We start from the raw sequence: 57093 nt of genomic DNA, 5'->3' as shown, positions 1-57093 counted from the left end.
TCGAGCGGCAGCACCTCGGTCACGATCTTGCCGTCGTAGATGCCCTGTTCGCCGATCTCGCGAATCGCCTGCAGCGCGGTTTCGCGCTGCGCATCCGAATGCGTGAAGATCACCGAACGGTATTGCGTGCCGACGTCGTTACCCTGCCGGTTCACCTGGGTCGGATCGTGGATTGCGAAGAAGATGTCGAGAATCTCGCGATAGCTGATCTTCGCCGGATCGAAGTCGACCCTGACCACTTCCGCGTGACCGGTGTCGCCGTCGCAGACCTGCTCGTAGCTCGGACGGCGCGTGTGACCGCCCGCGTAACCCGACTCCACCGCGTTGACGCCCTCGACGTCCAGATACACCGCTTCGAGGCACCAGAAACATCCACCGCCGAGCGTTGCCGTCTCGTTCATAAGCTTCACCCCAGGATCAGATCCACACAATGATCGGCAGTCGGCCTGCGCAGCGCCGCCGGGTCTGCCACCGCATCCGAATATATGGCCGAAAACGCGGACTAAAAGGCACAACTGATGCACCCATCGCGCGGCGCCGTTTGCAACGCGTCGCGCCATTCCACGCGAATCCCGCAGTGCAGATATCGAGTATAGAAAGGGCGTCGCGCGACGGGTGAATAACCATGCAGCACAACAGCAAGCGCCGCGCCCAGGCGAACGCGTGCTCTGCGAATCGAAGCGAAAAATGCGGCGAGAGGAAGCATGACGATCGGCGTGTCCGCACGAAACACGGCGGCCGGTTCGTGCTCGACTGTGAACGAGCGAACGCCGGATTGCGCACCGTACGCAACGTCGTGCGGCGCGCGCGGCGATTACAGTTAAAATTGGCGGAAATCGATGATTTTCACCATGACTTTCGAAACATCCGCTGCCAGCCGCACATATCCGCGTTGTTATCCGCGCCTCGATTCGCGCTTTAGTCCGTCTTTCACACGGCGCGCGCCGGGGACCCTGCCCCGATGAAGAGCGCGAGCCCACCCAACTTCGACCAGTCCGCGTTTAGACAGGCGCTCAGCCAGTTCGCGACCGGCGTCACCGTGATCACGACGCGCGCCGCGTCCGGCCAGCTGATCGGCATCACGGCCAGCTCTTTCAACTCGGTGTCGCTCTCTCCGCCGCTCGTGCTATGGAGTCTCGCGACGCGCTCGGCGTCGATGCCGGTGTTCCGTGCCAACAGTCACTACGTGATCAATGTGCTGTCTTCGACGCAGCTCGATCTGTGCAAGCGCTTCGCGACCGTGAAGGGCGACCGCTTCGAGGGCGTATCGCACGCGGCGGGCGACACCGGCATGCCGGTGCTCGACGGCGCGCTCGCGTGGTTCGAATGTCATAACCGCAGCCGCTACGACGAAGGCGACCACGTGATTTTCGTCGGCGAAGTGGAGCGCTGCGGCGTGCACGAAAATGCTGCGGACATGCTGCCGCTCGTGTTCCAGAGCGGACAGTTCCACGGCCTGAAGCCGCTTTGAGCGGCGCGGTGCGCCCCTCGCGCCGGTAGTGCTTGTCGGTCGGACGCGCCAAAAACGGCGCGCCCCCTCGTCATCGTCAACGGTCGCTATGCGTGGCCCCGTGCCCGCTGCTCTTCTTCACGAGCGACACCGGCACGCCCGAATCTTCCTTCAGCGTTTCGAGCACGATGTTCGAGCGGATGTCCATCACGCCCGGCGCCTTGTACAGGCGGTTGAGCACGAAATCCGAATAGTGTTTGAGGTTGTGCGCGAGCACGCGCAGCAGGTAGTGGGTTTCGCCGGTCACGACGAACGCGCCGACCACTTCGGGCCAGTCGCGCAACGCCTCGGCAAAGCGCTCGTGCCAGTTCTGCTGGTCGTTGCGCATGGACACCTGCACGAACGCTTCCAGCTCGAACCCCAAAACTTCGCGGTTCAGACACGCGCGGTAGTGTTCGATGACGCCCTGCTCCTCCAGCAGACGCAGGCGTCGCAGACAGGCTGATGGCGACAGCGAGATGCGCTCCGCCAGGTCCAGATTGCTGATCCGTCCTTCCTGCTGAAGCACCGTCAAGATACGGCAATCGGTGGCGTCGAGCGAGATCGCGTTCATATTCGGTCTCCCTTTCCGGTTTGGCTCAAATTATGTTCCAAGACACGGCTGGTTAGGAGATTTTTTCGCAATCACATTTCACGGCTTGACCTCTATCATTTAGAGATAGTCACCTTCCGTCGAAACCGTCATGCGAGCACTCTGGGACATCACCCCCGCCGTCGATCCCGCCACGCCCGTCTGGCCGGGCGACACGCCGGTCGGCATTGAACGCGTCTGGCGCATGGAGGCTGGCTCGCCGGTCAATGTCGCGCGTCTGACGATGTCGCCGCACACCGGCGCGCATACCGATGCGCCGCTGCACTACGACGCCGACGGCGCCGCGATCGGCGACGTGCCGCTCGACGCGTATCTCGGTTTATGCAGAGTGATTGACTGCATCGGCGCGTCGCCTGTTGTGACGCCACAACACCTGACCGGCTCGCTCGACGATCTGCCGCCGCGAGTCTTACTGCGCACTTACAGGAATGCGCCGACGCGCGAGTGGGATAGCGCGTTCTGCGCGGTCGCGCCCGAGACCGTCGATCTGCTCGCCGCGCGTGGCGTGAAGCTGATCGGCATCGATACGCCATCGCTCGATCCGCAGGAATCGAAGACGATGGACGCGCATCACCGCATTCGCGCGCACCGGATGGCGATTCTCGAAGGCATCGTGCTCGACGCTGTCGAACCCGGCGACTACGAGCTGATCGCGCTGCCGCTGAAGCTGACCACGCTCGACGCGAGCCCGGTACGCGCGGTGCTACGCGCATTGCACGGCTCTCGCTAAGCCACGCGACTCGGCGAGCCAACAACCCGACAACCCAACCATCGAACCACCATGAACCATCGTGACGAAGCCGTGGCGCTCGACAGCGCCGACCCGCTCGCAGCGCTGCGCGACCAGTTCGCGCTATCGCCGACGACTATCTATCTCGACGGCAACTCGCTCGGCGTACCGCCGGCCGCCGCCGCGCAGCGCGCGCAAACCGTGATCGCCGCCGAATGGGGCGAAGGGCTGATCCGCAGCTGGAACAAATCCGGCTGGTTCGTGCTGCCGCGCCGGCTCGGCAACAAGCTCGCGCCGTTGATCGGCGCAGCCGAAGACGAAGTCGTGATCACCGACACGATCTCGATCAACCTGTTCAAGCTGCTGTCGGCCGCGCTGCGGCTCGCGAATGCGCGCGATCCGCAGCGTCGCGTGATCGTGTCCGAGCGCTCGAACTTCCCGAGTGATCTGTATATCGCGCAGGGTTTGATCGAACAGCTCGATCGCGGCTACGAGCTGCGCCTCGTCGACGATCCGTCCGAGCTGCCCGACGCGATCAGCGCGGACACCGCGATCGCGATGATCACGCACGTGAACTACCGGACCGGCTATATGCACGACATGGCCGCGCTGACGAAGCTGATCCACGACAGGGGCGCGCTCGCGCTATGGGATCTCGCGCATTCGGCGGGCGCGGTGCCGGTCGATCTGAACGGCGTCGGCGCCGACTACGCGGTCGGCTGCACCTACAAGTATCTGAACGGCGGCCCCGGTTCGCCTGCGTTCGTGTGGGTGCCCAAGCACCACCAGAACGAGTTCGCGCAGCCGCTGTCGGGCTGGTGGGGGCATCGCGCGCCGTTCGAAATGAATCCGACGTATCAGCCCGACGACGGCGTAGGCCGCTTCCTGTGCGGCACGCAGCCGATGGTGTCGATGGCGCTCGTCGAATGCGGGCTCGACGTGTTCCTGCAAACCAACATGCAGGCGGTTCGCGAGAAGTCGCTCGCGCTGACCGATCTGTTCATCGAACTGGTCGAGACGCGTTGCAGCGAATTTCCACTGAAGCTCGTGACGCCGCGCGAGCATGCGCAGCGCGGCTCGCATGCGAGCTTCGAGCATCCGCACGGCTACGAGGTGATGCAGGCGCTGATTGCACATGGCGTGATCGGCGACTATCGCGAGCCGCATGTACTGCGTTTCGGCTTCACGCCGCTGTACACGCGCTTCGTCGACGTCTGGGACGCCGTCGAAACCTTGCGCGACGTGCTTACCCGCGAGGCCTGGAAAGCTCCTGAATTCGCCCAGCGCGGCGCCGTTACCTGAGGACGACAGAATGACCGATCACATGCACACGCCGGGCTTGCCAGAAGAAACGGCGGCACAAGGCTGTCCGTTCGGGCACGGACAGACGGCTTCGGCGCCGGCATCGAGTGCAGCGACCGCCTCAGCGAGCACGGCCGATAGCGGCTGGCACGACGCGCAGCTCGACTTCTCGGAGTCGATGAGCTACGGCGATTATCTGTCGCTCGGCACGGTGCTGGACGCGCAGCATCCGTTGTCCCCGGATCACAACGAGATGCTGTTCATCATCCAGCATCAGACGAGCGAGCTGTGGATGAAGCTCGCGCTGTACGAGTTGCGCGCGGCGCTCGCGGCCGTGCATCGCGACGAGCTGCCGCCCGCGTTCAAGATGCTCGCGCGCGTGTCGCGGATCATGGAGCAACTGGTGCAGGCCTGGAGCGTGCTCGCGACGATGACGCCATCCGAATACACGGCGATGCGGCCGTACCTCGGCAGTTCGTCGGGCTTCCAGTCGTATCAGTACCGGCAGATCGAGTTCCTGCTCGGCAACAAGAACGAGCAGATGCTGAAGCCGCACGCGCATCGCGCCGACGTGTACGCGCAAGTGAAGGCATCGCTCGAAGCGCCGTCGTTCTACGACGAAGTGGTGCGGCTGCTGGCGCGTCGCGGCTTCAAGATTTCGTCCGCGCGGCTCGAACGTGACTGGACCGGGCCTACTGAACATGATGCGTCGGTGGAGGCCGCGTGGCTCGAGGTGTATCGCAATCCGTCCGAGCATTGGGAGCTGTACGAGATGGCGGAAGAACTCGTCGATCTCGAGGATGCGTTCCGCCAATGGCGCTTCCGCCACGTGACGACCGTCGAGCGCATCATCGGCTTCAAGCAGGGCACCGGCGGCACCAGCGGCGCGCCGTATTTGCGCAAGATGCTCGATGTCGTGCTGTTCCCCGAGCTTTGGCATGTGCGGACGATGCTGTAACGGTTGGCGCGTGTCAGACAGGATATGACCGGAAAATCACGGCAAGCGTAGTGCTGCGGCTATTGCGGCTCGATGCAGAACAGGCACCGTGCATCGGGCTACGGAAAGTTCGGAGTTCTCCGAATCTTGAGAGATGGGCAGCATGGCAGCATCGGAACCCCATAAAAAACATCAGAGGGTTTCGATATGCCCGGTGCCGATAACACCGAAGGAGTGAAGGTTGTACTGAGTGCTCCGCAACTCGCGGCCGTGCTATCCCGCCAGTCGATCAGCCAGACGGAGATGCTTTCCAACCGCCTTTGGGGCGGGTTACAGGTCGTCGGCGGCGTGCTGGAAATGGTCGCACGATGGCGAGCAAAGCCGGGTGTATCGTGTTCGGGGTTCATGGCTCGGACTCGAAGGCGGCGGGCCTGCGGCAGGTCTGGACTGGTCGGGACACGGCCACGCTGACCCAGCGGGGCGCGACGAAACTCGCTGAAGCGATGCGGGCGAGCCCCGACATCGCCAACAATATCGGCCTGTCCCTCGATATCGCCGTGCCATTCGGCTTTGCTGGCTCGATCAGGGCGGCACGCGCTGCGCGCGTCACTATGGGCCGGATCAGGCTGAACATGCATGAGGCGAAGGCGGGAAGCCGGATTGGTGGACATACGCTTTTGAAACATGTCGGTCGGACTGAAGCGCAGTTGCGGGAAAGACTCAGGCTGGAGCCGACAAAACGCGTAGTAACGTCTTTCGTAAATCTTGAGGAGGCGGAGTGGGCTATATCGGAAACGATGCGCGCCAATGCCTTGCTGATTAAAGCATGGACAAAGGCGCCTAGAGAGCCTCTGAGGCTGAAGAAGGACGTCGGAAGAAAGGTGGGTTACGCATTGATCAGAAAGACCGACACGCTGGTGGATAGCAGTAAAGTATGGGTTGTCTTGAAATACGAAACGTATAACGGGATGCCGTACTACATTCTCACAGCCATGCTTAGTGACTGATTTCGAGTGAATGCCGATACATGAGCTACGACAATCTAGATCAATTGATCGGAGTCTACTTCAATGAAGATTCCGACTACTGGGGAGACACAATTGAAGCGTTGGTTCGGGCTTGTGTAAGCAGATGCACGCCAGAAATGATTAATGCGAAGGTGGCCGACATAGACCGATTCAAGAGAGATCACGCTGGAAATCTTGACGCTGCGTTCGAACAGGAATTCGGCAGGCAGTTCGATCCGACGCTGTGGGGTCACACCACCGAATCTTTTCTTGACGAGCTTAAGCGTCTCCTTCTAAGTGAGTAAGCCTGCGCTTCAACGGGGGCCCTCGACGCCGCGTCGCTCAGCGTTGATTCCGCGTGGACGAAAATTTGTTTCAATTGATTTGTGGCCGTTTCCATGAAGATTTCGACTTGTTCGGAAACACAATTGAAGAATTGGTTTTGTCTTTTACATGCGAATGCACACCGGAAGAGATTAACGCTACGGTGGCCGAGATAGACCGATTCAAGAGCGATCATTCGGGAAACCTTGACGCAGCGTTTGAGGAAAACTTTGGCTATCAGTGCGACCCGACACTGTGGGACAAGACCACTGAGTCTTTTCTCGACAAACTTAAACGTCTTCTTCTGAGTGAGTAGCCTGCACTTCCGGCCGCCGGACGGCCCCGCCGTCTGGCGGGGCTTCCGTCTACTTTCATTTCACCAGGCAACCGACGGCGCTCGACACCCCCTAGCGCGCGGTATAACCACCATCAATCGGCAAACACACCCCGCTAACCATCGACGCCGCATCGCTCAACAAAAATAGAATCGGCGCCGCGACCTCGGCGGATTCAGCAAAGCGCCTGAGCGGAATCGCCTGCAACGCGGGATCGCGTTTGACGGGATCGCTCCAGGCCAGCACCGCCATCGGCGTCAGCGTGATCGTCGGGTTCACGCTATTCACGCGAATTCCGTGCGGCCCCAGCTCGATGCACAACGCGCGCGTGACCGCATCGAGCGCCGCCTTCGACGCTGAATAGCTCAGATGATCGTCGAGCGCGACGAGCGCCGCCTGACTCGACACGTTGACGATGCTGCCCGCGCGCCCCGCGTCGAGCATGCCACGCGCGACGTGCTTCGCGACCAGCACCGCGCCGCGCGTATTCACCGCCATCACGCGATCGAAGCTCGCGGCCGTGGTATCGACCGCGCGTTCGAGCAACGCGATGCCCGCGCAATTGACGAGCCCGTCGAACGGTTCGAGCGACGCGAATGCTTCGTCGATTGCGGCTTCGTCGCTGACGTCGAGCTTCAACGGCTCGCAGCCGGTTTCCTCGGCGAGCCGCGCGAGCTCGTTCACGTTGCGCGCGGCCGCGACGACCGATGCGCCGCTCGCGCACAGCGCCTCGACCGTCGCGCGGCCGATGCCGCTGGAGGCGCCCGTCACCAGGATCGAGCGTCCGGAAAAATCGAAAGTAGCGTTCATGATGATTGCAAGCGATGCATGACCGGCTTCAAAACCGGATAGAGATCCACGTAGACGCCGAAGCGCTGCTCGTATAACGCCATGCGCCGTGCGTCGGGCTGCGCGCGCTCGATCAGTGTGACCCAGCCGCCTTGCGCCGCTTCGCGCGACACAAGGCCGACGCCGAGCGCGGCGAGCAACGCCGCGCCCATCGCCGCTTCTACATCTTGCTCGATCGTGTAGACCGGATAGCCGGTGACATCGGCGATGATCTGCATCCACAGGTCCGAATGCGCGGCGCCGCCCACGACGATCAGCTTGTCGTCGAGCGATTGCGCGCCTTTGCGCCCCGCCTCGATGTTGTGTTTCAGCGCGAACGACACCCCTTCGAGCACCGCGCGATACAGATGCGCACGCGTATGAAACAGCGATAACCCGACGAACGCGCCGCTCGCCTTCGCATCCCACACCGGACTTCGCTCGCCCATCAGATACGGCAGGAACAGCACGCCGTCGGCACCGGCCGGCACTTGCGCGGCCGCTTCTTCGAGCAGCCGATGCGGATCGCCATGCGGTGTCGAGCGCGCGGCCTCGATCTCCGCGTGACAGAACTGCTCGCGATACCAGCTGACCGACGCGCCCGCGGTAATCGCGCCGCCGAATACGTAGATATCGTGCTGCCCGTTGAAAACGTGCGGCATGCTGACCAAACCGTGGCGTGCGTCGACACGCTGATTGATATAGCCCCAGCACATGCTGGTGCCGATCATCGCGACGTGCTGCCCGGCGCGCGTGACACCGGCCGCGAACGTCGCCATCGCCGCATCGACGCCGCCCGCGACGATCGCCGTGCCGGCATCGAGCCCAAGCTGCGCAGTCCATTGCGACAACAAGCCGCCCACCACCTCCGACGATTCGACGAGCCGCTCCGGCATCATCGTCGCGGGAATGCCGAGCATGTCGAGCGCTTCGTCCGACCAGTCGCGCCGCGCGATATCGTAGACGCCGCCGATATTGCCAGCCGAGCTGTGATCGACGGCGACCTCACCGGTCAGCAGGTAGATCACGTACGCGTTCGGCGGCAGGAAGTAGCGCGTATGCGCCCACACGTCCGGCGCGTTCTCGCGCAGCCACAACATCTTCGTGTAGCCGTAGTAGCTGTCTACCCCATTACCAGTGATCGTATGGAGCCGTTCGAGATCGACGTTCTCGCGCACCCAGTCCACCTGCGCGGTCGCGCGCCGGTCCATCCAGATCAGGCACGGCGCAAGCGGCCGCATGTCGTTATCGACCGGGATGCCCGAACCGCCGTACAGGCTGCTCACGCACAGCGCCTTGATCGCATCCGGCGCGATACCGGCCGCCTTCGCCTCGCCGACGCACGCGGCCACGCATGCGACCACGGCCTTCAGCCACACCGCGGGCCACTGCTCGGCCCACAACGGCTTCGGCGTATCGGGTTGATAGCTCGACGCATGCTGCGCGACGATCGCCCCGTACTCGTCGACCAGCAGCGCCTTCGTGCTCTGCGTGCCGATATCGACGCCGATGACGTAGTTCATAGAGTCTCCGTTGAAACGCCGCACATGAGATTCATGCGCGCGGCTTCATCAGCACCTTGATCGAGTCGAGCGAATTCGCGATCCTGATCGCTTCGTCCCATTCTTCCAACGAAAAGCCGTGCGTGACGATGCCCTTCGACGTGACAAGTCCGCGCGCGAGCAGATCGATCGCGATCGGATAGCAATAAGGTCCAAGGTGCGCGCCGCGCACGTCGAGTTCCTTGCGATCACCGATCACCGACCAGTCGAGCGTCGTATCCGCGCCGAACACCGAGAATTCGACGAAGCGCCCGAGCTTGCGGATCAGGTCCATCCCCTGGTTCACGCCGATCGGCGCGCCCGTCGTTTCAATATAGACGTCGCAGCCGTAGCCGTCGGTCAGTGAACGAATGATCGCGAGCGCGTCGTCCTTCTGAGGATTGATCGTCACGTCCGCGCCGTATTCGCGCGCGAGTGCGAGCCGTTCTTCGACGAGATCGATCACGACGAGCTTCTTCGGCGTCTTCAGATGCGCGACCTGGGTCATCATCAGACCGAGCGGCCCCGCGCCCGCGATCACGACGACGTCGTCGAGTTGCAGATCGCCGCGATTGACCGTGTGAATCGCGCACGCGAGCGGTTCGATGATCGCGGCGTCTTCGAGCGAGATGCCGTCGGGAATCTTGTGGACGATCGCGGTCGGCGGAATCCGCATGTACTCCGCCATGCCGCCGTCCGCGACCTCGCGCTGAAAGCCGAAGATGTTGTGCACTTCGCACATCCAGTACTGGCCTGATTTGCAGTAGCGGCACTTGCCGCACGGCACGATCTGCTCGGCGATCACGCGCTCGCCCTTCTGCACGCCGAAATGCTCGGCCGCCCCTTCGCCCAGTTCCTCGACATAGCCGAAGAACTCATGGCCCGGAATCACCGGCGCCTTGACCCACGGGCTCGGGCCGCCCCAGAACATCTTCGCGCCCGAATGGCATTTGCAGTCGCTCGCGCAGATGCCGCACGCGGCGATGCGGATCACCAGCTCGTGAGCGCGGGCGCGTGGCTTCCGCACCTGCTCGACGCGATAGTCTTTCGGTGCATGACAGACGATGGCGGTCATGTTCTGCTGGTCGGATGGAGTCGTCATTGCATGGTCCTGCGAAAAGAAGGATGTGGGGAAGTGAGCGTTACTTTCTGCGGTCGCGGCTGATATAGATCGCGAGCAGAATGATTCCGCCCTTGATCACGTTCTGCACGTATGGATTGACGCCGACCATGTTCAGGCCGTTATTCAGCACACCGAGTAACAGCGCGCCGATCAGCGTGCCGATGATCGAGCCGCGTCCACCGGAGATCGACGTGCCGCCCATCACGACGGCAGCGATTGCGTCGAGTTCGAAGCCGACGCCGGCGTTCGGCTGGCCGCTCATCAGACGCGCGGTCAGCACGATCGCGGCGAACGCGGACGTCAAGCCGGCGATCGTGTAGACGATCAGCTTCACGCGCGCGACACGCACGCCGGACAAGCGCGTCGCCTGCTCGTTGCCGCCGATCGCGTACACGTAGCGGCCGAACGGCATCCGTTCGAGCAGCACCCATGCGATCACATAGATCACCGCCATGATTACGACCGGCGCCTGGATGCCGAGTATCTTGCCGCTGCCGAAGAAGCTGACCCAGTCGGGCAGACCGTCGATCGGGTAGCCGCCGGTGTAGATCAGCGCAAGGCCGCGCGCGATACCCATCGTCGCGAGCGTGACGATGATCGGCGGCATGCCGGCGAACGCGACGAAAAAGCCGTTGGCCGCGCCGAAGCCGAGACCGACGGCGAGGCCGATCGCGAGCGCGGCCACCCCGTTCATGCCCGCGACCATCAGCCCGGCCGACAGCGTGCCCGCGAGCGCCATCACCGAGCCGACCGACAGATCGATGCCGCCCGTCAGGATCACGCAGGTCATGCCGACCGCGATGATCGCGTTGATCGACACCTGGCGCAGCACGTTCTCGATGTTTGCGGCCGACAGAAAGCTATCGCTCGCGAACACCATCACAATGCAGACGACCAAGAGGCCGATGAACGGATAGAACAGCGTCGAGCGTTTCAGCGCGGCCCAGGTGAAGCGCACCGGCGCGCCCGGCGTGTCGCTGCTGACGGTCGAGGTTTTCGGCGAAGAGGAAGGATTAGGCATGTTCATGAGAAGCTCCAAGCGAACCGGCGGTCGCATAGGTCATCACGGCGTTCGATTCGATCGCGTCGCCTTCGAGCAGCGCTTCGATGCGGCCCTGCCGGAATACGGCGACACGGTCGCACATGCCGACGATCTCCGGCAGCTCGGACGAGATCATGATGATCGAGTAGCCGCGCGCGGTCAGTTCGCGCATCAGCAGATAGATTTCGGCCTTCGCGCCGACGTCGATGCCGCGAGTCGGTTCGTCGAAGATCAGGATGTTGGTGTGGTGATTGAGCCAGCGCGCGATCACCACCTTCTGCTGATTGCCGCCCGACAGCGTCGCGACTTCGGTGTGCATCGTCGGCGCCTTCACGCCCACGCGCTTCATGATGTCGGCGGTCGCGCGCGCCTCGCTGCGCTGGTCGATGAAGAAACGCAGCGACCGGTACTTGCCGAGGTTGTTGATTGAGATGTTCTGCTTGATCGAGAAGTCGGTAATGAGCCCTTCGGTCTTGCGGCTCTCGGGCAGAATGCCGACGCCCGCGCGCAGCGCATCGGCCGGATCGGCGAGCTTCGCGGCGGTGCCGTTCACGCGAATCTCCTTCACGTACGCGCGCTCCGCGCCGGTCACCGCGAGCGCGGTCTCGGTGCGCCCCGAACCGACGAGTCCCGCGAAACCGAGAATCTCTCCTTCGCGCAGCGTGAAGCTCAACTCGGGGCTGTCTTTGAACAACTGCAAGCGCACGACGTCGAGCACGATCTTCGCATCGGCGCGCGGCGCCGGCTTCGGCGGAAAGCTGCTTTCGATGCGGCGTCCCACCATCATCTGCACGAGCCGGCTCACGTCGGATTGCGCGACCTCGGTCATGCCGACGTACTGGCCGTCGCGCAGCACCGTGATGCGGTCGCACACCTCGAAGATCTCTTCGAGGTGGTGCGAGATAAAGATCATCGCGACGCCCTGCTGCTTCAGCTCGCGCATGATCATGAACAGATGCGCGGCTTCGGCTGGCGTCAGCGTCGCGGTCGGTTCGTCGAGAATCAGCACACGCGCATCGAGCGACAACGCCTTGCCGATTTCGACGAACTGCTGCTGCGCAACGGAGAGTTCCCTGATCGGCACCGACAGATCGATCGCAACGCCGAGCCGCTGAAAAATCGCGGCCGCCGCGCGGCGCATTCTGGCGCGTTCGAGCAGGCCGAAGCGGTTGCGCATTTCACGGCCGAGAAACATGTTCTCCACCGCGTTCAGATACGGAATCAGGCTGAACTCCTGAAACACGATACCGACGCCAGCGGCCACCGCGTCGTGATAGTTCGCGAAGTGGCGTGGCTCGCCGTCGAGCGTGATCGTGCCTTCGTCCGGCTGATAGATGCCGCACAGAATTTTCATCAGCGTCGATTTGCCCGCGCCGTTTTCGCCGAGCAGCGCGTGAATCTCGCCACGCGCGATCTCGAGGTGAATGCCTTGCAGCGCCTTCACACCGGGAAAGCTCTTGCTGATGTTGTCGAGCTTCATAAGCGTATCCATCGCGAGTTCCTTTGCTGCGCACCGCCGCGCATGATCGCCACGCGCGGCGGCCTGCGCTTGCGTTACCAGCTGAAGCCCTTCGCGTTGCTCTTGTCGATCATTTTCACGTCGACCGGAATCGCTTTCGGCACATTGGCGCCCCACTTCTTCGCGAGCGCGATGCGCACCTGGTCGGCCGGGAACTGCGCCGACGTCTCGACGAATTTCGAATCCGGCTTCTGAATCGCGGCGATCGCCTCAGGCGCACCATCGACGCTCGTCAGCTTGATGTCCTTGCCCGACGATTCGATCGCCGACAGCGCGCCCATCGAACCGCCGTCGTTCACGCTGAACACGCCCTTCAGATTCGGATGCGCCTGGATCATGTTCTCGGTGACGGACAGCGCGGTCGCGCGTTCCTGCTTGCCGTTCTGCGTATCGACGAGCTTCACGCCAGGCGATTTCGCGAGCGCCGCCTTGCAGCCGCGCACGCGTTCGAGAATCGGCACGACCGGAATGCCGTCGAGAATCGCCACTTCGCCGCTGCCGCCGATCGACTTCGCGAGGTAGTCGCAAGCCATCACGCCCGCGTCGTAGTTCTTCGAGCCGACGAACGAATCGACCGGGCCGTTCGCGTTCGCATCGACCGCGACCACGACGACGCCCGCCTTCTTCGCCGACGTAACCGCCGACTGGATGCCGGTCGAGTCGGTCGGATTGACGAGCAGGATGTCGATCTTCTTTTGCAGCATGTCTTCGACGTCGCTGACCTGCTTGCTGACGTCGTGATGCGCGTCGGTGACGACGACGGTCGCGCCGGTCGATGCGGCCGCGTCGTTCAGCGCTTTTTGCATCGTCACGAAGTACGGGTTGTTGAGTTCCTGAAACGTCATGCCGATTTTCAGCGGCGCGGCCTGCGCAGCCGATACGGCGACGAGCGACAAACCGAACGCGAGCGCGGAGATGCGGCGCGCGAACATCGTCGAAGAATTGAGCGAAAGAGTAGACGGCTTCATGGTTGTCTCCATTTTTTGAAGTGAGCACGCCCCCTCGCACTGTGGGCGCACAGCGCGATCGATGCGTGTTGAAACGCGAGTGGACTAAAACAGCGGACTACCGGGCGGCCACTATGTGACCGGATACGCGACGCCGCTACGCGGCAAGCCCGGCGCGAGCACGATCGCCGGCGCGTTGTCGATGCCCCGGCCACGCGCGGCCGCTTGCTCGGAAGCGTCGCGGCTCGCATCGTTCAGTTGCTGATAACGGCGGAACGTCGATGGCGCCATGCCCTTCATGGCCAGAAACTGCCGGTTGAAATTCGACAGGTTGTTGAAGCCCGCCTTGAAGCAGATGTCGGTCACGCTCAGTTCGCCGTCGGTCAGCAACTGGCACGCGAGATTGATGCGCATGCGATTCACGTACTGCACGAAAGGTAGCCCGGTATGGCGGCGGAAATAACGCGAAAACGCGCTGACGCTCTGGCCGGCGAGTTGCGCAAGCTCCGACTCGCGCAATTCGTTCGAGAGGTTCTTGCCGATATACGCGAGCACATGATTGATGCGGGTCGCCGCGAAACTGGTCGGATCGGCCTGGTATGCGGGACTCGCGAGCGTGTCGCGATCCGGCGCGTTCATCAGGATCTCGAGCATCGACATGAACAGCACGAGCCGGCGCAGCCCGCGCGCCGCGAGCAGTTCGAGAAAGAGCGGCTTGATTTGCGCCGAGGTCTCGTAACCGAACGACAGGCCGCGACGCGCATCGGCAAGCATCGCCTCGACCTGACGCCACTCCGGAAAACTCTCGAGACAGTTCGACACGAACTCCTGGCCGAACTGCACGACCAGATTGCGCTGCGCGACGCTCTCGCCTTCGGGCACGTCGCTGACCCAGTTGTGCGGCAGGTTCGGCCCCATCAGCACGAGATTGCCGGGCGCGAAGCTGCCGATGTGATCGCCGACGAACATCTGGCCGGTCGTCGCGACGATCAGATGAATCTCGTACTCCGGATGAAAGTGCCAGCGCACCGTGCGATACGGATAGCCATGCGACCACACTTTGAACGACTCATCGTGGCGTACGGCCACGATTTCGAGATCAGGTTGCACTGTCTGCCTCCATGGAGCGGCACGGTGAGGCGCCGCCGATCTTGATCTTGTAAAGCGAAAAGTAACCGCCAAACGCGTTGGCGACCACTTAAAAAGAAACCGCGGACCGATACTTTTTTGCACTGGGGCTAGTCCGGACACGCGCGAGGTCAAATTTGACGCAATGCAATATGAGAGGCGCAGCGCGTGTTCCGGCCTCGGACAGTGCTCGCTGCCGCCCGCGCATCCAGCATGCCGCGCTGCGCCATCAAAACCCCGCCCCGTTGCCTTGACTTTCGTTTCGCAGGGTACGATCATTCGCTCACATACAGAGCAAATGCTCTGCACACAAAACGCGCGCCACGAGCGCGATGGACGTTTGCAACAACGTTGCATGGGACCAGAGCAAGCGCTGAGCGCTAACTCTGGCCGACATCGGAGACACGACATGAACAGCGGGCAAGGCAGCGGCGCGGCCGCACACGTGATCCTGCACATCGGCGCGGGTTCCTTTCATCGCGCGCATCAGGCGTGGTATCTGCATCGGCTGAACGAAGCGAGCGCGGCCAGCGAGCCGCACTGGTCGCTGACCGTAGGCAATATTCGCGGCGACATGAACCCGGTGCTCGAAGCGCTCGCTGCGCAGAACGGCGTCTACACGCTCGAAACGGTCACGCCGCAAGGCCAGCGCGCCTACGAGACGATCCGCTCGATCGAGCGCGTGCTGCCGTGGAGCGAAAGCCTCGACGGGTTGATCGAAGCGGGTGCCGATCCGGCCTGCAAGATCATCGCCTTCACCGTGACCGAGGGCGGCTATTACCTCGACGAACACGACCGGCTCGACACCGCGAATCCCGATCTCGCCGCCGACCTCGCCGGCGGCCACACGACGATCTACGGCGCGCTCGCGGAGATTCTCGACGCGCGCGTGAAGCGCGGCGCGGGACCGGTCACGCTGCAGACCTGCGACAACCTGCGCAGCAACGGCGAGCGCTTTCATGCGGGCATGAGCGAGTTTCTCGAACGACGCGGCGCGAACGAACTGGCGCAATGGTTCGACGACAACACGTCATGCCCGTGCTCGATGGTCGATCGCATCACGCCGCGTCCGACGCCCGACGTGCGCGAGCGCGTGAAGGCCGCGACCGGCGTCGACGACGCGAGCCCGGTGATGGGCGAAGCGTTCATCCAGTGGGTGATCGAAGACCGCTTCATCGCGGGACGGCCGGCCTGGGAGAAGGTCGGCGCGGAACTCGTCGATTCGGTGCTGCCGTACGAAGAAGCGAAGATCCGCATCCTCAACGCGACGCATAGCTGCATCGCGTGGGCGGGCACGCTGGTCGGCCTGAACTACATCCACGAAGGCACGCTCGACGCCGACATCCGCCAGTTCGCATACGACTACGTGACCGAGGACGTGATCCCGTGTCTGACACCGAGCCCGCTCGATCTCGAACGCTATCGCGACGTCGTGCTCGAGCGCTTCAGCAATCCGCATATTCTCGACACGAACCAGCGCGTCGCCGCCGATGGCTTCTCGAAGCTGCCCGGCTTCATCGCGCCGACACTCGCCGAATGCTTCGAGCGTGGCGTCACGCCGGCGGCGACCGCGATGTTGCCCGCGTTGTTCTTCCGCTTTCTGGAGCGCTGGCACACGGGCAAGCTGCCCTACGCGTATCAGGACGGCGTGATGGACGAGCGCGTCGCCCACGGCTTGTTCACGGCGCCCGATCCGCTGCGCGCATTCGCGGCCGACCGGCTGCTGTGGGGCGGCATGGCGCAGACGCCCGAGCTCGAAGCGGCGCTCGCGGGCGCGCTCGCGCGTGTCGACGCTTGGCTCGCGAAACGCGGCGCGGCTTGACGAGCCAGGCTTAATGCGCATGACAGCGCGCGCGATGTGCGGATAAAGTAGCGCATCTCCAACGACGAAGGTTTCGCTCCCATGTACCTAGGCATCGACCTCGGCACGTCCGAAGTGAAAGTTCTGCTGCTCGCCTCCGATGGCCGCGTGATCGGCACCGCAGGCTCGCCGTTCACCGTTTCGCGCCCACACCAGCGCTGGGCCGAGCAGAATCCCGAAGACTGGTGGGCGGGCACGCGCAGCGCGCTCGCCGCGTTGCGCGAGCGTCATCCCGACGAGTTCGCGCAGATTCGCGGCATCGGCCTGTCGGGGCAGATGCACGGCGCGGTGCTGCTCGATGCGGAGAATCGCGTGCTGCGGCCCGCGATCCTGTGGAACGACATGCGCAGCGACAAGGAATGCGCGGAGCTGACCGAGCGTGCGCCGGACCTGCACAGCGTCGCCGGCAATTTGGCGATGCCCGGTTTCACCGCGCCGAAGCTGCTCTGGGTCGCGCGTCACGAGCCGGAGATCTTCGCGAAAACCGCCTGCGTGCTGCTGCCCAAAGACTATCTGCGCCTGCAACTGACGGGCGGCAAGGTGTCCGATCCGTCGGACGCGGCCGGTACGCTGTGGCTCGACGTCGCGAAACGCGATTGGTCGGATTCCCTGCTCGCGGCCTGCAACATGACGCGCGCGCAGATGCCGGCGCTGCGCGAAGGCAGCGCGCCGGCCGGCACGCTGTTGCCGGAACTCTCGCGCGAATTCGGCCTGCGCGATGACGTGATCGTCGCGGCCGGCGGCGGCGACAATGCGACCAGCGCGATCGGCATCGGCGCGACGCAACCGGGCGACGGCTTCGTGTCGCTGGGTACATCGGGCGTGCTGTGCGTGGTCGGCGACAGCTTCCGGCCGAATCCGGCCTCCGCCGTGCACGCATTCTGTCATGCGATCCCGGACCGTTGGCATCAGATGAGCGTGGTGCTGTCGGCGGCGAGCTGTTTGCGCTGGGTCTGCAAGCTCACGTCGACCGACGAGCCGACGCTGCTCGCCGAAATCGAGGCGCTGCCCGCCGAGGCCTTGACCACCGCGCCGCTCTTCTTGCCGTATCTGTCGGGCGAGCGCACGCCGCACAACGACCCCTACGCGCAAGGCGTATTCTTCGGCATGACTCACGCCACCGACCGCGCGCTGCTCGGCTACGCGGTGCTCGAAGGCGTGACGCTCGCGCTGACCGACGGCCTCGACGCGCTGCGCGCGGCCGGCACCGAAGCGAAAGTGCTGTCGCTGCTCGGCGGCGGCGCACGCAGCGATTACTGGGCCCAGTTGCTCGCCGATGCGCTCGATACCGTCACCGTCAAACATGGCGGCGGCGAAACCGGCGCGGCGCTCGGCGCGGCGCGTCTCGGCTGGCTCGCCGCAGGTGGCGAGCCAGCCACCGTGCTGACCAAGCCGCCCGTCGAAAAGGAGTTCACGCCGAATCCGCGCCGCCACGCGGAATTGCGCACGCGCCTCGAAGCGTATCGCGCGCTGTATCGCCACGTACGGCCGCTGTTCGATCCTGCCCGCGCCCCGCTCGCCTGAGCGTCATCCGCGGCCGGCCTGCGCGACAGACGCGCCGCCGGCCGCTATCATCGGCACACTCCAAGCGAAATCTCATCGTGCCCAGGTCCACAGAAAAACTCGATCTCGCCACGCGCGCCGCGTGGCTTTACTACGTCGCGGGCAATACCCAGAACGAAATCGCCGAGAAGCTGCAGGTGTCGCGGCCGGTCGCGCAGCGGCTCGTCGCATTCGCGGTCGAAAAGAACCTGATCCGCGTGCGGGTCGACCACAAGCTCGCCGATTGTCTGTCGCTCGCCGATCAGTTGTCGAAGCGCTACGGCCTCAGCATGTGCGAGGTCGTGCCGATCGACGGCGATACACCCGAGGAACTCGACCGCAAGCTCGCAGTGGCCGGCGCACAGGTGATGGAGCGTTATCTGACAGCGGAAAAGCCGATGGTCGTCGCGGTCAGCAGTGGCCGCACGCTGAAGGCCGCGGTCGATCAGATCGCGCAGCTGGACCGTCCGCAGCACCGGTTGGTATCGATGGTCGGCGCGATCGCGCAGGACGGCTCCTCGAACCGCTACGACGTCGCGCTGCACATTTCCGAAAAAACTGGTGGCAAGCATTTTCTGCTGCCCGCGCCGCTGCTCGCTGACAGCGAGGCCGAGCGCGCGCAGTGGTGCAATCACCGTCTTTATCGGATCGTCGAGTCGCTGTCCGCGCAGGCCGACGTCGCGTTCGTCGGCATCGGCAACATCGGCATGACCTGTCCGTTGCACGAGGACGGCTTCATCACGGAAGGCGAGGTGAAGGAGTTGATGCACAACGGCGCGGTCGCCGAAATGCTGGGCCTGCCGATCGATGCGGCCGGCGCGCACGTCGAATCGCCGACCGGCCGGCGCGTGACGAGCATCGCGCTCGACGCGCCGCCACGCCGGCCCACCATCGGGTTTGCGGGCGGACAGCGCAAGCGTGAGGCGTTGATTGCGGTGCTCAAGGGTGGGTGGTTGTCGGGGCTTGTGACTGATGAGTTGTGTGCGCGGGCGGCGTTGGAGGCGTGAAAAAACGCCCGCAGAAGAAGGCGGGCGATCGGTGTAGACGCGCCGCAAGATGGCGCGGTTGGAAGCTTACTCGCTCAGGAGCCTCGTCAACTCCTCAAAAAATGAGGCGGCCATGCGCCCCCACAGGTCTGGCGAAAAGTCCTGCCCGTAAGTCTCCTCAAATGCCCTGTCCGGGTCAGGGTGCTCGCGCTTGAATCGCCCCATCTCAGACAACATCCCTGAGCTCTGGATAAGTTGACTGGTTTTCCACGATTTATCTGAAGGCGTCAAATCAATCTTCATCTTCAAACCAGATACAGAAATATTGACCATCTCCACTACTTATAATAATACCCGAGTCAAATGTCGAGTCCGTAAGACCATTCCATGAATTCGACAATGGCGATTCCTTGTTTGAAAAATACCTACTGTCTTTTGATTCATTTTCAGAAATTATTCTTTCAGCAAGCTCTTCCGCTTTACCCCTGTTCATGCGCTCACAATCATAAGCCTGTTCTTTCCATAGCAGATTCGTAAGAATAGCAATGGCCCCGGCTCTATCCTGGGGCATAAGCATCTTCTCGTCGGGCGTCAGGCCGAATCTGGACAGCGCCAAGGACAGGTCATCTGAATAGTCCAGTACATCGGAAATTCTGACCATCGTTGGGCCTCTCGCCGCGAGGATATCGGTGATTAAACTCATTTTCACTTGCCTCAATTAAACATCCAAATAAGCGGTGAGAAAGATAACCGGTGGATTCACGGTCCGTCTATGGGCGAGGGATGATTCGGAGAGAAGGCGCTGTTCGGCGGCCAATACCGGGCCGCCAAAGCTGCTATCGCTGACCGACAGTCAGACGGCACCGCGCTCGCACTATCTGTAGCTCCGTTACGACGAAACAGTCGCAACGAGCGTAATGCTTTGGCTATTCCCGCTTCACGCAAAACAGGCACCGCGCATCCGACTACGGAAAATTCGGAGTTGTCCCAATCTTGAGAGGCGGTCAGCAAGTCAGCATTGGAGCCCCACAAAAACATCAGAGGGTTTCAATATGCCCGGTGCCGATAACGCCGAAGGAGTGAAGGTTGTACTGAGTGCTCCGCAACTCGCGGCCGTGCTGTCTCGCCAGTCGATCAGTCAGACGGAGATGCTTTCCAACCGGCTTTGGGGCGGGTTACAGGTCGTCGGCGGCGTGCTGGAAATGGTCGCACGATGGCGAGCAAAGCCGGGTGTATCGTGTTCGGGGTTCATGGCTCGGACTCGGCGGCGGCGGGCCTGCGGCAGGTCTGGACTGGTCGGGACACGGCCACGCTGACCCAGCGGGGCGCGACGAAACTCGCTGAAGCGATGCGGGCGAGCCCCGACATCGCCAACAATATCGGCCTGTCCCTCGATATCGCCGTGCCATTCGGCTTTGCTGGCTCGATCAGGGCGGCGCGCGCTGCGCGCATAGCAATAGGCCGGATCAACCTGGACATGCATGAAGCGAAGGAGGGCAGCAGGATCGGTGGACATACGCTTTTGAAACATGTCGGAAGGACTGAAGCGCAGTTGCGGGAAAGACTGGTAAATGAGCCGCAGCGGAAAGTCGTGTCATCGTTCACAAACCGCGGAACTGCGGAATTGGCTATATCGGAAGTTATGTCTTCAAACGCAATTAGACTCCGCGCGTGGGCGCAGAATCCGACGCGAGATATTACTCTTACGCTGATTAAGCACGTCGCAGGCGACGTTGGATATGGGATATCGAGGGCAACAGGAAAGCTGACGAAAATGAACAGAGTGACAGTCTTTCTAAGGTACGAACCCTATAATGGCATGCCATATTACGTGCTTACCGCTTATATTGACTGAAGGGAAAACGATGTCGCCCGAACGCTACCCCGCGATGCACCGCATATTTCACGTATATTTTGGTCAGGACTTTGACCTTTTTGGCGAAACCATTGCCGAAATCGTGGCTTGTTACAAAAAGGACAGCCCCCACACTTATTCGAATTTGATTCATGAAATCAATTCGTTCATGGATGAGCACTCGGCCGATCTGGATTGTGCGTTTGAAAGAAGCTATGGAGCGGGCTTTGATCCGACGCTGTGGGGACATACCACCGAGTCTTTTCTTAATGAGCTTAAGCGTCTCATGAGCGAATAGCGTCGCTTTCCCCGAACCGGACGGCTCCCGCCGTCCGGAGGTTTTCCCTGCTTTTATTTCACATCGGAAACCCAAAGCGCCCAACATCCTCGAAAGACAGCGCCTTGAGTGCGCCGTCTGTTTCCGCAATGCGTCATCGCCCGATCACGCCGCCAACACCTCAACAATCTTGCGCTGGAACGCCTTCCCGTCGCTGTCGAACAGATGGCAATGCTCCGGCGTCGCGCCGAGCTTCTGCGTGTTGCCCTTCGCATGACGTTCGAGCGGCGGGATCCGCGCGATCAAACCGTCCGGCGCGACGCTCGACTCCGCGTACAGATACGCGGCATCCCCGAGCGATTCGACCGTCATCGTGCGTGCCTCGATACCGTCCTCGGTCGTGCTGACGTGCAGGTGCTCGGGGCGAATGCCGACCGTCACCTTGTCGCCCTGCTTGGCCGCGCCGGGCTCGACCGACACCCGCTGCGTCTCGCCGGTCTCGTAACGCACCGCGACACCGTCGCGCGACACCGACTGCACAATGCCTTCCATGAAGTTCATCTTCGGCGAACCGATGAAACCTGCGACGAAACGGTTCGCGGGCGCGTGATACAGCATCGTTGGGCTGCCGACCTGCTCCAGATTGCCCGCCGACAACACCACGATCTTGTCGGCCAAAGTCATCGCCTCGACCTGGTCGTGCGTCACGTAGATCATCGTCGTCTTCAGCTCGTCGTGCAGGCGCGCGAACTCGAGGCGCATCTTCACGCGCAACGCGGCGTCGAGATTCGATAGCGGCTCGTCGAACAGGAACACCTTCGGCTTGCGCGTGATCGCGCGGCCGATCGCGACGCGCTGCCGCTGTCCGCCCGACAACTGCTTGGGCTTGCGATCGAGCAGATGGTCGATATGCAGAATCTTCGCCGCGTTGCGCACGGCCGCGTCGATCTCCGGCTTCTTCGCGCCGGCGAGCTTCAGGCCGAACGCCATGTTGTCGTACAGCGTCATGTGCGGATAAAGCGCGTACGACTGGAACACCATCGCGATGCCGCGCTTGGCCGGCGGCACGTCGTTCATGCGCACGGCGTCGATGTTCAGATCGCCGCCCGTGATGTCCTCGAGGCCCGCGATCATCCGCATCAGGGTCGATTTGCCGCAACCGCTCGGCCCGACGAACACGACGAACTCTCCATCGGCGATGTCGAGATTGATGTCGCGCATCACTTCGTTGTCGTCATAGGCCTTTCTGATGTTGCGCAAGGTTACGCTTGCCATGATGTGTCTCCGTGTAATGCTGTTCGATGCTGCTCGTTGCTTCGTGCTGCAACCTGATGCCGTTTGGTGTCGCGTACGTTCGCGCGCTCATGGCGCCGCGGTCGTCGCGGACAGTGTCCATTGCGCGACGAGGTCGGGCAACCGCCGCATATCGTCGAACACATGACGCGCGCCCGCCGCGCGCAGACGGTCGATCTGCGCATCGCTCGCATGGCCGCCGCCGATAAACCCCAGCACCGCCATGCCCGCCGTGGCCGCCGCCGTGACACCCGTCACGCTGTCCTCGACGACGAGGCACGCGGCAGGCGCGAGCCCGAAGCCTTGCGCCGCCGCGAGATACACGTCCGGCGCGGGCTTCGGATTCGGCACCGCGTCGGCGCAGAACAGCCGCTCGCCGAAGAACCGCTTCAGGCCCGTGCGCGCCAGCACCGTCTCGACGTACGGCCGGAAGCTATTGCTCGCGCAGCCTTTGACGAGCGGCACCTGGGTCAGCGCCATTTCGATGCCGTCGACCGCGGGCGCATCGATCGCCGCCGCTTCGACCGCGCGGCGGATCGCGTCGATATCGTCGGCGCCGAGCTGCTCGCCGAGCTGCGTCGCGGTGTCCTGCAGCACGCGCTCGATGCGCAGCCCGAGCAGCGGCAGCACGACCGGCTCGACGTCGACGCCGGGCCAGCGCGCCTCGAGTTCCCGCACCAGCATGCGCGCGGCCACCGCTTCGCTGTCGATCAGCACGCCGTCGCAATCGCAGATCAACGCATATCGCGCGATGCCCGGACCCGCCGTCGGGTCCGCCATCACTTGACCGCCCCGAACGTGAGGCCGCGCACCAGCTGCTTCTGCGACAGCCAGCCGACGATCAGGATCGGTGCGACCGCCAGCAACGAAGCGGCCGACAACTTCGCCCAGAACAATCCTTCAGGACTCGAATACGACGCGATGAACACGGTCAGCGGCGCGGCGTTCGAGCTAGACAGGTTGATGCTCCAGAACGCCTCGTTCCACGCGAGAATCACGAGCAGCAGCGCGGTCGACGCGAGTCCGGGCAGTGCCATCGGCATCAGCAGATAGACGATCTCCTGCCATGTCGCCGCGCCGTCGATGCGCCCGGCTTCAAGAATGTCGCGCGGTATTTCGGCGAAGTACGTGAACGCCATCCAGACCGCGATCGGCAGATTGATCAGCGTGTAGACGATGATCAGACCCGACACCGTATCGAGCAGGCCGCTGTTTTTCCAGAGCAGATAGATCGGCACGAGCACGCCGACCGACGGCATCATCTTCGTCGACAGCATCCACAGCAATACCTTCTGCGTGCGGTGCGTCGGGAAGAACGCCATCGCGTACGCGCACGGCACCGCGAGGATCAGGCACAGCAGCGTGACGCCGACCGAGATCAGGACCGAGTTCCACGCGAACGCGAAGTAGTTGCTGCGCGCGAACACTTCGCGGAAGCTGTCGAGCGTCGGCATGAAAAACAGCGACGACGCGTAGGCCTGCTGCTCGGTCTTGAACGCGGTGATCGTCATCCAGAAGATCGGGAAGAACAGCAGCAGCGCGACGAGCCACGCGATCACGCCGGGAATGCCGCGGCGAATCGTGTCGAACGGCGATTTGGTCGGCACCGCGACGGGCTGCGTCGTCGATGCCGCAGTGGAGGCAACGTGGCTCATTTTTCGTACTCCCCTTTCAGGTTCTTCGCGAGCATCCGCACGAGGAAGAACGACACGATGTTGGCCAGCACGACCGCGAGAATACCGCCCGCCGATGCGAGACCGACGTCGAACTGTTGCAGGCCGAGCGAGAAGATCAGATACGACAGCGTGGTGGTCGCGTTGCCGGGACCGCCGCCCGTGGTCGTGTAGATCTCGGCGAAGATCGACAGCAGGAAAATCGTCTCCATCATCACGACGACCGCGATCGCGCGTCTCAGATGCGGCAGTGTGATGTAGAAGAACATCGAGAACGGACCCGCACCGTCGATCTTCGCGGCTTCCTTTTGCTCCTGGTCGAGCGACTGGATCGCCGTGAACAGGATCAGGAACGCGAACGGCAGCCACTGCCACGCGACGATCATGATCACCGCGGTCAGCGGATAGTCGGCGAACCAGTCGATCGGCTGCATGCCGAGCGCGCGCATGCCCTGCGCGACGAGACCGTACACCGGGTGCAGGATCATGTTCTTCCAGATCAGCGCGCTGACCGTAGGCATGACGAAGAACGGTCCGATCGCGAGCAGGCGCGCGATGCCCTGCCCGTAGAACTTGCGATCGAACAGGATCGCCATCAGCACCCCGCCGACCACGGTGATCACGAGCACCCACACGATCAGCTCGATCGTGTGCGCGATCGACGGGCCGAACGACGGATCGGTCGCGAGATAGCGGTAGTTGTCGAAACCGGCGAAACCGCGCAGATCGGGATTCAGCAGGTTGTAGTGCGAGAACGAGAACCAGATCGTCATCGCGAGCGGAATGACCATCCACAGCACGAGAACGCTGACCGACGGCGCCACGAGCCAGCGGGCCGAATTGGCCTTACGCTCCTCGCGTTCTTTTTCTGTCTGGGGATGGGCGTGCATCAAAGGTAGGCGCAAAGGACGCATGATGGACCACCTGTTCGGTAATGCGCGGAGCGTTCGCCCGAGCCGCGTGTGTGCGACGCGGCGTGCCGTGCTGAATGACGCACGGCACGCGCCGCATCGCTTACGGCGCAGACCAACGGCCGCCCTGCTTCATGAGCCGCATCGGTCGATGCGGCGGGCATGCCGGGTTACAGCAGCGCAGTTATTTCTGCGCAGTTATTTCTGATAACCCGCCTGCTTGACCGCGCGGTCCGCGGCCGCGTTGCCGGCCGCGAGCGCCTGATCGACCGTCATCTGACCAGCGATCGCGCCGGAAACGCTCTGCCCGACCACCGTGCCGAACGACTGGAACTCGGGAATCCCGACGAACTGCACACCGGTGTAGGGGACCGGCTTCAAGGTCGGATGATCCGGGTCGGCGGTCTGGATCGCCTTCAGCACGAAGTCGCCGAACGGCGCGGCCTGCTTGTACTCGGGGCGCGCATAGGTGGACTGGCGCGTGCCCGGGGGCACCGAGGCCCAGCCTTCATCCTTCGCGACCATTTCGATGTAATCCTTCGAGGTGGCCCACTCGATGAACTTCTTCGCCGCATCTTGCTGCTTCGACGACTTCGGAATCGCGAGCGCCCACGCCCACAGCCAGTGCGAGCCCTTCGGCGTGACCGCGACCGGCGCCGCGGCGAAGCCGACCTTGTCGGCGATCTGCGACTGCTGCTTGTTGTACAGCATGCCGGCCGCGACCGTCGCGTCGATCCACATCGCGCACTTGCCGGACGACATCAGCGTCAGGTTTTCGTTGAAGCCGTTCGAGCTCGCTCCCGGAGGGCCGTCCTTCTTCAGCAGATCGACATAGAACGTCATCGCCTTCTTCCATTCCGGCGAGGTCAGCTGCGCGTTCCACTTGTCGTCGAACCAGCGGCCGCCGAACGTGTTCACGACCGTCGTGCCGTACGCCATGTTCTCGCCCCAGCCCGCCTTGCCGCGCAGGCAGATGCCGTATTGCTCCTTGGACTTGTCGGTGAGCTTGTCGGCGAATTGCGCGATCTGGTCATAGGTCGGCTGGTCGGGCATCTTCAGGCCGGCCTTGTCGAACAGATCCTTGCGGTAATAGGTCATCGAGCTTTCGACGTAGAACGGCAGCGCGTACAGCTGGCCGTTCGCGGACAGGCCGTCGCGGGCCGTCTTGACGACGTCGTTCAGGTCGTAGTTCGCGGGCAGGTTCGTGATCGGCGCAAGCCAGCCGCGCTTGCCCCATTGCGGCGTTTCGTACGCGCCGATCGTCATCACGTCGAACTGGCCGCTGCCGGTCGTGATGTCGGTCGTCGCGCGCTGACGCAGCACGTTTTCTTCGAGGATCACCCAGTTCAGCTTGATGTCCGGATTCGCTTTTTCGAACGCGGGCGACAGCTTCTTCAGCTCGATCATGTCCGGATTGTTCAGTGTCGCGATCGTCACCGTCGCCGCCGATGCGCTCAGCGCGAAGCAGGTGGCCGCGCCGGCACCGGCCGCCTTCAGAGCGAATTTGAAAGCTGGTTTCATGGTTGTCTCCTTTCTCATACGTTATGTGGTGCTGCGTTCATCTGACGGAATGACGCGCCGCTCCGAGCAGCCAACGTGCCCGCTCCCTGCTCTTCGTTCAGCTCATCCAGTTGCCGCCGTCGACGTTCAGCGTCTGCGCGGTGATGTAGTCGGCATCGGCAGACGCGAGGAACAGCGCGGCGCCGGTCAGGTCGTCGGGCACGCCCATGCGGCCGAGCGGCACGGCCTCGCCGACGAGGCGCTTCTTCTCGCCGAGCGGCCGGTTCTCGTAGCGTGCGAACAGCGCGTCGACCTCGTTCCACATCGGCGTGTCGACGACGCCCGGCGCGATGCCGTTTACATTGATCTTACGCGGCGCGAGCGCGAGCGCCGCGGACTGCGTATAGCTCAACACCGCCGCCTTGGTCGCGCAGTAGTGCGACACGAGCGCCTCGCCGCGCCGGCCGGCCTGCGACGACATGTTGATGATCTTGCCGCCGCGGCCCTGCTCGACCATCTGCCGCGCGACGGCTTGCATCAGGAAGAACATGCCCTTTACGTTGACCGCGAACAGTCGGTCGAACACGTCCCAGGATTCGTCGAGGAGCGGGCGCATGTCGAACAGCGCCGCGTTATTGAAAAGGATGTCGATCTGGCCGAAGCAGCCGAGCGTGCTCGTGACGATGCGCTCGATGTCCTCGCGGCGCCGGACGTCGGCACTGACGCTCAACACGCGCTCGCCGTAGGTGCCGCGCAGCGCGCCGCCGATGCTGTCGGTCGGCTTCACGTCGACCAGCACGCAGCGCGCGCCTTCGTCGAGATAGCGCAGGGCCACCGCTTCACCGATACCGCTGGCCGCGCCCGTCAGAATGGCGACCTTATCCTGCAATCGTGCCACTGCCTGTCTCCGGTTCGTTTTTACATCCTGGCGCCTGGTGAGCGAACGCTCATCGCGCGATCAATTGCTCGGCTAGTGATCGAATGATCGGATACGGGCCGGGTCATGTCAAGGCACGCGGACGAATTTCGATGGTGCAGCGCGGCAGGCTTCCAATCCGCGAAGATCCGCGCTGCTGACAAAAAATGGCGATACGTTATATCATTTCGACCTCGTCGCCCGCCCAAGGGCGTCACGCCAGGAGATTCACGCCGATGACTACCTCGCTCGCCGAACAGCACGCCATGCGCCTCGCGCATGCGGATGCGCACGCCGCGGCGCAGGGGCTCGCGCTGACGCCGCTGCGTCGCCAGGTGTATGCGGCGATCGTCGCAAGCGAGCGGCCGGTCGGCGCGTACGAGTTGCTCGACACGCTCGCGCCCGAGCGCGGTCGCATGCCGCCGACCACCGTCTACCGCGCGCTCGACTTCCTCGTCGCGCATGGCTTCGTGCATCGGATCGAATCGAAGAACGCGTTCGTCGCTTGCTGCGAAATCGGCGTGCCGCATCGCAGCCAGTTCCTGATGTGCGACGGCTGCGGCGCGACCGTCGAGATTCCCGGCGACGAACTCGCCGACCGCCTGTCGCACAGCGCGCCCGCGCATGGCTTCGAGGTGCATCGCCAGGTGATCGAGTTGAGCGGCCTGTGCGGGCTATGTGCGCGAGCCGCGAAGCCTGGCGGCGGCGCAGCGGGCGCTTCGTCGTAATCAGACGCGCGGCGCCGCGCTGTATTTGGCCTTGCCACCCCGAGTAACTCATTCAAACTCTGAAGCAGCAGGAAACAACGATGAAAACGATCCGCTTGATGTTGTCCCGAGCGCAGCGCGCGCTGAAGGGGTCGATGTCTGTACGCACCCATCTGCGCACGTGTCTGCTCGCGCTCGCGGCGCTAGGCTTCGGCCATGGCGCGTTCGCCGCCGACGCGAAGATTTCGGTCGTCGCCGCGGAGAATTTTTATGGCGATGTGGTGCGGCAACTCGGCGGCGATCGTGTCGACGTGACCAGCATCCTCAACAACCCGGACCAGGACCCGCATCTGTTCGAAGCGAGCCCGGCCACCGCGCGCGCGTTGCAGCACGCGACCCTTATCGTCTACAGCGGCGCCGACTACGATCCGTGGATGGCGAAGCTGCTGGCCGCGTCGAAAGGCGCGCAGCGCACCGTGATCGTCGCGGCCGATCTGGTGGGCAAAAAAGGTGGCGACAATCCGCACCTGTGGTACGACCCGGCGACGATGCCCAAAGTCGCGCGCGCGGTCAGCGACGCGCTCAGCGCTACTGACCCGGCGCACAAGTCGGCGTACGATGCGAACCTCGCGAAGTTTCTCGATTCGCTGAAGCCGATCGACGCGAAGATAGCCGAGCTGCATGGCCGCTATGCGGGCCTGCCGGTCACGGCGACCGAGCCGGTGTTCGGCTATATGTCGGACGCGATCGGCCTGAATATGCGCAACCAGCGCTTCCAGCTCGCCGCGATGAACGACACCGAAGCGAGCGCGGCCGATATCGCCGCGTTCGAACGCGATCTGCGCGAGCGGCGCGTGCGCGTGCTGATCTACAACAGCCAGGCCACCGAGGCGCTGACCCGACGCATGCTGAAGCTCGCGCAACAATCGAAGGTACCGACGATAAGCGTCACCGAAACCCTGCCGGCCGGCAAGACCTATCAGACGTGGATGCTGACGCAGCTCGACGCGCTGCAGAAGGCGCTCGCGGCGGGCGATACAAACGGCCCGAACGGTGCGACCAACGCAAAAGGACAGACTCCATGACTCCGACTGGCCATTCAACGCCAGCAGATGCGCCGGCAAGCGCACCGACCGCGCGCGGCGACACGCCCGTGCTCGAACTCGACAACGTGACGCTCGATCTGGGCGGCCGCACGATCCTGCGCGACACCAGTTTCGACGTGAACCAGGGCGAGTTCATCGGTGTGCTCGGGCCGAACGGCGCGGGCAAGACGACGCTGATGCGCGCGGTACTCGGCCTCGTGCCCGCCGCGGCCGGCGCGATTCGCGTGCTCGGGCAGACGGTCGAGCGCGGCAACGCGTCGATCGGCTATATGCCGCAGACGCGCAGCGCGCTCGCCGGCCGCCGTGTGCGCGGCCGCGATTTCGTCGCGATGGCCGCCGATGGTCATCGCTGGGGCTTGCCGCATGCGGATGCGAAAACGCGCGCGGACGTCGATCGGGTGCTCGAACTCGTCGGTGGGACGAATCTCGCGAAGCGGCCGCTGTCGGAGTTGTCGGGCGGCGAACGGCAGCGGCTCCTGCTCGCGCAATGCCTGCTCGGTAATCCGAAACTGCTGCTGCTCGATGAGCCGTTGATCAGTCTCGATCCGCATCATCAGAAGAGCGTCGTCAACCTCGTGCGGCGCGTGCAGCGGGAGCTCGGCATCTCGGTGCTGTTCTCCGCGCATGAACTCAATCCGCTGCTGAACTCGATCGATCGCGTGCTGTATCTCGGCAGCGGCGTCGCGGCGCTCGGCACCGTCGACGAAGTGATCACGCGGCCGGTGTTGTCGCGTCTGTACGGCTCGCCGATCGACGTGATGCGCGTGAATGGCCGCATCTTCGTGATGTCGGGCGGCGTCGAAGTCGAGAAGCACGATCACGAGCACGAACACGACGAGGAAGGCGGACATACGCATTCGCACGGCCACCCGCATGACCACGGCCACGGTCATTCGCACGGCCACTCACACAGTCACTCGAACCCGCACGACTCACGCGACGGACACAAGCACGATGTTTGAATACGATTTCATGGTGAACGCATTCGCGGCGTCGGGGATCGTCGCGGTGCTGGCCGGCGTGGTCGGCTATTTTCTGGTGATGCGTGGACAGACCTTCGCGGGCCACGCACTGTCGCATGTCGGCTTCACCGGCGCGACCGGCGCGGTGCTGATCGGCATCTCGCCGATCTGGGGGATGATCGGCTTCACGCTCGCGGCCGGTGTCGGCATGGGCGCGCTCGGCGAACGGCTCGCTGGCCGCGACGTCGCGATCGGCGTGATCCTTTCCTTGTCGCTCGGCTTCGGGCTGCTGTTTCTGCACTTTTTCACTGCGTATGCGACGCAGGTCACGGCGCTGCTGTTCGGCAACGTGCTCGGCGTCAATGCGTCGACGCTCGGGGTGCTTGCCGCGCTCGGGGTAGTGAGTCTCGTGGCGCTCGCGGCGATCATGCGGCCGCTGCTGTTCGCGTCGCTGCAGCCGGAGCTGGCCGAAGCGAAGGGCGTGTCGCTGCGCCGCGTGTCGGTGCTGTTTCTCGCGATCGCCGCGCTGGCCGTTGCCGCCTGCACGCAGATCGTCGGCGTGCTGCTCGTGTTCACGCTCATGGTAGGCCCGGCCGCCGCCGCGCAGAACCTGAGCACGCGGCTGTCCACCGGTCTCGTGCTCGCGGCCGTCTTCGCACTCGCGCAGGCGTGGCTCGGCTTGACGCTCGCGTTCTATACCGATTGGCCGACGAGCTTCTGGATCACCGTGCTGTCGGCGGCGGTGTATGGCGGGAGTTTGCTGAAGCGGCATTGAGCGGCGCTTTCGTCGATCACATGAAGAACGGCGGCACGTCACGCGTGTCGCCGTTTTTCATTTAGCGCCGCGTTTTACGACGTTTTTCAGGCCAGCAACACCTTCGCGTGATGCGCGAGATGATCCTCGATGAATGTCGAGATGAAGTAATAGCCGTGGTCGTAGCCTTCGTGACGATGCAACGTCAACGGCTGCCCCGCGGCCTTGCATGCCGCTTCGAACACGTCGGGATTCAGCTGCGTGGGCAGGAACTGATCCGCGAGTCCCTGATCGACGAGAATCCCTGCCGCGAACTTGCGCGTCCCGTGCGCGACCAGCTCGCTCGCGTCGTACTCCTTCCACGCTTCACGGTTCTCACCGAGATAGCCGCTGAACGCCTTCTCGCCCCACGGACAACGCATCGGCGCCGCGATCGGCGCGAACGCCGACACCGACCGATAAATGTCCGGATTGCGCAGCGCGAGCACCAGCGCACCGTGCCCGCCCATCGAGTGACCGAAGATGCCGAGGCGCGCGCCGTCGACCGGCAATTCGTTCACAACCGTCTCGCGCAGTTCATCCCGCACGTATGAGTACATCCGGTAGTTCGTGGACCAAGGCTCCTCGGTCGCGTCCACATAAAAGCCCGCGCCGACGCCGAAGTCCCACGCACCGCTTTCGCCTGGCACGCCCGCGCCGCGCGGACTCGTGTCCGGCGCGATCAATGCGAGCCCATGCTGTGCCGCGAAGCGCTGCGCGCCGGCCTTGATCGGAAACGTTTCTTCCGTGCTGGTCAGTCCGGCCAGATAGAACAACGCCGGCACACGTCCCGCGTTGTCATGCAATGCCTGCGGCGGTAGATAGACCGAGAAGCGCATCGGCAGACCGATCGCGCGCGACTGGTGCCGGTAAAAGCGCTGCTCGCCGCCATGACAGGCGTGCGACGATAGTAGTTCGAGCATCGTGAGATTCCTCGCTTAGTAGAGCGCAGCCGAGCGGATCGACTCGCCCTTCTTCATCAGATCAAAGCCCTCGTTGATACGCTCGAGCGCCAGACGGTGCGTGATGGAGTAGTCGGTATGGGAGATGCCCGTCGCCTTCACCGCGATCAGGACCTCACTGGCGCGCGCACCTTCGAGATCGACTTTCTCGATCATCAACGGGGCGCCGGCTTTCCATGCGATTGCTGCTTTGCTCTTCATCGTCAATGCTCCTCCCAGTCCGTGAGTGCGTGAGTGCGTGAATGCGAAATGGGCATCGCGTGCCCGGCGACCAAGTGGCGCGCGAAAAGCGTAATGGTATTGCATAGCGCGCGAAGGCTGCGCCGCCGCTGCTACTGCGCTCCGCGCGGCGCCCCGCCACCGAACCACGGCTCGACCCGGCCGTACAGCTCGACGAAGCCCGCATACCGTTCAGCAAGAGCCGCATCACCTCGCGGACCCGCGACGCGCGTCGCGCCCGGCGCGAGCGCGGCGAGGTCGCGCGTTAGCCAGTGGCCGCACGCGAGGCCGCCAAGGATCGCCGCGCCGCGCGGCGCCGCGTTCGGGCAATCGACCGCGTGCAGCTCGACGTCGAGCGCATCGGCGAGCAGTTGCCGCCAGCGTGCATCGACGGAGCCGCCGCCCGCGAGCTTGAGCGCCGTTACCGGCGCGCCGCTCGCGCGAATCGCGTCGAGCCCCGCGCGCAACGAGAACGCCACGCCCTCGAACGCGGCGCGCATCATCGCCCCGCGCGTATGCTCGAGCGATAAACCGAGCCAGCCGCCGCGCGCCTGCGGGTTCAGCCACGGCGTGCGCTCGCCGGTCAGGTACGGCAGGAAAGTCAGCGTCGACGCGGCGTGATCCGTCGCATCGGCGGCTGCGTCAGCGGCATCGCCGAATGCGTCGCGGTAAGCCTGCGCCCACTCATACGACAGCCACCCGCGCACCCGCTCCAACGCGATGCCGACGTTCTGCATCGCCGCCATCCGATACCAGTGATCGCTCGCCGCCCGATAGCGATGCAAACCCTTCAGCGGCGCCGGCTCCTCGTTCGCGAGCACGACGATCTGTCCGCCGCTGCCGGTCGTCAGCAGCGCGTCGCCGTCCTGCGCGAGTCCGCTGCCGAGCGCCGCGCACGGTGTGTCCGCGGCGCCGGTCGCGAGCACGATACCGGCCCGCAAACCGAGTGCCTGCGCGGCCTGCGGCGACAGCGCGCCTGACGCCGCATACGACGACGCCAGCGGCGCGAACCACTCGCGCGGAATCTCGAGCCGCTCCAGCAGCGCCGTGTCCCACGCGCCGTCGGGATCGGCGAGCGCGGTCGCGCACGCGTCGGACGCATCGGTTACGCACGCGCCGCCGAGCGCGACGCGCAGCCAGTCCTTCGGCTGCAACGCCCAGCGCGTGCGGCGCGCGGCCTCCGGTTCATGCAGCACGAGCCAGCGCAGCAGCGGACCGGCCATGCCGGGCGCGACCGGATTCGGTTGCGGCTCCGGCCACGCGTCGAGCACGGCGTGCGCGCGCGAGTCGGGCCACAGCATCGCGCGCCGCACCGCCGCGCCGCTTGCATCGAGCAGCACGACGCCGTGCATCTGACCGGAGAAGCCGATCGCGCGCACGCCATCACGCAGCTCGCGCGGCAGGCCCGCCATCGCATCGACGAGCGCGTTCCACCACGTCTCGACGTCGATTTCGGCCCAACCCGCGTGCGGCGTAACCAGCGCATACGCGACGCTCGATACCGCCTGCTCGCGTCCATGTTCGTCGACGATTGCCGCTTTCAGGGAGCCGGTGCCGAGGTCGATGCCGAGAAAACTCATGAGCGCAGGGACGTTGGAATGACGATGAGGAAGGAGCCAGCGAGGCTGGCGACGAGACATGCAAGCGAAGCAAAAAAACCAGGCCGCCGCGACACCGCGAACGTTCGGCGAACGGGTCGAAAAACTCGCGGAAAAAAGCCCATTCGCGGGTTAACCCCCTCGTGCGGCGAGCGTCGTCAAAACAGGACTATGCGTGAAGCGTGATACACGCCATTGATTCTCACACATATCCCCGCCAGCGACGAAGCGGCGCCGCGCACGCGACGCACCGCCGGCAATCGCCGCCGCATAGGGCTTGCCGCCGCTGCGCTGCCGATCCGTCCCACGCGCTGCTTTGATTTGCCTTTCAAAATAGGCCTGTGCATATCGTCGCCGGGAATGCCGGAATAGCCACGTATGGTCTTGTTGCGACTTTTCGTCCCCGATACCTTGGAGTCATTCCAAAACGAGATGGTGGAGACAGACGATATGCAAGCGAACACGGTTCACCCGTGCGACGAGCGCCTACCGGCCGGCCAGTTGCTTACTCTCGGCATCCAGCACGTGCTGGTCATGTACGCTGGCGCGGTCGCGGTGCCGCTCATCATCGGCGCCGCGCTGAAGCTGCCGAAAGACCAGGTCGCCTTTCTGATCAGCGCCGATCTGTTTTCCTGCGGCATCGCCACGCTGATCCAGACGCTCGGACTGCGGATCTTCGGCATCCGCCTGCCGGTCATCATGGGCTGCACGTTCGCGGCCGTCGGCCCGATGGTCGCGATCGGCACCAATCCTTCGCTCGGCCTGCTCGACATCTTCGGCTCGACGATCGCGGCCGGCGTGATCGGTATCCTGCTCGCGCCCGCGGTCGGCAAGCTATTGCGCTTTTTCCCGCCGGTCGTGATCGGCGTCGTGATTTCGGTGATCGGTTTGTCGCTGATGGAAGTCGGGATCAACTGGGCGGCCGGCGGTGTCGGCAATCCCGAATACGGCAATCCGGTCTACCTCGGCCTGTCGTTGCTCGTGCTGACGCTGATCCTGCTGATCAACAAGTTTGCCAGGGGGTTCGTCGCCAATATCTCGGTGCTGCTCGGTATCGTCGCGGGCTTCGCTATCGCGCTGATGCTCGGCCGCGTCAACCTGGACGGCGTCATGCACGCGCCGTGGGTCGGCTTCGTGATGCCGTTCCACTTCGGTCTGCCTCACTTCGATCCGCTATCGATCGCGACGATGGTCACCGTGATGTTCGTCACATTCATCGAATCGACCGGCATGTTCCTCGCGGTCGGCGACATGGTCGATCGTCCGGTCGATCAGAAAACGCTGGTGCGCGGCTTGCGCGTCGATGGTCTCGGCACGCTGATCGGCGGCATCTTCAACTCGTTCCCGCATACGTCGTTCTCGCAGAACGTCGGGCTGATCGGCGTGACCGGCGTGAAGAGCCGCTTCGTCTGCGCGATGGGCGGCGTGATCCTCGTGCTGCTCGGACTGTTTCCGAAGATGGCGCAGGTGGTCGCGTCGGTGCCGGCGTTCGTGCTCGGCGGCGCGGGCATCGTGATGTTCGGCATGGTCGCGGCGAACGGCATCAAGGTGCTGTCGCGAGTCGGCTTCGTCAGGAATCAGCACAACCTGTTCATCGTCGCGGTCGGCATCGGGCTCGGCCTCGTGCCGGTGGTGTCGCCGCACTTCTTCTCGCAACTGCCGCCGGCGTTGTCGCCGCTGCTGCACAGCGGGATTCTGCTTGCGTCGGTGTCGGCGGTCGTGCTGAACCTGATCTTCAACGGCGTGAAGAGCGAGAAGAAGGCGAAGAGCGAGCTTCGCCGCGCCGGGCACGATCTCGAGAATAGCGCGGGCAGCGAGCCGCAGGGCAACGAGATGCTGCGGGCGGCGGATCTGCATTGAGCCCGTTGATGCATCGCTGATGCTTCACGCGGCACCGAGCGCCGCGCATAAACAGAAACGCCACGGCATGCCGTGGCGTTTCTGTTTTGCTTCAGCGTTTCATCAACCTGCCGGGCTCACCCCGCGGTCGCCGCCGAAGCCGCGACCGGTGCACTGGCCGCACCGTAGTCGACCGGCGCGTCGGCTGGACGCGGCTGATCGCCGTTGTGCTCGATCCAGCCGCCGCCGAGCGCCTGGTACAGCGTGACCAGGTTCTGCAGACGTTCCATGCGCGCGGTCACCAGTTGCTGCTGAGCCACGTACAGCGCGGTCTGCGCGGTCAGCACCGACAGATAGCTGTCGACACCGTTCTTGTAACGCAGGGTCGACAGATCCAGCCGGCGCTGCTCGGCCGCGACATCCCGCTCGAGCGCCGCGATCTGCTCGTCGTAGGTGCCGCGCGCGGCCAGTCCGTCCGCCACCTCACGGAAGGCCGTCTGGATCGCCTTTTCATACGTGGCGATCTGCACGTTCTTCTCGATGTTGGCGAGATCGAGGTTGGCCATGTTCTGACCGCCCTCGAAGATCGGCAGTGTGATCGACGGCGCGAAGCTCCATGCCGCCGAACCCGGCTTGAACAGCCCGCCGAGCGTCGGGCTCAGCGTGCCGGCGCTGCCGGTCAGCGTGACCCGCGGGAAGAACGCGGCGCGCGCCGCGCCGATGTTCGCGTTGGCGGCGAGCAGATTCTCCTCGGCTTCCATGATGTCCGGACGACGCGTCAGCAGATCGGACGGCAGGCCCGCCGGAATATCCGTGAGCAGATTCTGGTCGCTCAGCGGCAGGCCTGGCGACAGATCCGTCGGCAACGGCTCGCCGATCAGCAGCACCAGCGCGTTATCGGCCTGGGCCCGCAAACGCATCTGCGACTGCAGGTTCGCGCTCGCGGTCTCGACGACCGTTTGCGACTGGCGCAGATCGAGTTCCGATCCCGTGCCGTTGTCGAACTGCAGTTTGGTGATGCGATACGACTCCTGCGCCGTAACCAGCGTGTTCTGCGTGACCTTCAGCAGATCGTCCAGTTCGAGCACCGTCATGTACTGGTTCGCCACCTGCGAGACCAGCGCGATTTCGGCGGCCTTGCGCGCCTGCGCGGTGCCGAGATACTTGGCCAACGCCTGATCCTTCAGACTCTCCACGCGCCCGAAAAAGTCGATTTCCCACGACGCGTTCAAGCCCACTGAATACGTGTTGGAGATCGTCACGCCGGTGAAAGTCAGGTCCTTCGGCGTGCGCGACCTGCTTTGCGAAGCCGCGGCGTCGAGCGTCGGGAACAGACCCGCGCGCACGATGCGGTACTGCGCCGCCGACGCCTGCATGTTCAGCACCGACACACGCAGATCGCGGTTGTTCTTCAGCGCGATTTCGATCAGCTGCTGCAGACGCGGATCGACGAAGAAGTTGCGCCAGCCGATGTCGGCGGCGGCCTGGCCGTCCGCGCTGCGCGCGCCCTGCGCGCCCGGCTGCTGGTCGTACACGCCGCCGGTCGGGAAGGTCGCCGTTACGGGCGCCGCGGGCCGCTGGTAATGCGGCGCCAGCGTGCAACCCGTGGCGAGCAGCGCGACTGCCACTGCAATCAAAGAGTGTTTTTGCATCTCAATGCCCATCCTTGCCCGAGCCATTGCCATTCGACCCGTCGGTCGTGCCACCCGTCGCGCCGCCTTGCGGATCGTGCGGATGGTGTTGTTCGTAGTGGCGCAGCGCCTCGTCCGGGTCTTCCTTCTCACCGCCGAACTTCGCGCGAATCACGACGAAGAACATCGGGATCATGAAGATCGCGAGGAAGGTCGCCGTCAACATGCCGCCGATCACGCCGGTACCGATCGCGTGCTGGCTGGCCGAACCCGCGCCGTTACTGATCGCGAGCGGCAGCACGCCGAGAATGAACGCGAGCGAGGTCATCAGAATTGGTCGCAACCGCAGACGCGCCGCTTCGAGCGCGGCCTCGATCGGCCCCATGCCTTCACTCTGCTGCAGTTCTCGCGCGAATTCCACGATCAGAATCGCGTTCTTCGCCGACAGACCCACGGTTGTGAGCAGACCCACCTGGAAGAACACGTCGTTCTCGAGCCCGCGCAGCGTCGCGGCCAGCAGCGCGCCGATCACGCCGAGCGGCACCACCATGATCACCGAGAACGGGATCGACCAGCTTTCATACAGCGCCGCGAGACACAGGAACACGACGAGAATCGAGATGCCGTACAGAATCGGCGCCTGCGAGCCCGACTGACGCTCCTGCAGCGACAGACCCGTCCACTCGTAGCCGACACCCGCCGGCAGCTTGGTGACGATCTGCTCCATCGCCACCATCGCCTGACCGGTCGACTTGCCCGGCGCGGCCGCACCCTGGATTTCCACCGACGGGATACCGTTGTAGCGCTCGAGCTTCGGCGAACCGAAGGTCCATGCGGTGTTCGTGAAGGCCGAGAACGGCACCATCGCGCCCGCGCCATTGCGCACGAACCAGGCATTCACGTCTTCCGGTTTCATCCGGAACGGCGCGTCGCCCTGCAGGTACACCTTCTTGATCCGGCCGTCGGTGTCGAGGAAGTTTTGCACGTACGCCGAGGCCCAGGCGATCGAGAACGTCTGATCGATCGAGGAGAGCGACACGCCGAGCGCCGAAGCCTTCTCGTGGTCGATGCTCACCTTGAACTGCGGTGTATCGTTCAGGCCGTTCGGACGCACCTGCGCGAGCGTCGGATCTTTCGCCGCCAGACCGAGCAGCATGTTGCGCGCTTCCATCAGCTTCGCGTGACCGATGCCCCCGCGGTCCTGCAACTGGAAGTCGAAGCCCGCCGCGGTGCCGAGTTCAGGAATCGACGGGGGATTGACCGGATACACGACCGCGTTCTTGTAGCCGCTGAAGTGCATGAACAGCCGCCGCACCAGTGCCTGCACCTTCTGGTCCGCATGCTGACGCTGCGCGTAGTCCTTCATCCGCACGAACACCAGACCCGCGTTCTGGCCACGACCCGCGAAGCTGAAGCCGTTCACCGTGAAGGTCGATTCGACGATCGCCTTCTCGTCGGTCAGCAGGTAGTCCGACACGTCCTTCAGCGCGCGCGCGGTGGTTTCCTGCGTGGAACCCGACGGCGTTTGCACCAGCACGAACATCGTGCCCTGGTCTTCGTCAGGCAGGAACGACTTCGGCAGGCGCACGAACAGCAGGCCCACCGCGAAGATCACCACCATATAGATGATGAGCCAGCGGCCCGAGCGCTTGATCACGTGGTGGACGCCCGAGTGATACTTGTCGCGGCTCCGGTTGAAGGTACGGTTGAACCAGCCGAAGAAGCCGGTGGCTTTTTCGTGATGACCCTTCGGAATCGGCTTCAGGATCGTCGCGCACAGCGCCGGCGTCAGAACCAACGCGACGAGCACGGACAGCACCATCGCGGCGACGATCGTCAGCGAGAACTGCCGGTAAATCGCCCCGACCGAACCGCCCGAAAACGCCACCGGCACGAACACCGCCGACAGCACGAGCGCCACGCCGACGAGCGCGCCGGTAATCTGGTCCATCGCCTTGCGGGTTGCCTCGCGAGGCGATAAGCCCTCCTCCTGCATCACCCGCTCGACGTTTTCCACCACCACGATCGCGTCGTCCACCAGCAAGCCGATCGCGAGCACGAGACCGAACATCGACAGCACGTTGATCGAGAAGCCGACCACGCTCATGATCGCGAACGTACCGAGCAGCACCACCGGCACCGCGATCGTCGGGATCAGCGTGGCGCGCAGGTTCTGCAGGAACAGGTACATGACGAGGAACACCAGCACGATACCTTCGAGCAGCGTCTTGACCACTTCCTCGATCGACAGGCGCACGAACGGCGTCGTGTCGTACGGGTACTGCACCACCAGACCGTGCGGGAAGTACTTCGACAGTTCGGCGATCTTCGTGCGCACCGCCTTCGCGGTGGCGAGCGCGTTCGCGCCCGTGGCGAGCTGGATACCGAAGCCTGCCGTCGGCTGACCGTTGTACTTGGTGTCGAAGTTGTAGTTTTCGCCGCCGAGCTCGATGTGCGACACGTCGCGCAGACGCACTTGCGAGCCGTCCTGATTCACCTTCAGCAGAATGTTGCCGAACTGCTCGGGCGTATTGAGCAGCGTGGCCTGCGTAATCGTGGCCTGAAGCACCTGGCCCGGCACCGACGGCGTGCCGCCGAGCGCGCCACCCGCGACCTGCACGTTCTGCGCCTGCAGCGCGGCTTGGACATCGAGCGGCGTCAAGCTGAAGTTATTCAGCTTGTTGGCATCGAGCCAGACCCGCATCGCGTACTGCGAGCCGAACAGCGTCACCGTACCCACACCGTCGATACGGCTGATCGGATCCTGGATGTTCGACGCGACGTAGTTCGCGAGGTCGTACTTGTTCATGCTGCCGTCGGTCGACACGAACGCCATCACCAGCAGGAAGCTGCTGCTCGACTTCGTGACCCGGGTGCCGAGCTGCTGCACCGCCTGCGGCAGCAGCGGCGTGGCGAGCTGCAGCTTGTTCTGCACCTGCACCTGCGCGATGTCAGGGTTGGTGCCGGCAGCGAACGTCAGCGTGATGGTGGCCGTGCCCGAGTCGTCCGAGGTCGACGCGAGGTACAGCAGGTGGTCCAGACCGCTCATCTGCTGCTCGATCACCTGCGTGACGGTGTTTTGCACCGTCTCCGCCGAAGCACCCGGATAGGTTGCGCTGATCTGGATGGCCGGCGGCGCGATGGTCGGGTATTGCGCGATCGGCAATGTGAACACCGACGCGAGACCCGCGAGCATCAGGATGATGGCGATCACCCATGCAAAAATCGGGCGATCAATAAAGAACTTTGCCATGAGGCGGGCTCCCTGTTATTACGCGCCCGAAGCGGCGGAGGCAGGCTGAGCCGCGGGTTGACCTGTCTGGGCGCCGCCAGCGGCCGCGTCGGAAGCCGGGGTGCCGGGCAGTTGCGCCGGCACGGGCTTGACCTGCTGGCCGGGACGCGCCTTGTCGGTGCCCTGGACGATCACGCGGTCACCCGGCTTCAGGCCGTTCGACACCACCCAGTACGAGCCGAAAGTGCCCGTGGTGACGAGCTGACGCAGCTCGACCTTGTTGTCGTTATCGACGACGAGCGCAGTGGGCTGACCCTTCTGGTCGTGCGTGACGCCGACTTGCGGCACGATCAGCGCGTTCTGGTTCACGCCTTCTTCGATCTTCGCGCGCACGAACATGCCCGGCAGCAGCACGTGGTTCGGGTTCTTGAAGATCGCGCGCACCGTGACCGAGCCGGTGCCCGGGTCGACGGTCACGTCGGTGAATTGCAGCTTGCCCTTCTCGGAATAGATGCGGCCGTCCTCCAGCACCAGCGTGACCTGCGCGGCGCCCGGGCCGGTCGTCTTCAGACGCCCTTCCTGCATGTCGCGGCGCAGCTTCAGACCATCGAGGCTCGATTGCGTGAGGTCGACATACATCGGATCGAGCTGCTGGACCGTGGCCATGAGTGTGGCCGCGCTCTGCTGCACGAAGGCGCCCGGCGTGACCTGCGACACGCCGATCTGGCCGGTTACGGGCGAGGTCACGTCGGTATAGCCGAGGTTGATCTGCGCGGTATCGACCGCGGCCTTGCCGGCGGCGACGTCGGCGGCGGCCTGGCCTTCGGCGGCGACCGCGTTGTCGTAGTCCTGCTTGCTGACCGCGTTCGCCGCGACCAGCACCTTGTAGCGACTGGCCTGCGCGGTGGTTGTCACGAGGTTCGCCTGCGCCTTCGCAAGCGATGCCTTCGCGTTGTTCAACGACGCGATAAAGGGCGCCGGATCGATCTTGTACAGACGCTGACCGGCCTTGACCTCGCTACCCTCGGTGAACTCGCGGCGCAGCACGATGCCGTCGACCCGCGCGCGCACTTGCGCGACGAGGAAGGCACTGGTACGACCGGGGAGTTCGGTGACGACGGGCACGGTCGTCGGCTGGAGGGTGACGACGCCGACTTCGGGCGTCTGGGGCGGCGGGGCAGATTGTTTTGGTCCGCACGCCGCCAGCAAGATGGCAGCCGTCGCGGCACTAATTAAGCGGAATGAAACCCGTTCGACGCGCATGGAGCGACCTCTGTCAAAGACTGAGAATGAAAAAGTGCGCGCATCCCTACCCCGGGGACGACAGCGCACACAAGCGTCTCTCGACGCTCAACCGGAAGCCCACGGATGCAAACCTGCGCCTGCAGGGCAGCCTGCTACTAATGCGCCATACCGGGGAATGCCGCACAGCACCGTCGTTTGGCGGCTGCCATAGCGTTTTGGAAGACAACAGTGACGGATATTAACCGGTCGTCACGGCTTGGGCTATCCGATCGTGGGGTGCTATTATATATACATTCACGAATGCATGTAAAAGTGCGTTTATATCTTCCAGGGATCGGGGGCCGCAAATTCGCGTCGCAATTCGGTTTAGAAATAGTCAAATTGTCATCAGGCCGACTTAAAAACGCCCGCATAAACCCCAGGATCAGCGCAGGTCATACCAATATGGTCAGAAGAACCAAAGAAGAGGCGCTGGAGACGCGCAACCGCATTCTCGACGCGGCCGAACGGATCTTCTTCCAGAAGGGCGTATCGCGCACGTCGCTGGCCGATATCGCCCAGGCCGCAGGCGTGACGCGCGGCGCCATTTATTGGCATTTCGCACACAAGAGCGAGCTCTTCACCGAAATGTTCGACCGCGTGCTGCTGCCGCTCGACGAGCTGAAAGCGGCATCGCTCGATCCCAACGAAACCGATCCGCTCGGGCGCATCATGGAAATCTGCGTGGTCTGCCTGCGCGACACCGCCAACGATCCCCGCCGTCGCCGCGTGTTCGACATCCTGTTCCTGAAATGCGAGCTGGTCGAAGAGATGGGGCCGGTGATGGAACGCTATCAGACCAATATGCGCGAAGGGCTCGAGAAGCTCGAGGGCGGTCTGCGCAACGCGATCTCGAAAGGTCAGATGCCCGCCGATCTCGACACGAAACTTGCCGCGGCGATGGTGCACGCGTTCGTCGGCGGCTCGTTGCGCGACATGCTGTTTTTGCCCGACGCGACCGACTTCGGCGCGCACGCGCAGCAGATGGTAGAAGTGATGTTCGACGGCTTGCGCGTCAGTCCGGCGTTGCGCAGAAAGGCGGCGTAGAAGGCGCGCAAGGGTTGAGGATTGGCACAGCGGGCGGTTCGGTGAACCGCCCGCTTTCTATTTGTGGAACGGGCCACCCGCCCCCGCGCCGGGTTCAGGCAACCGCACGGCGCGCTCGCGCCGCCTGATTCGACGCATAGATGTTGCCGCGCTCGAGCGGCGCGCCGCTGTTTAGCGCCGCGATCCACTGGTCGGTGCTCGCAACCGCCGCGAAGCGCGACTGCAGCACCACGCTGAACACGCGATGAATCTCTTCCGCGCTCGCGAAGCCTGCACTGTTTTCATACGGCACCGAGCCGGTCGCATCGTGCAGGAATTCGACGGCGAGGCCGGCATGCACCGCGTGATTGATCGTCGATGCATCGCAGTTGTGAGTCATGTAGCCGGTAACCGTCAACGTATCAATCTGCCGGGCGGCGAGCCAGTCGGCCAGATCGGTGCCGGCGAATGCGCTCGGCAGCGACTTCTCGACGAAATGATCATGAGCGCGCGAGCTCACGACCGTGTGCAGTTCCGCGCCCGCGCTGCCGCGCGCGAACAGCGGCGAGGTGGCGGGCGCGACGTTCTGCACGACGACGACCGGCACGCTGGCGGCGCGCGCCGCATCGATCGCGCGAGCGATGTTGGCGAGCGACGTGCGCACGTCCGGAAATTCGATCGGCAGGTCACCGCTCACGTATTCGTTCTGCACGTCGATGACGATCAGCGCACGGCGCGGCGCAGGTGTGTTCATGGCAGGGCTCCTTGTCAGAAAAACGGTCGATGGCGCGCGCCCGGCGAGATGGCCGCGGCGCGACGGCAATGACGGCATTGTTGCTCCGCTGCCTGTCCGCCGACAGCGGCCCAAATGACAAGCTTCGCTAGAATCGGGCCATACTTCTGGCATTCATGAATGAGGCGTGCGGCATGACCACCTTCGCATCTTCCGACGATATCTCCGATCAGGTGCCGCGCCACGTCGTCGCCGTCGTCGCATTCGATCGCATCAGCCCGTTCCATCTGTCGGTGCCGTGCGTCGTGTTCGGCGAGGACCGCCGCGGCGGCGGTGTCCCCGCCTTCGACTTCCGCGTCTGCGCCGTGGAGACGGGCGCGCTCGCGACGACCGCGGGCTTCTCGATCGCGGTCACGCACGGACTCGAAGCGCTTGCCGACGCGCACACGATCATCGTGCCGAGCTGGCGCGATCCCGACGAAACGCCGTCCGCCGCGCTTCTCGACGCGCTGAGGGCCGCGCATGCGCGCGGCGCGCTGCTTGTCGGCCTGTGCCTCGGCGCTTTCGTGCTGGCCGCGGCGGGCATCCTCGATGGACGGCCCGCTTCGACGCACTGGGCCTGGGCCGACGACTTCGCGCGCCGCTACCCGCGCGTGCGGCTGGACCCCGACGTGCTGTACGTCGACGATGGCAACGTGCTGACCTCGGCCGGCACCGCCGCCGGCCTCGACTGCTGCCTGCATGTGCTGCGCAAGATTTGCGGCGCGCGGGTGGCTAACCACGTCGCGCGCCGGCTGGTCGTCTCGCCGCATCGCCAGGGAGGTCAGGCGCAATACGTGCAGCAGCCGATGCCGCCGAACCCGCGTGGCGACCGTCTGTCTGGCCTGCTCGACTGGGTGAGCGGCAACCTGGCCGCGCCGCATACGCTCGACACACTCGCCGCGCGCGCGTTGATGAGCCGCCGCACCTTCACGCGACGGTTCCGGCTCGCGACCGGCACCACCGTCGGCGCGTGGCTGCTCGCGCAACGGCTCGCGCGGGCGCAACAACTGCTGGAAAGCACCGACGAATCGGTCGAAGCGATCGCGACGGGCGCCGGCTTCGGCTCGGCCGCATCGCTGCGGCAGCATTTCGCGGACGCGTTTCGAACGTCGCCCAGCGCGTGGCGGCGGGAGTTTCGCGGGGATTAGTTGAAGGTGGCGGGAGCACCGCTATTTCGTAGTGCGCCGCCGGGATTTCGTAGTCGCGCGGGGATGTTTATCGCGCGTTGGATCAGGCGCTGCGCGCCGCGCGGCGTCAATGCTCGCTGAGCCAGCGCGCGACGTACAACAACAGCGCGACCAGAAAGATCATTCCGGCCCACGCCCAGTACGGCACGACATGCTGCCCAGGCTCTTGATGCGGCACGCCATGCGACCAGCTGTGCGACGCGCTTGCCGCGCGTCCGGGCGGAGCCTGGCCGTGCTCGATGCGCGTGCGCCGCGCGATGCCGCCAAGTGTGATCGGCCGCAAAAACACGTACTGGCGACGCGGCGCCGTGCCACGCGCGCGGTTCGGCCCCTTGCCGTGCTTGGCGCGCACGACGGCGTCGAACTCGGCGAAAAAATCGTCGGCGATCTGCCGCAAGGCGTTCTCGAGCTGGCGCGTCGGCAGCTCGGCCAGCGGACCCGATGACGTTGCCCACAACGTGTAATCGATGCGCGTGCCGCGCTCGCGCCCGTCGTCCGCGCGCAAACGTACTTCGATCTGACCACGCAGCGCGCCGATGCCCTCGGCTCGCGCCTTGAAGTTGATGGTGCGGCGCTGTGCGTCCGCCGGGCCGGAATCCTGGCCGGCAACGTGCGCGCGCGCCTGATAATGCGCGCGCAACGGGCCGAGCGGCACAGTCATCGTCAGCGCGTATTCGCCGTGGGCGAGACGCACGAACGACTCGCAGTTGTCGAGGCTGGCACGCAACAGCGCGAGGTCCTGCAACGCGTCCCAGACCTCGGACGGCGGCAGCGGAATCCGTAACGCGTCGTTCAGTTCCATGACAACCTCCCCCGATGAACGCGCCGACTGCGGGATCAGGACGTCTGATCGATGCGGTCGACACGCGATGCGTAAAAAGCGAGATAGCCCTTGATGCGGCTGACCTGCTCGAACGGCGCTTCGTAACACCACACCGCGTTCTCGATCACGCCGTCTTCGGTGCGCAGATGGAAGTACGACGCGTCGCCCTTGAACGGGCAATGCGACGTGTGCGTCGAGCGTTCGAGCCGGGCCATATTCACGTGCTCGCGCGGGAAATAGAACACGTCGGCGAGGCCGGTCTCCGATAGCGTCAGCGCAGCCTGGGTGTCGGCCATCGTCACGCCGCCGTGAATCACGCGCACGCGATGGCCGTTGTCGCGAATCACGATGGTATGGCCGTCCGGCCGTTCCGCAGATGTCGACGCATCGCTCATGTCCAGGCTCCATGATGGGGTGTGCGCTGCACTACCGGCTATTGCCGCAACAACGGCAAAGCCACGGGACACGCCCGTGGCTTCATTATCGGCCAAACTCCGGCCGATTGCGCGCGCTTCCTGCGCGGCAGCGGACGGATCGAGCCGTTACTTCACGTTCCAGGTGAACGCGGATTTTACGTTGCCGTGCGCGGGCACACTAACCGAGCGCGTCTGTTCGCTGTCGTTGTAATTCGCGTGCACCGTATAGCGGCCGGGGCTCAGGCGCACCAGCATAAATGGTCCGCGCGACGTCGTGTTCAGCACTTCGCTGTTATGTGCATCCACGATGCGCACGTGCACATCGGCAAGAAACTCTGCGTTGTGTCCGGTGAAACGCAAGGTCAGTGGCCACTGGGTTTGCGCTTGTCGCAGCGCCCGCGATTCGTCGAGGCCGACACCGCCCGATACGTACGATACGTCGCCCTGCTGCTGGACTTGCGGCAGACCGCCGCCGTTGGTGTTGCCCGCGCTGGTGTCGTCGGTCGTCGAGCCACCGGTCACGCCCGCCTGCTGCGCGTACGCGCCGCCCGCCAGTCCGAGCGTGAGCGCCGCGCACAGCGCAGCGGCTACGATCCTTTGCTGCTTGCGTTGGGTTTTCATCGGTTCGCTCTCCTTTTCGAGGCCTTGTCCAGAGCCTGAACGATTGAAGCAACCTATGTGCCAACCATTCCGCAGCGTCGACCAACATGCACGACCATTGTGGCACCAAGCCGCCTGCCCCCCTCGGTCTGTCCCATGCCGCTCGCTGCAGCGCCGGTTCCGACGGGCGAAAAAAAGCCGGTCCTTGCAGTAAATGCAAAGGACCGGCAATCGCTACTACAGCTCAAACTGGGGTGGGAGATCCCTTCGAACCGCCCAGATAACTGGATCAGCCGAGATCAACAGGCACGAAAATCTGCGCGTTGTCCCGCTGGATCAGCAGCGCAATGCTGTTGCCTGCGCCCGAAATCATCTGCTTCAACTGATCGATGTTCGTGACCGGACGGCCGTTGACGGCGAGAATCACGTCGCCCGCCTGGATGCCGGCGCTCGCCGCCGCACCGCCCGCCTGCTGCACGAGCAGACCGTGCGACACCGACGCGCTACTCTTCTCTTCCGGCGTCAGCGGCCGCACCGCGACACCGAGACGGCCTTGCAACTGGGTCTGCTGATCGGTCTTGCTCGCCGACGCGACCTTCACGTCCGAGAACGAGCCAATCGTCACCTTCAGGTCCTTGCTGGCCTTATCGCGCCACACTTTCAGCGTTGCCGAACTGCCCGGCGCGAGGCCTGCGATCTTCGACGGCAGATCCGTCGAATCGCTGACTTCGTCGCCATTCACCGACAAGATCACGTCGCCCGGCTGCAAGCCAGCCTTGGCCGCCGGACCGTTGGCGTCGACCGAGCTGACCAGGGCGCCTTGCGGCTTCTGCATGCCGAACGACTCGGCGAGCGTCTGGTTCAAGCCCTGCACCGCGACGCCGAGACGGCCGCGGCTCACGTGACCGGTCTTGACGAGATCGTCCTTGACCTTGATCGCCTCGCTGATGGGGATCGCGAACGACAGGCCCTGGAAGCCGCCCGTCTGCGAGTAGATCATCGAATTGATGCCGATGACTTCGCCTTGCAGATTGAAGAGCGGACCGCCCGAGTTGCCTGGATTCACCGGCACATCGGTCTGGATGAACGGCGTGTAGTTTTCGTTAGGCAGCGTGCGCGATTTCGCGCTGATGATGCCCGAGGTCACGGTGTTGTCGAAGCCATACGGCGAGCCGATCGCGACGACCCACTGACCAACCTTGCTCTGGCGCGGATCGCCGATCTTCACAGTCGGCAGATCGCTCGCGTTGATCTTCAGCACGGCGACGTCGGACTGCTGGTCGGCGCCAACCACCTTCGCCCTGAACTCGCGCTTGTCGGTGAGCTTCACGGTGACGACGTTCGCGCCATCGACCACGTGCGCGTTCGTCAGAATGTAGCCGTCATTGCTGATGATGAAGCCCGAGCCGAGGCTCGCGCTCGGCTGGTCGGGCGCGTCGCCGCCATCGCCGCCATCGCCGCCTTGCATGCCGGGCACGCCGCCGAAGAACCGCTTATAGAACTGATAGAAAGGATCGTTCGGATCGATCGGCAACTGGTTGCCATGGCGGTTGCCGCCATTACCGCGCAGCGCCGCTTGCTTGACCACGTGCTTCGCGCTGATGTTGACGACGGCCGGACCGTAGGTCTCGACGAGACCGGAGAAATCGGGGATACCGGTTTTGGCGGCAGCTTCGGCCGGCATCATCGCGGCGGCTTCCGCCGGCGAGATGATCTGCGGTGCGGGCACATCGCGATGGCCCGCCACATAGCCGGCTGAAAGCGCAGCGGCCACAGCTACCGCAACGGCGCCGCGGGACAAGGTTTTCGCGTTCATCATGAGCTCCTGACTGGAGAAAGTGACTTTGGATGTCGAGGAGCGTAAGGGGCGTCACTTAAACGAGTCTTAAGCAGCGACAGATCGCGGGAACCTTATCGGACCGGCCGAAACAGCCCGTCGCCACGGCATCAACGCCGGTTTTGGCCGAACAGTAAACCACCATGCTCAAAAGCGGACGATGACCTGCAAACCACCGGTCGGCGATTCACCGAGCGAGACTTGAGCATGATGTTGCGTGGCTATCCGGCGCACGATCGCGAGACCGAGGCCACTGCCCGTCACGTCGGTGCGCGCGCGATTTGCGCCCGCTCCCGCGCGATAGAAGCGGTCGAACACGCGCTCGCGATCGGCCGGATCGATACCGGGGCCGCTATCGGCGATCCGCACCACCGGACGGCCGTCCTCGACGTGCAGGCTGACGTCGACACTGCCGCCGCGCGGCGTGTACTTGGTCGCGTTGTCGAGGACGTTGTTGAACATCACGCGCAGCGCTTCGGCGTCGCCGGTCACGCTGGCGGGCTCGCTCGCCTCGATGCCGAGGTCGACGCCGCGATTCACCGCGAGCGGCGCGTAGGTCGCGACGCACTCCTGAAGCAGCTCGCGCAGATCGAGCATCCCGACGACGGCGGCGCCGTCCGGCTCGGCGCGCGCGAGCGCGAGCAGTTGCTCGGCGAGGCGCGTCGCGCGCGTGACGCCCGCCTGCAAATCGGCGAGCGCCTCGCCGCGCGCGGTGTCGTCCTTGGCTCGCGCGACCAGTTGCGCCTGAATCTGTACCGCGGCAAGCGGCGTGCGCAATTCGTGCGCGGCATCGGCAACGAACGCCTTCTGGATATCTAGTGCGGTCGCGAGCCGTTGCAGCAGCCCGTTCAGCGCCCGCACGAGCGGCCGCACTTCGAGCGGCAAGCGCTGATCGGGCAACGGATCGAGCGCTTCGGGATGACGCGTGTCGAGCGCGCTCGTCACGCGCCGCAGCGGCTGTAGCCCACGGCCGACGATCACCCACACCGCGAGCCCGAGCAGCGGCAGCAGCACGATCAGCGGCCACAGCGTGCGCAGCGCGACATCGGCGGCGAGCCGGTTGCGCACCGACAGCGGCTGCGCGAGCTGCACGACGTTATCGCCGACGATCGCGCCATACACGCGCCATTCGCCGCGGTCGGTGCGCTCGGTCGAAAAACCGAGTTCGGCGCGCGGCGCGAGCGGCGCGCGCGGCCGCGAGTAATACATCAGCATGCCGTTGCGGTTCCAGATCTGCAGCACGATGCCCTCGTCGCCGGTATCGCGGCCGAGCACCTGCGAGAACGGCTCCGCCGGCAGCGCCGCGGCGATCTGCTCGAGCTGGTAGTCGAACAGTTCGTTCGCTTCGGCGAGCGCCTGCCGGTAGATCAGCCAACCCGCGATGCCGACGCCGAGCAGCACGAGCGCGAGCAGCCAGAACAATAGTTGTCGGCGAATCGAGCGCATCGGCTCAGGCGTCCTTCGCGATCATGTAGCCTAGCCCGCGCACGTTGCGGATCAGATCGGCGCCGAGCTTCTTGCGCAACGCGTGGATATACACCTCGACGGTATTGCTGCCGATCTCCTCGCCCCAGCCGTACATCTTTTCCTCGAGCTGGCTCTTGGACAGCACCGCGCCGGGCCGCGCGAGCAGCGCTTCGAGCAACGCGAATTCGCGCGCGGACAGCGCGACCGGCGCGCCATCGAGCGTCACCTGGTGCGACGCGGGATCGAGGGTCAAGTTGCCGTGGCGAATCGTCGAATCGCTGCGGCCGGACTGGCGCCGGATCAGCGCTCGCATGCGCGCGCCGAGCTCATCGAGATCGAAAGGTTTGACAAGATAATCGTCAGCGCCGGCGTCGAGGCCTTTGACACGATCGGCGACCGCGTCGCGCGCCGTGACGATCAGCACCGGCAGCGCATTGCCGCGCGCGCGCAGTGCGCGCAGCACCTCGAGACCGTCGCGCTTGGGCAGACCGAGATCGAGCAACGCGAGATCGTAAGGCTGAGCTGCCGCCGCGTGCAGCGCCGCTTCGCCGTCCTCGACCCAATCGACGGCGAAGCCTTCGCCGCGCAGCGCCTTGCGCACGCCTTCGGCGATCATCCGGTCATCTTCGACTAGCAGGATGCGCATGGTTGTCCGTTCCAAATCATTGGATGATGCCGCATTCTAGCGCCCGCTTCCGGCCTGCGCGGTGTGTGGCGCTTTTTTCACCGCAGCGTCGCGGCATGTCACTACAATGGGCGCTTTGCGTCGCGCGACGGCCGTTGGGTAGCGCGACGGCGCGCTACCGCGCCGTCGAACCGACCAGCTTGCCGTTTCATTGTCCCGCGCACGCTGCACGCCGCACACCTTGAAATCCCGCTCGTCCGTTTGCCCGTTCACCCGTTCATGACGCACGCTTTTCTGTCTTCCATCGCGCGCCGTATGGCGCTGCGCTCGCGCCCTATGCTCCATCGCGCAGTCTTCATGCCTAACCGCTTCGCGACGCGCGCCGCCGTCTGGCTCTGCGCCGCCACGCTCGGCGCGAGCGCGCTGCTGCCGCTGGCCGCGCAGGCACGCATCAAGGCCACCCATCCGAGCGTCAACGTCACGACGGTACTGCCGCAACCGGTGATGGTCGGTCTGCACCGCGCGCACGTGCCGTTGTCGTCGATCAGCGTGGTCGTCGAAAAGGTCGGCGATCGCACGCCGATCCTCGCGCTGAACGCCGGCAAGCCGATGATGCCCGCCTCGACGATGAAGCTCGTCACCACCTATGCAGGCCTGTCGATCCTCGGCCCCGGCTACCGCTGGCTCACCAGCGCGTACGCGGACGGCCCGCTCGACGCGAACGGCGTGCTGCACGGCAATCTGTACATCCAGGGCACCGGCGACCCCAAGCTCGTGCCCGAAGAACTGATCGACCTCGTGCAGAAGATTCACAAGGCGGGCATCAACGGCATCGACGGCGCGCTAGTGCTCGACAAGCGCTACTTCGATCCGTCGACCCGCGACCTGCCCGCGTTCGACGACGACGTGAACGCACCGTACAACGTCGGCCCCGATCCGCTGCTGTACGCGTTCAAATCGCTGTCGTTCACGCTGACGCCATCGCCGGACGGCACGGTGGCGATCGACGTGCTGCCCGCGCTCGCGCAATTGCGCATCGACAACCAGTTGCGCGCGACGAACGGCCCATGCCGCGGCGAGCTGCCGACGCCGACCGTCACGCCACAGCCTGACGGCACGCTCGTTGCGTCGTTCATCGGCGACCTGCCGGTGCGTTGCGATTCGCGCACGATCAACGTCGCCGTGCTCGATCACTCGACGTTCTTCGCGCGCGGCTTCCTCGCGCTGTGGCAGCAAACTGGCGGCACTTTCACGGGTACGACCCGCGAAGGCGCGGTGCCCGCTGGCGCGAAGCTCGTCGCGACGCACGAGGGGCCGATGCTGTCGGACATCGTTCGCGACATCAACAAGTTCAGCAACAACACGATGGCGCGCAACCTGTTCCTGACCATCGGCGCCGCCGAGGAAAGAGCGCCCGCCACGCCCGCGAAAGCCGCGCGCGCGGTCGAAGCTTTCCTGACCCGCGACAGCCTGAACACCGAATACCTGTCGCTCGACAACGGCTCGGGCCTGTCGCGCGACGAGCACATCACCGCGCTCGCGCTCGCCGACGTGCTGCAGCGCGCGAACGCGAGCCCGGTCGCGCAGGTGTTCGTCGATTCGCTGCCGATCGCCGGTGTCGACGGCACGATGCGCAACCGCCTGACCAGCCAGGGCGCGGGCGGCAACGCTCACATCAAGACCGGCACGCTGCGCGACGTGCGCGCGATCGCGGGCTACGTCGCATCGGCCGACGGCAACAGCTACATCGTCGTCAGCCTGATCAACGATCCGCATTCCGAAGCGGCGCGCGCCGCGCACGACGCGCTGCTCGAATGGGTGTACGAAGGCCCGTCGCAGGGCTTCACGAAGGTCGCCGCGCCTATCGAGGAGGTGCGCGAGAAGCCCAGGAAAAACCCGCGCAAGCGCGGCGGCCACTGAGTATTCCTTCTAGCGATGCCGCGCGCGGCAAGCTTCTAACCGTGTACGCTGTCGGGCATCATGCGGTGCGCGGCACCACGCGCTTGCCGCGCAGGGCGCCGGTCGTCGGACCGCGCGACCTTCACCAACGATAACGACACCACCCGCCGCGTACCGCGCGGCGGTCAGGGACCAGGAAGGGAGACACGATGCAATTCGATGCCGAATTGCTGCTGCTCGCCATGGCGCCCGTCTTTCTTGCCTGCATCGGCTGGGAGGCGTGGCACGTGAGCCGCACGCGCCCGGCCGAGCGGCTCTACAGCTGGCGCGACACGCTGTGCAACGCCGCGCTCGCGCTGCTGCAGCAGGCCGCCGACAAACTCGCGTGGCTCGCGATCATCCCTGTCTACGCGTTCTTCTACGAGCACTACCGCATTCATACATGGCCGGCGACGTGGCTGTCGTTGGTCGTGCTGTTCGTCGCGCAGGACCTGCTCTATTACGTGTTTCATCGCTGCAGTCATCGGGTGCGCTGGCTGTGGGCCGCGCACGTCGTGCATCACTCGTCGGAGCGGATGAATTTTTCGACCGCGTTCCGCCAGAGCCTGATGTACCCGATCGCCGGCATGTGGGTGTTCTGGATTCCGCTCGCGTTCCTCGGCTTTGCCCCGACGCAGATCGTCGCGATCGTGCTGATCAATCTCGGCTTCCAGTTCTTCGTGCATACGCAGGTGATCGGCAAGCTCGGCTGGCTCGAGTACGTGTTCAACACGCCGTCGATCCATCGTGTGCACCATGCGCGCAACGATCGCTACATCGATCGCAATTACGCAGGTGTACTGGTGATCTGGGACCGCCTGTTCGGCAGCTACGTCGACGAAGATCCGCACGAGAGGCCGCAATACGGCATCGTCGAGCCGCTTTACACGTACAACCCGCTGAAGGCGACGTTCCACGAATGGGCGTCGATGGCCGCGGACTTCGCAAGCGTGCGCGGCTGGCGCAACAAGTGGCGCGCGCTGTTCGCGCCGCCCGCCTGGGCCGCCGCTTATCATGCGCAGCGCGCGGTGATGCCTGGCGGCGCCAGCGGCCTCCACGCCGGATCGAACGCGCATCCGCATGCGGGTACGAACGACACCATGAGCAAAGCCACCGCCGAACTACCCGGCTTGAACCCAAATCATATGGCCGCGCTGCGGACATCGCGCACGCCGTAGAAGATTCTGTAAGCTGTCGTCACGCCGCCAACGCGGTGGACGCCGCCTGCAACACATGGCATCAAGGCCCACACATACGAGGAGATGTAGTCAACATGAATCAAACCGCTTCGAAGAAACAGCAATGGTTGCGCGTCACCCAGATCGCCGTGGCGAGCGCAGCGTTCGCAGCGCTGGCAGCGTGCGGTGGTGGCGGCGACAACAATAGTTCGAGCAGCAACACGCCGCCGGGGGGCGTCTCGCTGCAGGTCGTGTCGTTCGGCGACAGTCTGTCGGATGTCGGCACCTACCAGGCGGCGGTTCAGGCGAACGTCGGCACGGGCGGCGGCCGCTTCACGACGAATCCGGGCGAAATCTGGACGCAGAAGGTCGCCGAGTACTATGGCGGCACGCTCACCCCCGCGTACGTCGGCGGCTTCGGCAACCCGCTCACCGCGGCGGGCGGTCTCGGTTATGCGCAAGGCGGCTCGCGTGTCGATCTGCAGCCGGGCGTCGGCTTCGCGCCGAACAACATGGCCGCGACTACGGTGCCGGTCACGACACAGGTCAGCGAGTATCTGTCTGCGCACAACAACAGCTTCAATTCGAACCAGCTCGTGCTGATCAACGGCGGCGCGAACGACATCTTCGTCGCGGTGCAAACGATCTCGGCTGCGAGCGCGGCGGCAGCGGCAGCGGCGGCGACGGCGATCGCTAACGGCGCCAACCCGGCCGACGCGCAGGCGGCGGCAACGGCCGCGATCCAGTCGGTCACGCAGGCCCAAGGAGCGGCGATCGTGACCGCGGCGACCACGTTCGTCGGCACGGTGCAAAAGATCGTCGCGGCAGGCGCGCAACATGTGGTGGTGTCAAACGTGCCGGATATCGCGAAAACGCCGCAAGGCCTCGCCGCGGGCGCACAAGGCCAGGCAGTCATCGACGGGCTCGTGCAAGCCTACAATAACGTGCTGAAGCAAGGCCTCGCGTCGACCTCGCAGGTCATCTATCTGGACTCGTACACGCTGCTGGACCAGACGTTGGCCAACTACCAGGCGCTCGGCTTCACCGTGTCGAATACGGGCACCGCGTGTAACCTGACGTCGATGGCTGCGGCCGCGACCGCGTACGCGACGAAGAACCCGAGCGTGCTCGCATCCGGCCAGACGGCGGCGGCTTTCGGCACCGCCCTCGCGTCGTCGCTGTTCTGTTCGCCGGAGACCTACACGGTGGCCGGCGCGGACCAGACCTACATCTTCGCCGACCTCGTGCATCCGACCACGCATACGGGAGCGCTGATCGCGCAGCAGGTCGAGAAGCAGATCGCTGCTAGCGGGCTTGGGAAGTAACGCGGCGTCAAGGTTGCCTGGATAGCAAAAGGCCCGGCTCGTTGGAACGAGCCGGGCCTTCGTTTTTTTCGCTAGCCACGCTATGCAGCGCAGCGAGCCGAGAGCGTCAGCGCTGCGCTTCGAATGCCGCCGCCGCGCGCCCGAGCCGATCGTTGACCGCGATCCATTCGATCGTGTCGGGCAGCTTCTCGATCAGAATCCGCGTGACGTTCGCGCGATCGAGCGCGCGCAGCAAGCCGTAGAGTTCGCGCGCATAGACGTGCGGGTCTTCCGGCGCCGCGACGAAATGCACGCCGTCGGCATCGGCCCACTGTCGCGCACGCGACGCGCGCGCGACCAGCGCGACGCGCTCGCCCGGCGCGCGCACCGCGAGCAGCGGCTCGAGTTCGCTAAACGGCAGTAGCGCGAGCGGCGTGCGCGGCGCGTAATGCGCTTTCAACGTGCCCGATGCGCGCGGCGCGGTCGCATCCGACCCGTCGGGCAGACGCGGCGCCTCGCCAAGCACGTCGGCGATATCCTGCGGCGTCACGCGACCGGGCCTCAGCAGCGCCGGAAAGCCGCGCGACAGATCCAGAATCGTCGACTCGATGCCGACATCCGACGCGCCGCCATCGAGCACATGAATCGCGCTGCCGAACTCGTCGCGCACATGCTGCGCGGTGGTCGGGCTCACATGTCCGAAGCGGTTCGCCGACGGCGCGGCGACGCCGCCATGCCCGCCGCGCAACGCGCTGAACGCTTCGAGCAAGGCCTGCGCTACCGGATGCGACGGGCAGCGCAGCCCCACCGAATCCTGCCCGCCGCTGACCGCCGCGGGAATCCGCGCAGCGCGCTTGAGGATCAGCGTGAGCGGCCCCGGCCAGAACGCGTCGATCAGGCGTTGCGCATCGGCCGGCAAATGCTCGACCCAGTAGTTCGGATCGCCATGCGGCGCGAGATGCACGATCACCGGATGATTGGCCGGCCGCCCCTTCGCCGCGTAAATGCGCGCGACCGCGTCCGGGTTCTCGGCATCGCCGCCGAGGCCGTACACGGTCTCGGTCGGAAACGCGACCAGCCCACCCGCGTCGAGCAAGGCGGCCGCGTGCTCGATCTGCGCGGCGCTGACCGGCAACGCGTTGGTAGCGTCCTCGGCGGGTTTCTGTTGGTCCGGCATGGCGCGCGCTTCAGCTGGTAGCGATGTGCAGCAGCCGCGCGCAATCGCGCGCCGCCGTGCGGGCTTCTTCGAGCGTCGACGCGGTGAAGTTCACGTGACCCATCTTGCGGCCGCAACGCGCCTCTTCCTTACCGTACAGATGCAGGCGCGCGGCCGGCATCGCGGCGACTTCCTGCCACGGCGGCGTGACCGCCGCGCGCTTCGGACCGTCCGGGAACCACACGTCGCCGAGGATGTTCAGCATCACCGCCGGCGAATGTTGGCGCGTGTCGCCGAGCGGCATGCTGGTCATCGCGCGCACCTGCTGCTCGAACTGGCTCGTCGCGCACGCGTCGACCGTGTAGTGGCCGGAGTTGTGCGGACGCGGCGCCATTTCGTTGGCGACCAGCGAGCCGTCTTCGAGAATGAAAAACTCGACGCAGAGCACGCCGACATAGCCGAGTGTCTCGGCGATCCGCAGCGCGGCCTGTTGAGCCTGCTGCACCAGCGCGGGCGATGCATCCGGCGCGGGAACGATGGTGTGCGACAGCACGCCATCTCGATGGGTGTTCTGCGCGAGCGGATAGACGACCGACGCCCCGCTCGCCGTGCGCGCAATCAGCGCCGACACCTCGAACTTCAGCGGCAGGCGCTTCTCGAGCACGCACGGCACGCCGCCGAGCGACGCATGCGCCTCGCGCACTTCCTCGGCGTTACGCACGCGAATCTGACCCTTGCCGTCGTAGCCC

51 protein-coding genes and 3 pseudogenes (2 of these 54 cut by a window edge) are annotated in these 57093 nt (G+C 64.5%); 23 read left to right on the top strand and 31 right to left on the bottom strand.

Annotated elements, in window-relative coordinates; translation table 11 throughout:
- A protein-coding gene (gene msrA, locus QFZ91_RS18290; RefSeq protein WP_176384452.1) for a peptide-methionine (S)-S-oxide reductase MsrA crosses the window boundary here: on the bottom strand, window positions 1-401 show its 5' portion. Its footprint begins 139 nt before the window's first position; only the first 401 of its 540 coding nucleotides appear in the window; its start codon is at window positions 399-401; the stop codon falls past the left edge of the window.
- A gap of 224 nt (window positions 402-625) precedes the next feature.
- Between msrA and QFZ91_RS18285 the strand changes: the two genes are divergently transcribed.
- Together QFZ91_RS18285 and QFZ91_RS18280 are read left to right on the top strand one after the other, a co-directional pair.
- Window positions 626-922, top strand: a complete 297-nt coding sequence (locus tag QFZ91_RS18285; protein WP_429567991.1) for a hypothetical protein — start codon at window positions 626-628, stop codon at window positions 920-922.
- Window positions 923-961: 39 nt separating this feature from the next.
- Window positions 962-1471, top strand: a complete 510-nt coding sequence (locus tag QFZ91_RS18280) for a flavin reductase family protein (protein WP_176105187.1) — start codon at window positions 962-964, stop codon at window positions 1469-1471.
- Window positions 1472-1547: 76 nt separating this feature from the next.
- On the opposite strand, the gene QFZ91_RS18275 is transcribed toward QFZ91_RS18280, so the two are convergent.
- Window positions 1548-2063, bottom strand: a complete 516-nt coding sequence (locus QFZ91_RS18275) for an Lrp/AsnC family transcriptional regulator (protein WP_176105186.1) — start codon at window positions 2061-2063, stop codon at window positions 1548-1550.
- A gap of 130 nt (window positions 2064-2193) precedes the next feature.
- Between QFZ91_RS18275 and kynB the strand changes: the two genes are divergently transcribed.
- The 6 genes and pseudogenes from kynB to QFZ91_RS18245 all read left to right on the top strand — a co-directional run bounded on the left by kynB (window position 2194) and on the right by QFZ91_RS18245 (window position 6718).
- Window positions 2194-2832: an arylformamidase gene (gene kynB, locus QFZ91_RS18270; RefSeq protein ID WP_176384450.1), complete on the top strand. Its 639-nt coding sequence runs from the start codon at window positions 2194-2196 to the stop codon at window positions 2830-2832.
- A 51-nt stretch (window positions 2833-2883) separates the two neighbouring features.
- Entirely contained in the window at window positions 2884-4134 is a 1251-nt protein-coding gene (gene kynU / locus QFZ91_RS18265; protein ID WP_429567990.1) for a kynureninase, read from the top strand.
- 10 nt (window positions 4135-4144) lie between these two features.
- Window positions 4145-5092, top strand: a complete 948-nt coding sequence (kynA, locus tag QFZ91_RS18260) for a tryptophan 2,3-dioxygenase (protein ID WP_429567989.1) — start codon at window positions 4145-4147, stop codon at window positions 5090-5092.
- A 186-nt stretch (window positions 5093-5278) separates the two neighbouring features.
- Window positions 5279-6078: pseudogene (locus QFZ91_RS18255) on the top strand (RNase A-like domain-containing protein).
- A 20-nt stretch (window positions 6079-6098) separates the two neighbouring features.
- Window positions 6099-6383, top strand: coding sequence for a contact-dependent growth inhibition system immunity protein (locus QFZ91_RS18250; protein WP_429535981.1), 285 nt, complete (start codon window positions 6099-6101; stop codon window positions 6381-6383).
- Window positions 6384-6436: 53 nt separating this feature from the next.
- A complete protein-coding gene (locus tag QFZ91_RS18245; RefSeq protein WP_429567988.1) occupies window positions 6437-6718 on the top strand; it encodes a contact-dependent growth inhibition system immunity protein in 282 nt (93 codons plus the stop codon).
- A gap of 91 nt (window positions 6719-6809) precedes the next feature.
- On the opposite strand, the gene QFZ91_RS18240 is transcribed toward QFZ91_RS18245, so the two are convergent.
- From QFZ91_RS18240 to QFZ91_RS18210, 7 genes are all read right to left on the bottom strand, one after another.
- Window positions 6810-7547, bottom strand: coding sequence for an SDR family oxidoreductase (locus QFZ91_RS18240; protein ID WP_176365662.1), 738 nt, complete (start codon window positions 7545-7547; stop codon window positions 6810-6812).
- Window positions 7544-9088 carry an FGGY-family carbohydrate kinase gene (locus QFZ91_RS18235; RefSeq protein WP_429567987.1) on the bottom strand — a complete coding sequence of 515 codons (1545 nt, stop codon included), beginning with the start codon at window positions 9086-9088 and terminating at the stop codon, window positions 7544-7546. Before QFZ91_RS18235 ends, QFZ91_RS18240 begins: the two co-directional genes overlap by 4 nt.
- A 31-nt stretch (window positions 9089-9119) precedes the next feature.
- Entirely contained in the window at window positions 9120-10208 is a 1089-nt protein-coding gene (locus tag QFZ91_RS18230) for an alcohol dehydrogenase catalytic domain-containing protein (protein ID WP_429567986.1), read from the bottom strand.
- A gap of 40 nt (window positions 10209-10248) precedes the next feature.
- Complete coding sequence (locus QFZ91_RS18225) at window positions 10249-11256, bottom strand: ABC transporter permease (protein ID WP_176384434.1); 1008 nt, start codon at window positions 11254-11256, stop codon at window positions 10249-10251.
- Window positions 11243-12763 carry a sugar ABC transporter ATP-binding protein gene (locus QFZ91_RS18220; RefSeq protein WP_429567985.1) on the bottom strand — a complete coding sequence of 507 codons (1521 nt, stop codon included), beginning with the start codon at window positions 12761-12763 and terminating at the stop codon, window positions 11243-11245. The genes QFZ91_RS18225 and QFZ91_RS18220 overlap by 14 nt, the downstream gene beginning before the upstream one ends.
- Window positions 12764-12825: 62 nt before the next feature.
- Window positions 12826-13758 (bottom strand): substrate-binding domain-containing protein, encoded by a 933-nt coding sequence (locus tag QFZ91_RS18215; RefSeq protein ID WP_429567984.1) that lies wholly within the window; start codon window positions 13756-13758, stop codon window positions 12826-12828.
- Between the two features lie 111 nt (window positions 13759-13869).
- Window positions 13870-14847 carry an AraC family transcriptional regulator gene (locus QFZ91_RS18210; protein WP_429567983.1) on the bottom strand — a complete coding sequence of 326 codons (978 nt, stop codon included), beginning with the start codon at window positions 14845-14847 and terminating at the stop codon, window positions 13870-13872.
- A 427-nt stretch (window positions 14848-15274) separates the two neighbouring features.
- On the opposite strand from QFZ91_RS18210, the gene dalD reads away from it, so the two are divergent.
- The 3 genes from dalD (at window position 15275) to QFZ91_RS18195 (ending at window position 19275) form a co-directional block, all read left to right on the top strand.
- Window positions 15275-16687: a D-arabinitol 4-dehydrogenase gene (gene dalD, locus QFZ91_RS18205; RefSeq protein WP_429567982.1), complete on the top strand. Its 1413-nt coding sequence runs from the start codon at window positions 15275-15277 to the stop codon at window positions 16685-16687.
- Window positions 16688-16768: 81 nt separating this feature from the next.
- Window positions 16769-18250: a xylulokinase gene (gene xylB / locus QFZ91_RS18200; protein WP_176105173.1), complete on the top strand. Its 1482-nt coding sequence runs from the start codon at window positions 16769-16771 to the stop codon at window positions 18248-18250.
- A gap of 77 nt (window positions 18251-18327) precedes the next feature.
- Window positions 18328-19275 carry a sugar-binding transcriptional regulator gene (locus tag QFZ91_RS18195; protein WP_176105172.1) on the top strand — a complete coding sequence of 316 codons (948 nt, stop codon included), beginning with the start codon at window positions 18328-18330 and terminating at the stop codon, window positions 19273-19275.
- A gap of 271 nt (window positions 19276-19546) precedes the next feature.
- Here the strand turns inward: QFZ91_RS18195 and QFZ91_RS18190 are convergent, their stop codons facing one another.
- Window positions 19547-19957, bottom strand: a complete 411-nt coding sequence (locus QFZ91_RS18190; protein ID WP_429567981.1) for a hypothetical protein — start codon at window positions 19955-19957, stop codon at window positions 19547-19549.
- Between the two features lie 349 nt (window positions 19958-20306).
- On the opposite strand from QFZ91_RS18190, the pseudogene QFZ91_RS18185 reads away from it, so the two are divergent.
- Window positions 20307-21109, top strand: a pseudogene (locus tag QFZ91_RS18185) (RNase A-like domain-containing protein).
- A 10-nt stretch (window positions 21110-21119) separates the two neighbouring features.
- Window positions 21120-21407 (top strand): contact-dependent growth inhibition system immunity protein, encoded by a 288-nt coding sequence (locus tag QFZ91_RS18180; protein ID WP_368596463.1) that lies wholly within the window; start codon window positions 21120-21122, stop codon window positions 21405-21407.
- A gap of 144 nt (window positions 21408-21551) precedes the next feature.
- Here the strand turns inward: QFZ91_RS18180 and QFZ91_RS18175 are convergent, their stop codons facing one another.
- From QFZ91_RS18175 to QFZ91_RS18150, 6 genes are all read right to left on the bottom strand, one after another.
- Window positions 21552-22661, bottom strand: coding sequence for an ABC transporter ATP-binding protein (locus QFZ91_RS18175; protein ID WP_368592283.1), 1110 nt, complete (start codon window positions 22659-22661; stop codon window positions 21552-21554).
- A gap of 87 nt (window positions 22662-22748) precedes the next feature.
- Window positions 22749-23459 (bottom strand): HAD family hydrolase, encoded by a 711-nt coding sequence (locus QFZ91_RS18170; RefSeq protein ID WP_429567980.1) that lies wholly within the window; start codon window positions 23457-23459, stop codon window positions 22749-22751.
- Window positions 23459-24334, bottom strand: a complete 876-nt coding sequence (locus QFZ91_RS18165) for a carbohydrate ABC transporter permease (RefSeq protein WP_013090394.1) — start codon at window positions 24332-24334, stop codon at window positions 23459-23461. The genes QFZ91_RS18170 and QFZ91_RS18165 overlap by 1 nt, the downstream gene beginning before the upstream one ends.
- Complete coding sequence (locus tag QFZ91_RS18160) at window positions 24331-25266, bottom strand: carbohydrate ABC transporter permease (RefSeq protein ID WP_026229139.1); 936 nt, start codon at window positions 25264-25266, stop codon at window positions 24331-24333. The genes QFZ91_RS18165 and QFZ91_RS18160 overlap by 4 nt, the downstream gene beginning before the upstream one ends.
- Window positions 25267-25461: 195 nt before the next feature.
- Entirely contained in the window at window positions 25462-26784 is a 1323-nt protein-coding gene (locus tag QFZ91_RS18155) for a sugar ABC transporter substrate-binding protein (RefSeq protein WP_368592281.1), read from the bottom strand.
- A 97-nt stretch (window positions 26785-26881) separates the two neighbouring features.
- A complete protein-coding gene (locus QFZ91_RS18150; protein ID WP_429567979.1) occupies window positions 26882-27661 on the bottom strand; it encodes an L-iditol 2-dehydrogenase in 780 nt (259 codons plus the stop codon).
- Between the two features lie 254 nt (window positions 27662-27915).
- Here QFZ91_RS18150 and QFZ91_RS18145 point away from each other — a divergent pair, with 254 nt between their 5' ends.
- The 4 genes from QFZ91_RS18145 (at window position 27916) to QFZ91_RS18130 (ending at window position 31229) form a co-directional block, all read left to right on the top strand.
- Window positions 27916-28407 (top strand): Fur family transcriptional regulator, encoded by a 492-nt coding sequence (locus QFZ91_RS18145; RefSeq protein WP_429567978.1) that lies wholly within the window; start codon window positions 27916-27918, stop codon window positions 28405-28407.
- An 80-nt stretch (window positions 28408-28487) separates the two neighbouring features.
- Entirely contained in the window at window positions 28488-29471 is a 984-nt protein-coding gene (locus QFZ91_RS18140) for a metal ABC transporter solute-binding protein (RefSeq protein ID WP_429567977.1), read from the top strand.
- Entirely contained in the window at window positions 29468-30454 is a 987-nt protein-coding gene (locus QFZ91_RS18135) for an ABC transporter ATP-binding protein (RefSeq protein ID WP_429567976.1), read from the top strand. The genes QFZ91_RS18140 and QFZ91_RS18135 overlap by 4 nt, the downstream gene beginning before the upstream one ends.
- Complete coding sequence (locus tag QFZ91_RS18130) at window positions 30447-31229, top strand: metal ABC transporter permease (RefSeq protein ID WP_013090401.1); 783 nt, start codon at window positions 30447-30449, stop codon at window positions 31227-31229. Before QFZ91_RS18135 ends, QFZ91_RS18130 begins: the two co-directional genes overlap by 8 nt.
- Window positions 31230-31315: 86 nt before the next feature.
- Here QFZ91_RS18130 and fghA read toward each other — a convergent pair whose 3' ends face one another.
- From fghA to QFZ91_RS18115, 3 genes and pseudogenes are all read right to left on the bottom strand, one after another.
- Entirely contained in the window at window positions 31316-32170 is an 855-nt protein-coding gene (gene fghA / locus QFZ91_RS18125; RefSeq protein WP_429567975.1) for an S-formylglutathione hydrolase, read from the bottom strand.
- Between the two features lie 108 nt (window positions 32171-32278).
- Window positions 32279-32410 (bottom strand): annotated as a pseudogene (locus tag QFZ91_RS18120) (S-(hydroxymethyl)glutathione dehydrogenase); the annotation flags it as partial.
- Window positions 32411-32541: 131 nt separating this feature from the next.
- On the bottom strand, window positions 32542-34008 hold the full coding sequence (locus QFZ91_RS18115) for a xylulokinase (protein ID WP_429567974.1): 1467 nt from the start codon (window positions 34006-34008) through the stop codon (window positions 32542-32544).
- Between the two features lie 468 nt (window positions 34009-34476).
- Between QFZ91_RS18115 and QFZ91_RS18110 the strand changes: the two genes are divergently transcribed.
- Entirely contained in the window at window positions 34477-35886 is a 1410-nt protein-coding gene (locus QFZ91_RS18110; protein WP_429567973.1) for a nucleobase:cation symporter-2 family protein, read from the top strand.
- 116 nt (window positions 35887-36002) lie between these two features.
- Here the strand turns inward: QFZ91_RS18110 and QFZ91_RS18105 are convergent, their stop codons facing one another.
- The 3 genes from QFZ91_RS18105 to QFZ91_RS18095 are packed head-to-tail and all read right to left on the bottom strand — an operon-like array spanning window position 36003 to window position 41991.
- Window positions 36003-37517, bottom strand: coding sequence for an efflux transporter outer membrane subunit (locus QFZ91_RS18105; protein ID WP_429567972.1), 1515 nt, complete (start codon window positions 37515-37517; stop codon window positions 36003-36005).
- 1 nt (window position 37518) lies between these two features.
- Window positions 37519-40749 carry an efflux RND transporter permease subunit gene (locus QFZ91_RS18100; protein ID WP_176384390.1) on the bottom strand — a complete coding sequence of 1077 codons (3231 nt, stop codon included), beginning with the start codon at window positions 40747-40749 and terminating at the stop codon, window positions 37519-37521.
- An 18-nt stretch (window positions 40750-40767) separates the two neighbouring features.
- On the bottom strand, window positions 40768-41991 hold the full coding sequence (locus QFZ91_RS18095) for an efflux RND transporter periplasmic adaptor subunit (protein ID WP_176384388.1): 1224 nt from the start codon (window positions 41989-41991) through the stop codon (window positions 40768-40770).
- Between the two features lie 426 nt (window positions 41992-42417).
- Between QFZ91_RS18095 and QFZ91_RS18090 the strand changes: the two genes are divergently transcribed.
- Complete coding sequence (locus QFZ91_RS18090) at window positions 42418-43059, top strand: TetR family transcriptional regulator (protein WP_176384456.1); 642 nt, start codon at window positions 42418-42420, stop codon at window positions 43057-43059.
- A gap of 94 nt (window positions 43060-43153) precedes the next feature.
- Here the strand turns inward: QFZ91_RS18090 and QFZ91_RS18085 are convergent, their stop codons facing one another.
- Window positions 43154-43792 (bottom strand): isochorismatase family protein, encoded by a 639-nt coding sequence (locus tag QFZ91_RS18085; protein WP_176365644.1) that lies wholly within the window; start codon window positions 43790-43792, stop codon window positions 43154-43156.
- A gap of 173 nt (window positions 43793-43965) precedes the next feature.
- Between QFZ91_RS18085 and QFZ91_RS18080 the strand changes: the two genes are divergently transcribed.
- Complete coding sequence (locus QFZ91_RS18080; RefSeq protein WP_429567971.1) at window positions 43966-44961, top strand: helix-turn-helix domain-containing protein; 996 nt, start codon at window positions 43966-43968, stop codon at window positions 44959-44961.
- A gap of 106 nt (window positions 44962-45067) precedes the next feature.
- On the opposite strand, the gene QFZ91_RS18075 is transcribed toward QFZ91_RS18080, so the two are convergent.
- The 6 genes from QFZ91_RS18075 to QFZ91_RS18050 all read right to left on the bottom strand — a co-directional run bounded on the left by QFZ91_RS18075 (window position 45068) and on the right by QFZ91_RS18050 (window position 50789).
- A complete protein-coding gene (locus QFZ91_RS18075; protein ID WP_368592268.1) occupies window positions 45068-45802 on the bottom strand; it encodes a CoxG family protein in 735 nt (244 codons plus the stop codon).
- A gap of 35 nt (window positions 45803-45837) precedes the next feature.
- Window positions 45838-46218: a DUF427 domain-containing protein gene (locus QFZ91_RS18070; protein ID WP_013090413.1), complete on the bottom strand. Its 381-nt coding sequence runs from the start codon at window positions 46216-46218 to the stop codon at window positions 45838-45840.
- Window positions 46219-46365: 147 nt separating this feature from the next.
- Window positions 46366-46860 carry a carboxypeptidase regulatory-like domain-containing protein gene (locus QFZ91_RS18065; protein WP_429567970.1) on the bottom strand — a complete coding sequence of 165 codons (495 nt, stop codon included), beginning with the start codon at window positions 46858-46860 and terminating at the stop codon, window positions 46366-46368.
- A gap of 268 nt (window positions 46861-47128) precedes the next feature.
- Window positions 47129-48655 carry a DegQ family serine endoprotease gene (locus tag QFZ91_RS18060; protein ID WP_429567969.1) on the bottom strand — a complete coding sequence of 509 codons (1527 nt, stop codon included), beginning with the start codon at window positions 48653-48655 and terminating at the stop codon, window positions 47129-47131.
- A 168-nt stretch (window positions 48656-48823) separates the two neighbouring features.
- Entirely contained in the window at window positions 48824-50122 is a 1299-nt protein-coding gene (locus QFZ91_RS18055) for an ATP-binding protein (RefSeq protein ID WP_429567968.1), read from the bottom strand.
- Window positions 50123-50126: 4 nt separating this feature from the next.
- Entirely contained in the window at window positions 50127-50789 is a 663-nt protein-coding gene (locus QFZ91_RS18050; RefSeq protein ID WP_013090417.1) for a response regulator, read from the bottom strand.
- A gap of 336 nt (window positions 50790-51125) precedes the next feature.
- On the opposite strand from QFZ91_RS18050, the gene dacB reads away from it, so the two are divergent.
- From dacB to QFZ91_RS18035, 3 genes are all read left to right on the top strand, one after another.
- On the top strand, window positions 51126-52688 hold the full coding sequence (gene dacB, locus QFZ91_RS18045) for a D-alanyl-D-alanine carboxypeptidase/D-alanyl-D-alanine endopeptidase (protein WP_429567967.1): 1563 nt from the start codon (window positions 51126-51128) through the stop codon (window positions 52686-52688).
- A gap of 188 nt (window positions 52689-52876) precedes the next feature.
- The gene (locus tag QFZ91_RS18040; protein ID WP_429567966.1) at window positions 52877-53884 is read left to right on the top strand and encodes a sterol desaturase family protein; all 1008 of its coding nucleotides are present in this window, start codon (window positions 52877-52879) and stop codon (window positions 53882-53884) included.
- A 95-nt stretch (window positions 53885-53979) separates the two neighbouring features.
- Window positions 53980-55209, top strand: a complete 1230-nt coding sequence (locus tag QFZ91_RS18035) for an SGNH/GDSL hydrolase family protein (protein WP_176384370.1) — start codon at window positions 53980-53982, stop codon at window positions 55207-55209.
- Between the two features lie 106 nt (window positions 55210-55315).
- Here the strand turns inward: QFZ91_RS18035 and QFZ91_RS18030 are convergent, their stop codons facing one another.
- Entirely contained in the window at window positions 55316-56365 is a 1050-nt protein-coding gene (locus QFZ91_RS18030; protein ID WP_429567965.1) for an L-threonylcarbamoyladenylate synthase, read from the bottom strand.
- Between the two features lie 10 nt (window positions 56366-56375).
- On the bottom strand, window positions 56376-57093 hold the 3' portion of the coding sequence (locus QFZ91_RS18025) for a 5-(carboxyamino)imidazole ribonucleotide synthase (RefSeq protein WP_429567964.1). The gene runs 479 nt beyond the window's last position; only the last 718 of its 1197 coding nucleotides appear in the window; its start codon lies beyond the right edge, outside the window; it ends in the stop codon at window positions 56376-56378.

The sequence above is a fragment of the Paraburkholderia sp. JPY419 genome (assembly GCF_050435705.1).
GTDB lineage: Bacteria > Pseudomonadota > Gammaproteobacteria > Burkholderiales > Burkholderiaceae > Paraburkholderia > Paraburkholderia youngii.
Note: the sequence above shows the minus strand (reverse complement) of the source record. Positions and strands in the feature narration are given on the sequence as shown.

Bases quoted from the DNA above. Each gene is read 5' to 3' on its own strand.
- QFZ91_RS18100 (WP_176384390.1), bottom strand. From the start codon at position 40,749: ATGGCAAAGTTCTTTATTGATCGCCCGATTTTTGCATGGGTGATCGCC.
- QFZ91_RS18275 (WP_176105186.1), bottom strand. From the start codon at position 2,063: ATGAACGCGATCTCGCTCGACGCCACCGATTGCCGTATCTTGACGGTG.
- QFZ91_RS18040 (WP_429567966.1), top strand. From the start codon at position 52,877: ATGCAATTCGATGCCGAATTGCTGCTGCTCGCCATGGCGCCCGTCTTT.
- QFZ91_RS18035 (WP_176384370.1), top strand. From the start codon at position 53,980: ATGAATCAAACCGCTTCGAAGAAACAGCAATGGTTGCGCGTCACCCAG.
- QFZ91_RS18170 (WP_429567980.1), bottom strand. From the start codon at position 23,459: ATGGCGGACCCGACGGCGGGTCCGGGCATCGCGCGATATGCGTTGATC.
- QFZ91_RS18065 (WP_429567970.1), bottom strand. From the start codon at position 46,860: ATGAAAACCCAACGCAAGCAGCAAAGGATCGTAGCCGCTGCGCTGTGC.
- QFZ91_RS18285 (WP_429567991.1), top strand. From the start codon at position 626: ATGCAGCACAACAGCAAGCGCCGCGCCCAGGCGAACGCGTGCTCTGCG.
- QFZ91_RS18050 (WP_013090417.1), bottom strand. From the start codon at position 50,789: ATGCGCATCCTGCTAGTCGAAGATGACCGGATGATCGCCGAAGGCGTG.
- QFZ91_RS18155 (WP_368592281.1), bottom strand. From the start codon at position 26,784: ATGAAACCAGCTTTCAAATTCGCTCTGAAGGCGGCCGGTGCCGGCGCG.
- QFZ91_RS18225 (WP_176384434.1), bottom strand. From the start codon at position 11,256: ATGAACATGCCTAATCCTTCCTCTTCGCCGAAAACCTCGACCGTCAGC.
- QFZ91_RS18145 (WP_429567978.1), top strand. From the start codon at position 27,916: ATGACTACCTCGCTCGCCGAACAGCACGCCATGCGCCTCGCGCATGCG.
- kynA (WP_429567989.1), top strand. From the start codon at position 4,145: ATGACCGATCACATGCACACGCCGGGCTTGCCAGAAGAAACGGCGGCA.
- QFZ91_RS18280 (WP_176105187.1), top strand. From the start codon at position 962: ATGAAGAGCGCGAGCCCACCCAACTTCGACCAGTCCGCGTTTAGACAG.
- QFZ91_RS18135 (WP_429567976.1), top strand. From the start codon at position 29,468: ATGACTCCGACTGGCCATTCAACGCCAGCAGATGCGCCGGCAAGCGCA.
- kynB (WP_176384450.1), top strand. From the start codon at position 2,194: ATGCGAGCACTCTGGGACATCACCCCCGCCGTCGATCCCGCCACGCCC.
- QFZ91_RS18110 (WP_429567973.1), top strand. From the start codon at position 34,477: ATGCAAGCGAACACGGTTCACCCGTGCGACGAGCGCCTACCGGCCGGC.
- QFZ91_RS18115 (WP_429567974.1), bottom strand. From the start codon at position 34,008: ATGAGTTTTCTCGGCATCGACCTCGGCACCGGCTCCCTGAAAGCGGCA.
- QFZ91_RS18060 (WP_429567969.1), bottom strand. From the start codon at position 48,655: ATGAACGCGAAAACCTTGTCCCGCGGCGCCGTTGCGGTAGCTGTGGCC.
- QFZ91_RS18070 (WP_013090413.1), bottom strand. From the start codon at position 46,218: ATGAGCGATGCGTCGACATCTGCGGAACGGCCGGACGGCCATACCATC.
- QFZ91_RS18090 (WP_176384456.1), top strand. From the start codon at position 42,418: ATGGTCAGAAGAACCAAAGAAGAGGCGCTGGAGACGCGCAACCGCATT.
- QFZ91_RS18235 (WP_429567987.1), bottom strand. From the start codon at position 9,088: ATGAACTACGTCATCGGCGTCGATATCGGCACGCAGAGCACGAAGGCG.
- QFZ91_RS18190 (WP_429567981.1), bottom strand. From the start codon at position 19,957: ATGAGTTTAATCACCGATATCCTCGCGGCGAGAGGCCCAACGATGGTC.
- QFZ91_RS18085 (WP_176365644.1), bottom strand. From the start codon at position 43,792: ATGAACACACCTGCGCCGCGCCGTGCGCTGATCGTCATCGACGTGCAG.
- QFZ91_RS18165 (WP_013090394.1), bottom strand. From the start codon at position 24,334: ATGAGCCACGTTGCCTCCACTGCGGCATCGACGACGCAGCCCGTCGCG.
- QFZ91_RS18220 (WP_429567985.1), bottom strand. From the start codon at position 12,763: ATGGATACGCTTATGAAGCTCGACAACATCAGCAAGAGCTTTCCCGGT.
- QFZ91_RS18055 (WP_429567968.1), bottom strand. From the start codon at position 50,122: ATGCGCTCGATTCGCCGACAACTATTGTTCTGGCTGCTCGCGCTCGTG.
- QFZ91_RS18230 (WP_429567986.1), bottom strand. From the start codon at position 10,208: ATGACGACTCCATCCGACCAGCAGAACATGACCGCCATCGTCTGTCAT.
- dalD (WP_429567982.1), top strand. From the start codon at position 15,275: ATGAACAGCGGGCAAGGCAGCGGCGCGGCCGCACACGTGATCCTGCAC.
- QFZ91_RS18175 (WP_368592283.1), bottom strand. From the start codon at position 22,661: ATGGCAAGCGTAACCTTGCGCAACATCAGAAAGGCCTATGACGACAAC.
- QFZ91_RS18240 (WP_176365662.1), bottom strand. From the start codon at position 7,547: ATGAACGCTACTTTCGATTTTTCCGGACGCTCGATCCTGGTGACGGGC.
- kynU (WP_429567990.1), top strand. From the start codon at position 2,884: ATGAACCATCGTGACGAAGCCGTGGCGCTCGACAGCGCCGACCCGCTC.
- QFZ91_RS18105 (WP_429567972.1), bottom strand. From the start codon at position 37,517: ATGCAAAAACACTCTTTGATTGCAGTGGCAGTCGCGCTGCTCGCCACG.
- xylB (WP_176105173.1), top strand. From the start codon at position 16,769: ATGTACCTAGGCATCGACCTCGGCACGTCCGAAGTGAAAGTTCTGCTG.
- QFZ91_RS18250 (WP_429535981.1), top strand. From the start codon at position 6,099: ATGAGCTACGACAATCTAGATCAATTGATCGGAGTCTACTTCAATGAA.
- QFZ91_RS18095 (WP_176384388.1), bottom strand. From the start codon at position 41,991: ATGCGCGTCGAACGGGTTTCATTCCGCTTAATTAGTGCCGCGACGGCT.
- QFZ91_RS18140 (WP_429567977.1), top strand. From the start codon at position 28,488: ATGAAAACGATCCGCTTGATGTTGTCCCGAGCGCAGCGCGCGCTGAAG.
- QFZ91_RS18030 (WP_429567965.1), bottom strand. From the start codon at position 56,365: ATGCCGGACCAACAGAAACCCGCCGAGGACGCTACCAACGCGTTGCCG.
- QFZ91_RS18130 (WP_013090401.1), top strand. From the start codon at position 30,447: ATGTTTGAATACGATTTCATGGTGAACGCATTCGCGGCGTCGGGGATC.
- QFZ91_RS18075 (WP_368592268.1), bottom strand. From the start codon at position 45,802: ATGGAACTGAACGACGCGTTACGGATTCCGCTGCCGCCGTCCGAGGTC.
- QFZ91_RS18160 (WP_026229139.1), bottom strand. From the start codon at position 25,266: ATGCGTCCTTTGCGCCTACCTTTGATGCACGCCCATCCCCAGACAGAA.
- QFZ91_RS18180 (WP_368596463.1), top strand. From the start codon at position 21,120: ATGTCGCCCGAACGCTACCCCGCGATGCACCGCATATTTCACGTATAT.
- QFZ91_RS18215 (WP_429567984.1), bottom strand. From the start codon at position 13,758: ATGAAGCCGTCTACTCTTTCGCTCAATTCTTCGACGATGTTCGCGCGC.
- fghA (WP_429567975.1), bottom strand. From the start codon at position 32,170: ATGCTCGAACTACTATCGTCGCACGCCTGTCATGGCGGCGAGCAGCGC.
- dacB (WP_429567967.1), top strand. From the start codon at position 51,126: ATGCCTAACCGCTTCGCGACGCGCGCCGCCGTCTGGCTCTGCGCCGCC.
- QFZ91_RS18080 (WP_429567971.1), top strand. From the start codon at position 43,966: ATGACCACCTTCGCATCTTCCGACGATATCTCCGATCAGGTGCCGCGC.